The organism is Massilia phyllosphaerae (assembly GCF_034659755.1).
In the GTDB taxonomy this organism is placed as follows: Bacteria; Pseudomonadota; Gammaproteobacteria; order Burkholderiales; family Burkholderiaceae_D; genus Telluria; species Telluria phyllosphaerae.
In genome coordinates, this window is record NZ_JAXSQX010000012.1 from 1 (window position 1) to 56,962 (window position 56,962).

Annotated in this window: 48 protein-coding genes and 2 rRNA genes (1 of these 50 cut by a window edge); 24 read left to right on the top strand and 26 right to left on the bottom strand. The window is 66.6% G+C overall.

The window, feature by feature from the left end; translation table 11 throughout:
• The 6 genes from U1H99_RS28880 to U1H99_RS28905 all read left to right on the top strand — a co-directional run.
• Positions 1-113 (top strand): 23S ribosomal RNA (locus U1H99_RS28880); the annotation flags it as partial.
• Positions 114-239: 126 nt separating this feature from the next.
• Positions 240-352: ribosomal RNA gene (rrf, locus tag U1H99_RS28885) — 5S ribosomal RNA — on the top strand.
• Positions 353-612: 260 nt separating this feature from the next.
• The gene (locus U1H99_RS28890) at positions 613-2,631 is read left to right on the top strand and encodes a GIY-YIG nuclease family protein (RefSeq protein WP_323144942.1); all 2,019 of its coding nucleotides are present in this window, start codon (positions 613-615) and stop codon (positions 2,629-2,631) included.
• A 92-nt stretch (positions 2,632-2,723) separates the two neighbouring features.
• Positions 2,724-4,325: a phytoene desaturase family protein gene (locus U1H99_RS28895; RefSeq protein WP_323144943.1), complete on the top strand. Its 1,602-nt coding sequence runs from the start codon at positions 2,724-2,726 to the stop codon at positions 4,323-4,325.
• 100 nt (positions 4,326-4,425) lie between these two features.
• On the top strand, positions 4,426-5,724 hold the full coding sequence (locus U1H99_RS28900; protein WP_323144944.1) for a glycoside hydrolase family 28 protein: 1,299 nt from the start codon (positions 4,426-4,428) through the stop codon (positions 5,722-5,724).
• 47 nt (positions 5,725-5,771) lie between these two features.
• Positions 5,772-7,139 carry an MBL fold metallo-hydrolase gene (locus tag U1H99_RS28905; protein WP_323144945.1) on the top strand — a complete coding sequence of 456 codons (1,368 nt, stop codon included), beginning with the start codon at positions 5,772-5,774 and terminating at the stop codon, positions 7,137-7,139.
• Here U1H99_RS28905 and U1H99_RS28910 read toward each other — a convergent pair.
• Positions 7,125-7,835, bottom strand: a complete 711-nt coding sequence (locus tag U1H99_RS28910; RefSeq protein ID WP_323144946.1) for a hypothetical protein — start codon at positions 7,833-7,835, stop codon at positions 7,125-7,127. The two genes, U1H99_RS28905 and U1H99_RS28910, sit on opposite strands and share 15 nt — an antisense overlap.
• Positions 7,836-7,938: 103 nt before the next feature.
• Here U1H99_RS28910 and U1H99_RS28915 point away from each other — a divergent pair, with 103 nt between their 5' ends.
• From U1H99_RS28915 to U1H99_RS28925, 3 genes are all read left to right on the top strand, one after another.
• Complete coding sequence (locus U1H99_RS28915) at positions 7,939-8,535, top strand: TetR/AcrR family transcriptional regulator (protein ID WP_323144947.1); 597 nt, start codon at positions 7,939-7,941, stop codon at positions 8,533-8,535.
• Between the two features lie 87 nt (positions 8,536-8,622).
• Positions 8,623-9,336: an SDR family oxidoreductase gene (locus tag U1H99_RS28920; protein ID WP_323144948.1), complete on the top strand. Its 714-nt coding sequence runs from the start codon at positions 8,623-8,625 to the stop codon at positions 9,334-9,336.
• 167 nt (positions 9,337-9,503) lie between these two features.
• On the top strand, positions 9,504-10,091 hold the full coding sequence (locus U1H99_RS28925; RefSeq protein ID WP_323144949.1) for a VPLPA-CTERM sorting domain-containing protein: 588 nt from the start codon (positions 9,504-9,506) through the stop codon (positions 10,089-10,091).
• On the opposite strand, the gene U1H99_RS28930 is transcribed toward U1H99_RS28925, so the two are convergent.
• Entirely contained in the window at positions 10,088-10,798 is a 711-nt protein-coding gene (locus U1H99_RS28930; RefSeq protein ID WP_323144950.1) for a trimeric intracellular cation channel family protein, read from the bottom strand. The two genes, U1H99_RS28925 and U1H99_RS28930, sit on opposite strands and share 4 nt — an antisense overlap.
• A gap of 295 nt (positions 10,799-11,093) precedes the next feature.
• Here U1H99_RS28930 and U1H99_RS28935 point away from each other — a divergent pair, with 295 nt between their 5' ends.
• Both U1H99_RS28935 and U1H99_RS28940 read left to right on the top strand, forming a co-directional pair.
• Complete coding sequence (locus U1H99_RS28935; RefSeq protein WP_323144951.1) at positions 11,094-12,143, top strand: NAD(P)-dependent alcohol dehydrogenase; 1,050 nt, start codon at positions 11,094-11,096, stop codon at positions 12,141-12,143.
• A gap of 63 nt (positions 12,144-12,206) precedes the next feature.
• Positions 12,207-13,409, top strand: coding sequence for an MFS transporter (locus tag U1H99_RS28940; protein ID WP_323144952.1), 1,203 nt, complete (start codon positions 12,207-12,209; stop codon positions 13,407-13,409).
• Positions 13,410-13,427: 18 nt separating this feature from the next.
• Here U1H99_RS28940 and U1H99_RS28945 read toward each other — a convergent pair whose 3' ends face one another.
• The 5 genes from U1H99_RS28945 to U1H99_RS28965 form a co-directional block, all read right to left on the bottom strand.
• A complete protein-coding gene (locus U1H99_RS28945) occupies positions 13,428-14,273 on the bottom strand; it encodes a VOC family protein (protein ID WP_323144953.1) in 846 nt (281 codons plus the stop codon).
• Entirely contained in the window at positions 14,258-14,716 is a 459-nt protein-coding gene (locus tag U1H99_RS28950; RefSeq protein WP_323144954.1) for a cupin domain-containing protein, read from the bottom strand. The genes U1H99_RS28945 and U1H99_RS28950 overlap by 16 nt, the downstream gene beginning before the upstream one ends.
• Positions 14,713-15,177: a DoxX family protein gene (locus U1H99_RS28955; RefSeq protein WP_323144955.1), complete on the bottom strand. Its 465-nt coding sequence runs from the start codon at positions 15,175-15,177 to the stop codon at positions 14,713-14,715. The genes U1H99_RS28950 and U1H99_RS28955 overlap by 4 nt, the downstream gene beginning before the upstream one ends.
• Positions 15,174-16,736 (bottom strand): GMC oxidoreductase, encoded by a 1,563-nt coding sequence (locus tag U1H99_RS28960; RefSeq protein ID WP_323144956.1) that lies wholly within the window; start codon positions 16,734-16,736, stop codon positions 15,174-15,176. The genes U1H99_RS28955 and U1H99_RS28960 overlap by 4 nt, the downstream gene beginning before the upstream one ends.
• A gap of 133 nt (positions 16,737-16,869) precedes the next feature.
• Positions 16,870-18,177 (bottom strand): glycoside hydrolase family 1 protein, encoded by a 1,308-nt coding sequence (locus tag U1H99_RS28965; RefSeq protein ID WP_323144957.1) that lies wholly within the window; start codon positions 18,175-18,177, stop codon positions 16,870-16,872.
• Between the two features lie 575 nt (positions 18,178-18,752).
• Between U1H99_RS28965 and U1H99_RS28970 the strand changes: the two genes are divergently transcribed.
• The 3 genes from U1H99_RS28970 (at position 18,753) to U1H99_RS28980 (ending at position 20,574) form a co-directional block, all read left to right on the top strand.
• On the top strand, positions 18,753-19,178 hold the full coding sequence (locus U1H99_RS28970) for a hypothetical protein (RefSeq protein ID WP_323144958.1): 426 nt from the start codon (positions 18,753-18,755) through the stop codon (positions 19,176-19,178).
• 250 nt (positions 19,179-19,428) lie between these two features.
• Positions 19,429-19,947 carry a hypothetical protein gene (locus U1H99_RS28975; protein ID WP_323144959.1) on the top strand — a complete coding sequence of 173 codons (519 nt, stop codon included), beginning with the start codon at positions 19,429-19,431 and terminating at the stop codon, positions 19,945-19,947.
• A 135-nt stretch (positions 19,948-20,082) separates the two neighbouring features.
• Positions 20,083-20,574, top strand: coding sequence for an RES family NAD+ phosphorylase (locus U1H99_RS28980; protein WP_323144960.1), 492 nt, complete (start codon positions 20,083-20,085; stop codon positions 20,572-20,574).
• 401 nt (positions 20,575-20,975) lie between these two features.
• Here U1H99_RS28980 and U1H99_RS28985 read toward each other — a convergent pair whose 3' ends face one another.
• The 7 genes from U1H99_RS28985 to U1H99_RS29015 form a co-directional block, all read right to left on the bottom strand.
• The gene (locus U1H99_RS28985) at positions 20,976-21,869 is read right to left on the bottom strand and encodes a LysR family transcriptional regulator (protein ID WP_323144961.1); all 894 of its coding nucleotides are present in this window, start codon (positions 21,867-21,869) and stop codon (positions 20,976-20,978) included.
• Between the two features lie 24 nt (positions 21,870-21,893).
• On the bottom strand, positions 21,894-22,820 hold the full coding sequence (locus U1H99_RS28990; protein WP_323144962.1) for an alpha/beta fold hydrolase: 927 nt from the start codon (positions 22,818-22,820) through the stop codon (positions 21,894-21,896).
• Between the two features lie 82 nt (positions 22,821-22,902).
• The gene (locus tag U1H99_RS28995; protein WP_323144963.1) at positions 22,903-23,955 is read right to left on the bottom strand and encodes a bifunctional UDP-4-keto-pentose/UDP-xylose synthase; all 1,053 of its coding nucleotides are present in this window, start codon (positions 23,953-23,955) and stop codon (positions 22,903-22,905) included.
• Positions 23,952-25,691: a glycosyltransferase family 39 protein gene (locus tag U1H99_RS29000; protein ID WP_323144964.1), complete on the bottom strand. Its 1,740-nt coding sequence runs from the start codon at positions 25,689-25,691 to the stop codon at positions 23,952-23,954. Before U1H99_RS29000 ends, U1H99_RS28995 begins: the two co-directional genes overlap by 4 nt.
• A gap of 8 nt (positions 25,692-25,699) precedes the next feature.
• Entirely contained in the window at positions 25,700-27,193 is a 1,494-nt protein-coding gene (locus U1H99_RS29005) for a heavy metal sensor histidine kinase (RefSeq protein WP_323144965.1), read from the bottom strand.
• Positions 27,171-27,869, bottom strand: coding sequence for a heavy metal response regulator transcription factor (locus U1H99_RS29010; protein ID WP_323144966.1), 699 nt, complete (start codon positions 27,867-27,869; stop codon positions 27,171-27,173). Before U1H99_RS29010 ends, U1H99_RS29005 begins: the two co-directional genes overlap by 23 nt.
• Positions 27,870-27,953: 84 nt before the next feature.
• Positions 27,954-32,519 (bottom strand): PDDEXK-like endonuclease domain-containing protein, encoded by a 4,566-nt coding sequence (locus tag U1H99_RS29015; RefSeq protein WP_323144967.1) that lies wholly within the window; start codon positions 32,517-32,519, stop codon positions 27,954-27,956.
• A gap of 278 nt (positions 32,520-32,797) precedes the next feature.
• On the opposite strand from U1H99_RS29015, the gene U1H99_RS29020 reads away from it, so the two are divergent.
• The 3 genes from U1H99_RS29020 (at position 32,798) to htpX (ending at position 35,793) form a co-directional block, all read left to right on the top strand.
• Positions 32,798-33,184 carry a hypothetical protein gene (locus U1H99_RS29020; protein ID WP_323144968.1) on the top strand — a complete coding sequence of 129 codons (387 nt, stop codon included), beginning with the start codon at positions 32,798-32,800 and terminating at the stop codon, positions 33,182-33,184.
• 115 nt (positions 33,185-33,299) lie between these two features.
• Positions 33,300-34,883, top strand: a complete 1,584-nt coding sequence (locus U1H99_RS29025; RefSeq protein ID WP_323144969.1) for a TerC family protein — start codon at positions 33,300-33,302, stop codon at positions 34,881-34,883.
• Between the two features lie 37 nt (positions 34,884-34,920).
• Positions 34,921-35,793, top strand: a complete 873-nt coding sequence (gene htpX, locus U1H99_RS29030; protein ID WP_323144970.1) for a protease HtpX — start codon at positions 34,921-34,923, stop codon at positions 35,791-35,793.
• A 21-nt stretch (positions 35,794-35,814) separates the two neighbouring features.
• Here the strand turns inward: htpX and U1H99_RS29035 are convergent, their stop codons facing one another.
• On the bottom strand, positions 35,815-36,483 hold the full coding sequence (locus tag U1H99_RS29035) for a lipid-binding SYLF domain-containing protein (RefSeq protein WP_323144971.1): 669 nt from the start codon (positions 36,481-36,483) through the stop codon (positions 35,815-35,817).
• 225 nt (positions 36,484-36,708) lie between these two features.
• Between U1H99_RS29035 and aqpZ the strand changes: the two genes are divergently transcribed.
• The gene (gene aqpZ, locus U1H99_RS29040) at positions 36,709-37,452 is read left to right on the top strand and encodes an aquaporin Z (protein WP_323144972.1); all 744 of its coding nucleotides are present in this window, start codon (positions 36,709-36,711) and stop codon (positions 37,450-37,452) included.
• A 12-nt stretch (positions 37,453-37,464) separates the two neighbouring features.
• On the opposite strand, the gene U1H99_RS29045 is transcribed toward aqpZ, so the two are convergent.
• Together U1H99_RS29045 and U1H99_RS29050 are read right to left on the bottom strand one after the other, a co-directional pair.
• Entirely contained in the window at positions 37,465-38,040 is a 576-nt protein-coding gene (locus U1H99_RS29045) for a hypothetical protein (protein ID WP_323144973.1), read from the bottom strand.
• 121 nt (positions 38,041-38,161) lie between these two features.
• Entirely contained in the window at positions 38,162-39,550 is a 1,389-nt protein-coding gene (locus U1H99_RS29050) for a nucleobase:cation symporter-2 family protein (RefSeq protein WP_323144974.1), read from the bottom strand.
• Positions 39,551-39,704: 154 nt separating this feature from the next.
• On the opposite strand from U1H99_RS29050, the gene dxs reads away from it, so the two are divergent.
• From dxs to U1H99_RS29070, 4 genes are read left to right on the top strand one after another with little or no spacing between them, the layout of a single operon-like run.
• Positions 39,705-41,522, top strand: a complete 1,818-nt coding sequence (dxs, locus tag U1H99_RS29055) for a 1-deoxy-D-xylulose-5-phosphate synthase (protein WP_323144975.1) — start codon at positions 39,705-39,707, stop codon at positions 41,520-41,522.
• Positions 41,523-41,546: 24 nt separating this feature from the next.
• Positions 41,547-42,398: a presqualene diphosphate synthase HpnD gene (gene hpnD / locus U1H99_RS29060; RefSeq protein WP_323144976.1), complete on the top strand. Its 852-nt coding sequence runs from the start codon at positions 41,547-41,549 to the stop codon at positions 42,396-42,398.
• A gap of 5 nt (positions 42,399-42,403) precedes the next feature.
• Positions 42,404-44,449, top strand: a complete 2,046-nt coding sequence (gene shc, locus U1H99_RS29065; protein WP_323144977.1) for a squalene--hopene cyclase — start codon at positions 42,404-42,406, stop codon at positions 44,447-44,449.
• 2 nt (positions 44,450-44,451) lie between these two features.
• Positions 44,452-45,267, top strand: coding sequence for a phosphorylase family protein (locus U1H99_RS29070; protein WP_323144978.1), 816 nt, complete (start codon positions 44,452-44,454; stop codon positions 45,265-45,267).
• Between the two features lie 136 nt (positions 45,268-45,403).
• Here U1H99_RS29070 and U1H99_RS29075 read toward each other — a convergent pair whose 3' ends face one another.
• The gene (locus U1H99_RS29075; RefSeq protein ID WP_323144979.1) at positions 45,404-46,147 is read right to left on the bottom strand and encodes an MlaA family lipoprotein; all 744 of its coding nucleotides are present in this window, start codon (positions 46,145-46,147) and stop codon (positions 45,404-45,406) included.
• Between the two features lie 37 nt (positions 46,148-46,184).
• On the bottom strand, positions 46,185-48,776 hold the full coding sequence (gene hpnN / locus U1H99_RS29080) for a hopanoid transporter HpnN (protein ID WP_323144980.1): 2,592 nt from the start codon (positions 48,774-48,776) through the stop codon (positions 46,185-46,187).
• Between the two features lie 68 nt (positions 48,777-48,844).
• Between hpnN and U1H99_RS29085 the strand changes: the two genes are divergently transcribed.
• Entirely contained in the window at positions 48,845-49,450 is a 606-nt protein-coding gene (locus U1H99_RS29085; RefSeq protein WP_323144981.1) for an MlaC/ttg2D family ABC transporter substrate-binding protein, read from the top strand.
• 20 nt (positions 49,451-49,470) lie between these two features.
• Here U1H99_RS29085 and U1H99_RS29090 read toward each other — a convergent pair whose 3' ends face one another.
• Positions 49,471-50,202 carry an SDR family oxidoreductase gene (locus U1H99_RS29090; protein WP_323144982.1) on the bottom strand — a complete coding sequence of 244 codons (732 nt, stop codon included), beginning with the start codon at positions 50,200-50,202 and terminating at the stop codon, positions 49,471-49,473.
• A gap of 70 nt (positions 50,203-50,272) precedes the next feature.
• Here U1H99_RS29090 and U1H99_RS29095 point away from each other — a divergent pair, with 70 nt between their 5' ends.
• A complete protein-coding gene (locus U1H99_RS29095; RefSeq protein WP_323144983.1) occupies positions 50,273-50,926 on the top strand; it encodes a TetR/AcrR family transcriptional regulator in 654 nt (217 codons plus the stop codon).
• On the opposite strand, the gene U1H99_RS29100 is transcribed toward U1H99_RS29095, so the two are convergent.
• The 6 genes in view from U1H99_RS29100 to ispH are tightly spaced (at most 26 nt apart) and all read right to left on the bottom strand, a layout consistent with a single transcriptional unit that may run on beyond the window.
• Complete coding sequence (locus U1H99_RS29100; protein WP_323144984.1) at positions 50,919-51,911, bottom strand: lysylphosphatidylglycerol synthase domain-containing protein; 993 nt, start codon at positions 51,909-51,911, stop codon at positions 50,919-50,921. The genes U1H99_RS29095 and U1H99_RS29100 overlap by 8 nt on opposite strands.
• The gene (hpnK, locus tag U1H99_RS29105; RefSeq protein ID WP_323144985.1) at positions 51,908-52,795 is read right to left on the bottom strand and encodes a hopanoid biosynthesis-associated protein HpnK; all 888 of its coding nucleotides are present in this window, start codon (positions 52,793-52,795) and stop codon (positions 51,908-51,910) included. The genes U1H99_RS29100 and hpnK overlap by 4 nt, the downstream gene beginning before the upstream one ends.
• Before the next feature lie 18 nt (positions 52,796-52,813).
• Positions 52,814-54,247: a hopanoid biosynthesis associated radical SAM protein HpnJ gene (hpnJ, locus tag U1H99_RS29110; RefSeq protein ID WP_323145055.1), complete on the bottom strand. Its 1,434-nt coding sequence runs from the start codon at positions 54,245-54,247 to the stop codon at positions 52,814-52,816.
• Between the two features lie 22 nt (positions 54,248-54,269).
• Entirely contained in the window at positions 54,270-55,418 is a 1,149-nt protein-coding gene (gene hpnI, locus U1H99_RS29115) for a bacteriohopanetetrol glucosamine biosynthesis glycosyltransferase HpnI (RefSeq protein WP_323144986.1), read from the bottom strand.
• A 19-nt stretch (positions 55,419-55,437) separates the two neighbouring features.
• A complete protein-coding gene (hpnH, locus tag U1H99_RS29120; protein ID WP_323144987.1) occupies positions 55,438-56,589 on the bottom strand; it encodes an adenosyl-hopene transferase HpnH in 1,152 nt (383 codons plus the stop codon).
• A 26-nt stretch (positions 56,590-56,615) separates the two neighbouring features.
• On the bottom strand, positions 56,616-56,962 hold the final stretch of the coding sequence (gene ispH / locus U1H99_RS29125) for a 4-hydroxy-3-methylbut-2-enyl diphosphate reductase (RefSeq protein ID WP_323144988.1). Its footprint extends 586 nt past the window's final position; the window shows 347 of its 933 coding nt (coding positions 587-933); its start codon lies beyond the right edge, outside the window; it ends in the stop codon at positions 56,616-56,618.

Genomic DNA, 56,962 nt, shown 5'->3' on the forward strand with positions numbered 1-56,962 from the left:
GAGCCTTGAGCTCCTTGAAGGGTCGTTCGAGACCAGGACGTTGATAGGCTGGGTGTGGAAGTGCAGTAATGCATTAAGCTAACCAGTACTAATTGCCCGTACGGCTTGTCCCTATAACCTTGGCAGTAACAAGGTTGAGATGACAGCTGTTTGTTGATACCCAGATTCAAAAAACTAAATACTTCTTCCGGATTCAGAGTGGCGCCCAGCACAAGCGAAGCGCACTCGTACAAGTTATGCCTGATGACCATAGCAAGTCGGTACCACCCCTTCCCATCCCGAACAGGACCGTGAAACGACTTTGCGCCGATGATAGTGCTGCAACCAGTGTGAAAGTAGGTTATCGTCAGGCTAATTAATATGCTGTGAAAGCAGCAGCAAGTAAAGCAGTAATGCAAAACCCCACCCGGCAAGCCGAGTGGGGTTTTTTGCGTTGAGCCTTCCATTCGCACCTGCTCTCCTGCCGAAAATCGCTCAACTATAGAAACTAGTTGCAACCTCAGCAGTGTCTATCTTTTGCCAAACGAAACGGCATATACTTCAACATAGATCGTGCATATGCAGCGGTTGAATATGGCTGTTCAAAACCGGGAATCAAGCAGAGGGGACGAGATGAGAGACGAACAAGTAAAAGCGAGTGGGACCGGCCCCGAAGGGCAACGGAGCAACCCACCATCCGTCTGCGGGCATTTTCTCGTCCCGTATATCGGCGAACTTCCTGCATTTCTTTATCCTGATGTTATCAAATCATCGTTGTTGGCGATTGACGATACGGTGGAAGAGTACGTATATGTCCTGAGGCGTCCGGATCGTGTTCTGGACGGTGAGCCAGAGCCTTTTTACGTCGGAAAAGGAGTCAAGAGGCGCTTCGCGTTTCACTACTACCAAGCAGCAGCGAAAGTCGATTATGCCACCAGCAGTAACAAACACAAGATCCACGTCATACGTAAAGTTGACAGGAATAAAGTCCTTATACAGATCGTTCCCTGTCACTCGGAAAATTATGCAAAAGAACTGGAAATCCAGCTAATCAAAGCGTGGGGACGCAAGAATAACAACACAGGTATTCTGACGAACATGACCGACGGGGGAGAGGGTGTCAGCGGTCTTGAAATGCCTGAACACGTATTGAAGATACTGAGCGAAAACGCCAAACAACCGGTCAGATTTGCCGACAAGGATTACGCAGGTATCAAGGACGCCTTCACGGCGCATAGCGCAGAGCAAATCGCGGTTGCGTTCGATGTCAGTGTCGATTCAGGTTACTGTACGGACTATGGAACATTCAAGGCCTGGTACAGCTATTGGGCGAAAAAGGGTTACTTCCCTGAAGGTTTCAATTATATCGAGGAGGGCCGTCCGATTTACCTGGAGATCAGTCGTAATGAGATCGAAGAGCAGATAAAAGCTAACAGGGAAGCAGGCTATGAGAGGGCCTGGACTACAAAATATTCCTATCCGCGCTACGTGGTCAACGGAAATCGATACTATACTCTGTCACAAGCCGCGCAGCAGGAAGATGTCGGTACGCCATCGAATCTTGCGGCCCGCTTTCGACGAATGACATCGTTAAACCATTTTTCCACCGGTTTCAACATTTTGAATGAGGAAGGTAATCCATTATTCGAAGAGCGCAGCGATTCGATATCGCAACGCGCACGCAAGCAAGCAGGCGAGTTCTTAACCTCGTTCGTAGCCGAACCTGTTATGGTGGACGGCGTTCTATACGACACGAGCATGGACGCCTATGCCATGTACCGTCACGCCGATGTCATCGATTATGGCAGCTTCCGGGCTCAGATCAAGCGATACAAAGAAGCTGGAGTTTTTCCAGCTGGACTCAATATCCCTGATGAGGTAGGAAATCCACGTTATCCTGAAATCGACCCATTCCTCATCAGTTCCGGACAGCTTGATTCTTATGTGAAGGTCGCGGGAAAATTATTTCCCAGCATGCAGATGGCCTCACTTTATTATGGCTTGAGTCACGGCGCCGTACACACATACTTTAAAAAATGGAAACAACAAGCCGACGATCCGACGCATCCTACGCCATTTCCCAAAGGGTTCAACGTCTACGATTCCAGAACTCAACAACCCAGCTATGAAGAGATGCAGCGGGTCGATCCTCGCGTTCCCCATTCGGGTTTCCTTTACAATGGAAAATTTTTTAAGACATTGATTGAGATCGATGCTTATCGAGAAAGCGCAAAGAATTCGGCCTCGGCTTTGTACAGCAAACGACGCAAGGCGTTTTTTGAAAAAGGAAAGTGTTTCGATCCATTCTTGAATGTAATCGGATGGGACGAGATGCCCTTGTACCCTGTGACACTGGACGCCAAAATGTCCACTGTAATTGCTCGAGCAAATGGTGTTGGACACCGGCTGCATAACGCGGCGCTAGCGATCTCGGTCTTCGATGGCATCACGTGGGTACATTTCGATTCGATCGCTGCTGCCTGGCGAGCACTACCTATTTTGCAGCAGAAGTATGCAAGTGCCGATAGTTTTACCAGCTCGATTGCCTGGTTCAGAAAAGCCGGGCGGCTTCCAGACTGGCTGAAATTGACAGACATGCAGGAATCGACAGCGCATTCGGAGGGCGCCGAGTCGGTCAATAAGCTTGACTGATACATCACACCTGACATTTGGACCCGCTATTTAAGTGAGGACCATCTCTTTGATGTCGATGCAGAATGCTGACGTATTCCGGGATAAATCAGATGTTCGACGCACTCATCATCGGCGGCGGCCACAACGGCCTGGTCTGCGCCTGGTACCTGGCCCGCGCCGGCCTGAAGGTGACGGTCCTGGAAAAGCGCGCCGTCGTCGGCGGCGCAGCCGTCACCGAGGAATTCCATCCCGGCTTTCGCAACTCGGTTGCTGCCTACACGGTCTCGCTGCTCAACCCGAAGATCATCCGCGACATGGACCTCGCCGCGCACGGCCTGCGTATCCTCGAGCGGCCGCTGTCCAACTTCTTGCCGCTCGAGGATGGACGCTACCTGAAGATCGGCGCCGGCAGGACCGCCGGCGAGGTGGCAAAGTTTTCCGAACGCGATGCCGGCCGCCTCGACGCCTATGCCGCGCAGCTGGAGTGCGCCGCCGATGTGCTGCGCGAACTGGTGCTGCAGACGCCGCCGAACCTGGTGGAAGGCGGCTGGCTGGCCGCGCTGCCCGAATGGATCAAGGCCGGCAAGCTCGGCAACCGCATGCGCAAGCTGCCGCTGGCGGCGCAGCGCGGCCTGCTCGACCTGTTCACCAAGTCCGCCGGCGATTACCTGGACGGCTGGTTCGACAGCGCGCCGATCAAGGCGGCCTACGGCTTCGACAGCGTGGTCGGCAATTACGCCAGTCCGTATTCGCCCGGTTCGGCCTACGTGCTGCTGCATCACGTGTTCGGCGAAGTGAACGGCAAGAAGGGCGCATGGGGCCACGCGGTCGGCGGCATGGGCGCGATCACGCAGGCGATGGCGGCGGCGGCGCAAAAGCGGGCCGTGGATATCCGCACCGGTTGCGCGGTCGACCAGGTCTTGCTCGATGGAGGCCGGGCCACCGGCGTCGTCACCGCCAAGGGCGAGCGGCTCGACGCGCGCGTGGTGGTCTCGAACCTGAACCCGCGTCTGCTGTATACCCGCCTGGTCGACCCAAGTGCGATTCCGCCGGAGTTCCTGCGGCGCATGCAGGCCTGGCGCTGCGGGTCCGGCACCTTCCGCATGAACGTGGCGCTGTCCGAGCTGCCGGACTTCAGCTGCCTGCCGGGGCGGCAAGCGGCCGAGCACCACGGCAGCGGCATCATCATCGCCCCCAGCCTGCAGTACATGGAGCGTGCCTACCACGATGCGCGCGCCTTCGGCTGGGCGCGCGCGCCGATCGTCGAACTCCTGATTCCGTCCACGCTGGATGCGACCCTGGCGCCGCCCGGCCAGCACGTGGCCAGCCTGTTCTGCCAGCACGTGGCGCCGGAACTGCCCGACGGTGCCAGCTGGGACCTGCACCGCGAACGGGTGGCCGACCTGATGATCGACACCGTGGACCGCCATGCGCCGAACTTCAAGCGCGCGGTGCTGGGCCGCCAGATCATGAGTCCACTCGACCTGGAGCGCACCTTCGGACTGGTCGGCGGCGACATCTTCCACGGCGCGCTCGGGCTCGACCAGCTGTTCTCGGCGCGCCCGATGCTGGGCCATGCCGACTACCGCGGACCGCTCGCCGGCCTGTACACCTGCGGTTCGGGCACCCATCCCGGTGGCGGCGTGACCGGCGCGCCCGGCCACAACGCCGCCCGCGAAATCCTGCGCGGCCTGGGCCGTCGCCCACGCTGACGCGGCAGTGGCATGCCAATTCACGCAGCAAGTTGATCGCAACACCCGTCCCGACGCCGGGTATGATGGCCGCAAACAGAACCGCCTACCGGAGACCCGTTTGGACCCGACACGCCGCCGCCTCGCCCTGACCCTGCTCGCTTCGCCACTCTGGTCCACGGCGCTCCACGCGGCCACGCCGGCGCCGCGGCAACGCTCGATCACCGAGTTCGGCGCCATCGACGACGACGCCACGAACGACGCCACGGTCAACACCCGCGCGATCCAGGCCGCGATCGACCATGTGGCCAGCCAGGGCGGCGGTACGGTGGTGGTGCCGCGCGGGGTCTTCGTCAGCGGCGCGCTGTTCCTGAAGCCGCGGGTGCACCTGCACCTCGACCAGGGGGCGGTGCTGAAGTGTTCGACCGACATGAAGCATTTTCCGGTGCGGCGCACGCGCATCGAAGGCCACTTCGAAGATCATTTCAATCCGGCCTTGATCAACGCCAGCGGCTGCGACGGCTTGAAGATCAGCGGCGAGGGCACGCTGGACGGCGCCGGGCGTCCGGTCTGGGACCTGTTCTGGAAGCTGCGCAACGCCGCGCCGGACAAGCGCAACTTCCCCAACCTTGGTGTGCCGCGCGCTCGCCTGGGCCTGATCGAGCGCTCGCGCGGCGTCACCATCGAGGGCATCACCTTCAAGGACTCGCAATTCTGGAACCTGCACCTGTACGACTGCCGCGACGTGACGGTGCGCAACGCGCGCTTCCAGGTGCCGGACGACTACAAGCAGGCGCCCAGCACCGACGGCATCGACCTCGACAGCTGCCGCGACGTGACCATCGAGGGCTGTCATTTCTCGGTGACAGACGACTGCATCGCCGCCAAGGGCTCGAAGGGCCCGCACGCGCTGGAAGACCGGGACAGCCCGCCGGTCGAACATATCCGCGTGCGCAACTGCGTGTTCCGGCGCGGCCATTCGGTCATGACGCTGGGGAGCGAGGCCACCTTGGTGCGCGACGTCGTGGTCGAGGACTGCACGGCGACCGGCGTAGGCAACATCGCCGTGCTCAAGCTGCGTCCGGACACGCCGCAGCAATACGAAGACATCCACCTGCGCAACCTGACCCTGGATTCAGCCGGCGGCGCGGTGATCAGTATGCAGCCCTGGACCCAGTATGTCGACCTGAAAGGGGCCGCACCGCCGCGCTCGACCGTGCGCAACATCAGTCTGGAAAACATCAAGGGCCGCTTCGGCACGCTGGGCACGATCAAGCCGAACCCGGGCCAGACCGAGATCGGCGACATCCTGCTGAAGGACATCGACGTACAACTGGCCAGCGAGGGATTCGAGGTCAGCGGCGCCGGCAAGTTGCGCCTGGAGAACGTGGTCGTGAACGGCAAGCCGTTCTCGGTCTGATGGCGCCGCCAAGGTTGTAAAATGCCGCCTCCAGCAGCGAGGCGACCATGACCCAGGCAGCACCCGGCATTACTATCTCCAGAATCCTCCACGCGGGCTACGTGATGGCCTGCGAAGGCACGCGCATCGCCTTCGACACCATCTTCGAGAATCCGTTCAGCCGCAACTGCCACGCCTTTCCGGACCTGCGTTTCGACCAGGACGCGATCCGCCGGCAGCGCTTCGACGCCGTGTTCATCTCGCACTTCCACGACGACCACTGCTCGCTCGAGAGCCTCGACCTGCTGGACCGCGCGACGCCGATCCATATCTACTGCATATTCGACGAACTGTTCGACATGGTGCGTCGGCTGGGTTTCACGCAGGTGCACCCGCTGCGCCTGAACGTGCCGGTGACGGTCGGCCCGTTCCAGGTGATCCCGCGCGAAGCGATGGATGCCGACGTCGATTCGATGTTCCAGGTGAAGGCGGCCGGGCTGAACGTGTTGAACGTGGTCGATTCCTGGATCGACGACGGCACCCTGGCCCAGCTGGTGCGGGAAGGGCCGTGGGACATGGTGTTGTGGCCGTTCCAGACCATGCGCGAAATCGAGGTGCTGGCGCCCTCGCGCTCGACGCCCGCGCCGCCGACCTTGCCGGAGGAATGGATCCCGCAGCTGCAGGCGCTGGCGCCGCGCTACGTGGTGCCGAGTTCCTGCCAGTTCCTGCAGGAGCCGTGGTCCTGGTACAACCGCGCCTTCTTCCCGATCACCTATGCGCAGTTCGCGCGCGAGGTCGGCGCGGCGCTGCCGGCGGCGCAGGTGGTGCGGCTCGATCCGTCGGTATCGGTGCAGCTGGACGCCGCCTCGCTGCGGCCGGCGCCGCCGCTGGACTGGGTGATCCCGGTCGGCCCGCAGGACGTCGATTACGTGTATGAAGGCAACGCCGCGCCGCCGCCCACCGCGGCCATCGCGCGCCACTTCGCGCCGCTGTCGCCCGACCAGTTTGCGCGCGTGCTGGATTACTGCCGCACCACGCTGCCGGCAAAATACGGCGAAATCGACGCCGCCTCGGACTACTTCGACCAGCCGCGCATCTGGCGCCTGTCGCTGCTCGACCATGCGGGGCAGGCGACGCATTTCCGCTACCGCCTCGAACCCGGCGGCCCGGCGCGGCTCGACGACAGCGATGCGCCGCTCGGCTGGGCCACCGAGATCCCGGCCACCAAGCTGTACGGCGCGCTGGAGGAGGGCGAGTCGCTGACCACGATGTACCTGCGCATCAACGACACGGTGTTCGACGCCGCCACCGAGCGCGACCTCGAAGACGCCGACGTGGTCGACGACCCGCTGATCCGCAGCCTGTTCAGCGACACCTTCGGCGCCTACCAGGCGGCCCAGCTGCGGCGCCTGCTGGCGCGTTCATTTCCCGAGTAAAGCCAGCGACTGCTCCCAATCGCCTTCCCACGCCTGCAGGAAGCCGTGCGTCTTGAACGCGCGTTTCAGGGCGCCTAAAGGGGCACGGTAGACGTCGTGCAGTCCCAGCGCCAGCGTGACCGGGTTCCAGACCGCGTTGCGCTTCGACTTGCGCGCACTCGCCTTTACCCGCGCGCCGTCGTCGCCGAAGATGCCAATGGCTTCGTCCAGCGCCTTGTCCAGGTCCATGCGCACGATGCGGCCGAATGCTTCCAGCACCTCGGCCTTGCCGATACCGAACTGCGATTCGGCCGCCGGGGGCGGCGTCTTCTGCACCGCCACGGCCTCGTGCTTCAGCTTGCCCGCCAGCTTTTCCAGGTCCTTCTTCTGGAAGCGCAGCGCCTCGATCGGATAGCGCAGGCCCGGTGGCGGCAGGTGCACCGCAATCCTGTACGCGTCCTTGGTCATCGTGATCAGCACGTCGTCGCTGCCGGCCAGAAGGCGGGCGACGTCGCCTTCGAAGAACACGGGCGCTGCATAGCCGCCGTTGGCATCGCCGAACAGCTCGGGCATGGCGGCGTCATAGTCCAGCCAGACATAGGGCGTCAGGCCGTGCCCGAGCAGATGCGCCAGGGTCCAGGGCGTGCCGGTCTGCAGTGTCAGCCAGGCGCATGCTTCGCCGGTGGCGGCGCGGAAAGGAAGGTCGGTGGTGCTCATGTCTTCTCTTATACGGTAACGGACGGCCATTGTAGTGCAAACGCTTGACAGTAAAATATGATGACAATAATATGAAGGTCATCATATTTTGAATGCCGTCGCCATGTCCACGGACCTCAAGCAGACCCGCCGCGAACAATCGCACGAACGCATCCTCGACGCCGCCGCCCGCGCCATCTGCCGCGACGGCTATGCCGGCCTCGGCGTCGCCAACGTGATGAAGGAAGCGGGGCTGACCCACGGCGGCTTCTATGCCCACTTCGGATCGCGCGACGCCTTGCTGGCTGCTGCCGTCGAGCACGCCGGCGAACAGAGTGCGGCGCGCATGCGCGAACGTCTCCAGGCCCGTATCGCCGAGGGGGCCAGTGCGCTACGCGCGCTAATAGAAGAGTACCTGTCGGCGCGGCATGTCGAGTCGCTCGAGCAGGGGTGCCCGGTGGCCGCGCTCGGCGCCGACCTGGCGCGCGGCGAGCCGGCCCTGCGCCAGGTGGCCGAGCGGCGCGTGCTGCATCTAGCCGGCGCGGTGGAGCGGGCGCTGCCCGCGGGCAGTGCCGCCGGCACCGGCATGGTGATCGCCAGCACGCTGGTCGGCGCCGTCCAGATCGCCCGGGTGCTGCAAGCCGAACCACGCAACGCCGTGCTGCGCAGTTGCAGGGATGCGCTGGTGAACCAATACGACCATCCCGCCGTGGCGGGCTGATTTCACGGGTGCCGCCGGCGCAGGCCGCGGCATTTTTTTACCATCGAATATGACGAGCATCATATTTCGACCATCAGGAGAGCCAGCATGAAACTCGACAATGCAATCGTCCTCGTCACCGGCGCCAACCGCGGCCTGGGCCTGGAATTCGCCCGCCAGGCACTCGCCGCCGGCGCCAGCAAGGTCTACGCCGGTGCCCGCGACCCGGCCAGCGTCACGCTGCCGGGCGTGGTGCCGGTACGGCTGGACGTCAACGACCCGGCCCAGGTGGATGCCGCCGCTGCCGCCTGCCGCGACGCTACCCTGGTCGTCAACAATGCCGGCATCGCCACCATGGGCGGCCTGCTGGACCCGGCCAGCATCGACGCCCTGCGTGCCATGTTCGACACCAATGTGTCCGGCCTGCTGCGCGTCAGCCAGGCCTTTGCCCCGGTCCTGGCGCGCAACGGCGGCGGCGCCTTCCTCAACGTGCTGTCGGTGGCCAGCTGGATCAGTACGCCGGGCCTGGGTGCCTATGCGGCCACCAAGTCGGCCGCGTGGAGCGTGACCAACGGCCTGCGCATCGCGCTGCAGGGGCAGGGTACCCAGGTGCTGGGACTGCATGTCGGCTTCATCGATACCGATCTGACGCGCGGCATCGACCTGCCCAAGCTGGCGCCGGCGGATGTCGTCGCCAAGGCGTATGCGGCGCTGGAAGACGGCGCGAAGGAGGTGCTGATCGACGAGCTGTCGCAGCGGGTGCGGCAGGGACTGGCAGCCGACCCGGGGATTTATCTCGACAGTGTGGCGCGCGAAAGCTGATGCAGCTTGTCTCGGATCCGGTAGCTCTGCTGTCGCCGGATTTTACATAGTTCCTTAAGGGAAAATAATTCCTAAAAATATTCCGATTAGAATCAAGGGCATACGGAAATAAAAATGTTAGGCACGACTGTTGCTTGCCTTGTAAGCTCTTATGCAAGGAGGTTGCCATGTTGTTGAGGTCTGTCAGTAAATTGCTGGTCAGCCTGTCGGTCTTCGCTAGTTCATCCTTGTTCGCTGCGCCGCTGGTGGTCAACCTTGCCAACGTCCAGAGCAATGCATTGTTTACCGATCCTGCGAATACGGTGCTGACCTTCGACGTCGGCGCGAACTCGGCCATCACCGGTTTTTCGTTCGCGGTCAACCTGAGTGCCTACGCACCGAGCTGGTTGTCGGAACTCGGACTGGCGGTGTCCGACTCGAGCCTGGGTACCGGCTTCACCGTCTCGCCGGCCTCCGGCAACGACTTGTCGGGGACCGCCAGCTATGCCGCTTCCTACGATCTGGTCGCCCTCGGCGTCGACTTCAATGTCGGCGCCGACGGTATCCTGCGCCTGGAGTTCTACGAGGATGTGGACGACCTGACGGGGCCGGATGGCCAGTGGAACTTTGGCACCCTGACCTTCAACGTCGAAGCGGCAGGCGGGCCGGACCAGCCGGGCGAGGTACCGGAGCCGGCCTCGCTGCTGCTGCTCGGCGCCGGCCTCGGCGCGCTGGCTTGCGCCGGCCGCCGCCGCGCCGTGCGCAAGCCTTCCTAACGCCCGTCGCGTCCGCGATCGGCTTCTGCCGCAGCGGCGTCGGCCTCGCCGCTGCGCGCCACCGGCAGATGCCAGTCGTAGCGAATCGCGGCCAGGCGCAGCACGAAGCACAGCGCCGCACCGGCACAGGCCATCGTGGCGCTGTGCCAGCCCAGGGCATCGCCCGCGACCACCACCGTGGCGCCGGCCAGCGCCGCCACCGCATATACCTCTGCGCGCATCACGGCCGGGATCTCGGACAGCAGCACGTCGCGCGCGATGCCGCCGCCGATCCCGGTCAGCATGCCGAGCAGCGCCGCCATGTACGGCTGCACGCCGAACACCAGCGCCTTTTGGGCGCCGGCCACGCAGAACAAGCCCAGCCCGGCCGCATCCAGCACCAGCACGGTGTTGCGGAGGTGGCGCAGGCCCGGATGCCAGAAGAAGATCAGTACGCCGGCCATGATCGACGCCGCCAGGTAGCGCCAGTCGCCGATCGCGGCCGGCGGCGTGGCGCCGATCAGCAAGTCGCGCACGATGCCGCCCGAGTTGGCGGCAACAAACGAGAGCACCAGCACGCCGAACAGGTCGAGACGGCGGCGCACGCCCGCCACCGCGCCGCTGAGCGCGAACACGAAGGTGCCGAGCAGGTCGAGCGTCAGGACCAGGGTCCGCAGCGCGGTGCCTACATCAAGTGCAACAGCATTAAATGAAACAGCGGGAAACATCTCGTCAAGCCTGGATTCGGTAATCGGTACGTCCGGCGCGGGCGCGCCGCGGACAACGGGACATTATGAGGCTTGCGCGCCTGCCGCGGAAGAGCTGTGCCCGGCCAAAGCGGCATGAATCAGTAGCGGCATTGTCGGGTTATCGTAATTACGTTCATCAATCGCAAGCTCGATTCATGACTGCCAATCATAAGGTCATGCAGTATTCATGCGCCCGCTTGTGACGATTTGCCATTATCATGCGCGCTGGGTCGGGGATGGACCGCCGACCACCATGACATCTTCAAAGGACAACATGACTGTGAAAGCCTATGGCGCGCTGGCCGCCGACAAGCCGCTCGAATCCCTCGACATCGTTCGCCGCGTACCGGGTGCGCACGACGTCCAGATCGACGTCGCCTTCTGTGGCGTATGCCACTCCGACCTGCATACCGTGCGCGCCGAATGGGCCGGCACGCTGTTCCCGTGCGTGCCGGGCCACGAGATCGTCGGCCGCGTGTCCGCGGTCGGCGGCCACGTGCACGGCGTCAAGGTCGGCGACCTGGTCGGCGTCGGCTGTATGGTCGACAGCTGCCAGCACTGCGGCGATTGCGAGGACGGCCTGGAAAACTACTGCGACGGCATGGTCGGCACCTACAACGGCCCGACCCAGGATGCCCCCGGCCACACGCTGGGCGGCTACTCGGAACAGATCGTGGTGCACGAGCGCTTCGTGCTGCGCGTGCGCCATCCGGAAGAGCAGCTGGCCGCCGTGGCGCCGCTGCTGTGCGCCGGCATCACCACCTACTCGCCGCTGCGCCACTGGGGCGCGGGTCCGGGCAAGACCGTCGGCGTGGTCGGCATCGGCGGCCTGGGCCACATGGGCATCAAGCTGGCGCGCGCGATGGGCGCCCACGTGGTCGCCTTCACCACCTCGGAATCGAAGATCAAGGATGCGGAAGCGCTGGGCGCCCACGAAGTGGTCGTGTCGCGCGATCCGGCAGCGATGGCGGCGCGTGCCAAGACGCTCGACCTGATCGTCAACACGGTGGCCGCACCGCACGACCTGGACGCCTTCCTGAACCTGCTCAAGCGCGACGGCACCATGGTGCTGGTCGGCGCCCCGGCCACGCCGCACCCGTCGCCGCAGGTGTTCAACCTGATCACCAAGCGCCGCGCGATCGCCGGCTCGATGATCGGCGGGATCCCGGAAACCCAGGAGATGCTGGACTTCTGCGCCGAGCACAATATCGTCGCCGACATCGAAATGATCCGCGCCGACGAAATCAACGAGGCCTACGAGCGCATGCTCAAGGGCGACGTCAAGTACCGCTTCGTGATCGATAACGCGACCCTCGCAGCGTAACGCCCTCAGTTTTCAAGCCGCCGCCCGTGCGCTGCGCGGGGGCGGCTTTTTCTTTTCCTGTCGATGAATCCAAATATTTCCATCGCTCCCGGCGCACGCCTGGAGCAGCCCGCGGCATGGGGCGCCGTGTGCGCCCTGTCGCTGGCCGCATTCGCGCTGGTCGCGTCCGAATTCATGCCGGTCAGCCTGCTGACGCCGGTGGCCGCCGAGCTGCACATCAGCGAAGGCCAGGCCGGCCAGGCGATCGCCATTTCCGGCGCCTTTGCCCTGGCAACCAGTTTGCTGATCCCGGTGCTGGCCGGACGGCTCGACCGCAAGGTGCTGCTGCTGGCGCTGACCGGCCTGATGATCAGCTCCGGCACGGTGGCGGCCTACGCCCCCGACTACACGATGTTCATGGTCGGGCGGGCGCTGATCGGCATCGCGATCGGCGGCTTCTGGTCATTGTCGGCGGCCACCGCGATGCGCCTGGTACCGCCGGCGCAGGTACCGCGCGCGCTGGCGATCCTGAACGGCGGCAACGCCCTGGCGACGGTAGTCGCGGCGCCGCTGGGCAGCTACCTGGGCGGCGTGATCGGCTGGCGTGGCGCCTTCTTCTGCGTGGTGCCGGTGGCGGCACTGGCCTTTGCCTGGAAGGTTGTGAGCCTGCCGCCGATGCGGCGCGAACGGTCATCCGGCTCGGCCAATGTGCTGAAGCTGCTCAAGCGGCCGGCCGTGGCGCTCGGCATGGCCGCGAGCGGCCTGTTCTTCATGGGGCAGTTCACGCTGTTTACTTACCTGCGCCCATTCCTGGAATCGGTGACGCATGCCGGCGTGCAGACGCTGTCGCTGCTCCTGCTGCTGGTCGGCGTGGCGGGCGTGATCGGCACCACCTTCATCGGCCGCTTCCTGGAAAACGGCATGTACCGCACGCTGGTCGTGATTCCGGTGCTGATGGCGGCGATCGGCGTGCTGCTGGCCGCATTCGGCGGCTCGGTGCCTGTCGCGGCGGTGCTGCTGGCATGCTGGGGCCTGGTCGCCACGGCAGCCCCGGTGGGCTGGTGGACCTGGCTTGCCCGGACCCTGCCGCACGACGCCGAAGCCGGCGGCGGCCTGATCGTGGCTACGGTGCAGTTGTCGATCATGCTCGGCGCCAGCGTCGGCGGGCTCCTGTTCGACGCCGTCGGCTATGGCGCGACCTTCGGCACCAGCGCCCTGATGCTGCTGGCGGGCGCCGCGATGGCGGTGCTGGCTGCACGGGCGGCGCGGCGCGAAGCAGCAGCCTGAACGCGGACGCACCCTGCATCACCGCGAAGGACTTCCTCCTTGCTGTCGACCTGCTCGGCTGAGCTGGTGATAGTGGCCATCCGGGTCGCGCACCAGCGCATCGCGTTCCGCATGCCAGACGATGCGGGTAGCGGCGATGTCGTTGACCGCCAGGTCAAGGCTGCCGCTGGCGCGGTCGCGGTAGCCCAGCAGTTCGATGTGCGGCGGCGCTTTCGCCGGCCATACCGGCACGATGTCGACCACGACATCGTCGATACCGTCGAGCGCGACCTGGGTCGGCCCGTGGTTGAGCATCGGTTGGCCTTCGGCCAGTCCATGCTGCGCGTAGAAGCGACGGCTGGCTGAAAGATCGGCCACCACGATGGCACTGTGATCGATTCCCAGCATGCCGCTGCCTTGCCAGCCCACATTGGCGCCCTTCGGAAATTGCGTGAACTCCAGTGGATGACCGTCGGGGTCGCATAGCTTGACCGCCGTGACGCCGCCGGAGGAGCGCGGAAGCGCGACCGGCTGCTGCCGGCTGATCGGCGTGGCGCCGGCGCCGCGGGCGCGCTCCCACGCCGTTCGCGCGTCGTCGGTGACGAGCGCCAGGTGCTGGAAGATGCGGTCGGACGCGCTTCTCGCGGTCGGGTAAGAACGCCCCGCCAGGGCATAGCAATCCAGGTCGAGGCGGCTGGGACCGAGCGCCATGGCGATCCGCATGCCGCTACCGCCGATGCCCAGCAGCGCCATTTCGGCTGCCGGGATCGGTGCCGGTTCGCCCGCGTCGAACCCGATCGACCGGTAAAACGCGGCGAGGCGCGGCAAGTCCGTGGTGACGAGCCGGAAACCGGCAATGGTGCCGAAGGTCAGGTGAGGTGGCATGGCACGCGCTCGGGAGGGACATGGCACTGGACCGTCATCAGGCAGCACGGCTGGTCGCCGATGGTGCCGGAGCGGTGGCCTTTTTTTCCACCGGTCTCGACACAACCCTGGTCTTCGCCGAACGAGAATTCGCCGGGGCCCTGTTCGACGCGCGTGCCATCCATGCTCTCGACCCACCAGCGGCCCGACAGCACGACGATCCATTGCGGGGCCGGATTCTCGTGCCACTCGCCGACCCAGCCGGCCGGTTGCACGGTAAACACCACGGTGGCCTCGCCGCGCGCCAATGCGTTGATCCATTGCGGCGCGGATGCGCCGATGCCTTTCAGTTCGTACTGGGTCAGCGCGCAGTCCGTTTGATGGCTCACGCCCTGTGCATCGACATACAGGTGCGAGTAGGGCACGGAAGGCTTGGCACCGGGATGGGAAGTCGTACCGCTCATGGATGTGAAAGGTAAGGTTGGCTGGAAGCCAGCGGTGAATGGAGAAACGGCACCAGTCCGGCACCATCGGTGCCGACCACGATCAGCAGAAAAGCGCCCGCAAGGGACAGGTTTTTCATGAAATCCCAAAACAAGGACCGTCCGCGCCCATCGGGATCGGCCCAGAAATCGCCCTGCGCCCAAAAGCGTTTGAAAAGAATTGCCGTCGCCATGCAAAAACAGGCAATGACGAAGGCGCAGGCGCGATCGGCCACACCCGTCACGACGCCCAGCGAGCACACCAGCTCGACCACGAGTCCGATCACGATGGCGCCGACAGCCAGGACACGCGGCTTGAAGACTTCCTGCGCCTGCCGCAGCGCATGGCGAAAACCGAAGGTCTTGTCGATGACGCTGCTCGGCATGAAGAGTGCCACCAGCATCAGGCGCGCGACCAGGGCCACCCCGGCGGCGGCGCTCACAAGCGTTCCCGGATGATGTCGGCGACGCGCAGCGCATTGGCGATGATCGTCAAGGTCGGATTCACTGCGCCGATCGAAGGGAAAAAGCTGGCGTCGGTCACATACAGGTTGTCGACTTCGTGGGCGCGGCAATCGAGGTTCAAGACCGACGTGGTGGGGTCGGTGCCGAAGCGGCAGGTGCCGGCTTGGTGGGCGGTGCCGGAGAGCGGGATGTCCTTGCTCAGATACAGCGATCGCTCGAGCAATACGGCCGGCTGGCCAATCGCCGTCAAAATGTCTTCGAGCTTGCGCTTGAGGCGCTTGAGCGCTTCGGGATTGGTTTCCACAAAGTCGAGATGGACGTTACCGTCCTTGTAGTAGATGCGGTTGTCGGGACGCGGCAGATCTTCGGCCTGCAGCCAGAAATTCATCGAACGGCGTGCAATCTCATCAAACGGCAGGTCGGGCAGCCACTCCATCCACTGCGGTAAAGCCTCGGCCTTGACCTGTTCGGCGTCGATACTGGCGTTCATCTGGATCAGGCCGAGCGGGTAGTCCCAGTCGTCGCTGCCGAAATAAAAATCGCTCAGCGCCATGGTCTTCTGGAACACCGAGTCGTCGGCGTCGCGTGTGACGGCCATGACGACGCTCATTTCATGGCGCAGGTAATTGCGCCCGACCTGGTCGGACCCATTGGCCAGGCCGTACGGGTGCTGCGGATTGGCCGAACGCAGCAGCAGCAGCGCGGACGACAGCGCGCCGCATGCGACAACGACCACGTCGGCGGAATAGATTTCCTCTTGTCCGGCGCGCTCGACATGGACAGCGTCGACACGGCGGCCACTCGGATCGGTACCCAGCTTGCTCACATAGGCATTCGTCAGCAGCGTGACGTTGCCGTGATGCGCCAGCATGGGATCGATGCACATGACTTGGGCATCAGCCTTTCCATTCAATAGGCAGGGGAACCCGTCGAACTTGGAACACCGGATGCAGGCACTGGTGGGGGTGGCGAAGCCATCTTCTTTCTGATCGAGCAGAATCCCGAGCGGCAGGTGAAAGGGCGCCAGCCCGATGCCGGTCAGCTTGTCGCAAAACGCGGCCACGCGCGGTTCGTGCTTGACCGCTGGATAGGGATAGGGGATGGTGCTCGGTGGCTCGAGCGGATCCTCACCGCGCTGACCGTGGACATGAAACAAGGCCTCCGCGGCGTCGTAGTACGGCGCGAAATCGGCGTAGCGAAGCGGCCATGCCGGCGATACGCCGCCCGCGTGGATGACTTCCTCGAAATCACGTTCGCGCAGGCGCAATAGTGCTGCGCCATACACTTTCGAATTACCGCCCACGCAGTAATGCAATTGCGGGCTGAACGGCTTGCCATCGATATTGGTCCAGGTCTCGTTCGCTTGGTAATGGCGTTTGACGAAGACGACTTCAGAGCTCCAGTTCGCCTCTTCGCGCGGCAGGTAATCGCCCCGTTCGATGACCAGGATGCGTTTGCCGGTCGGCGCCAGCGAATGCGCCAGGGATGCGCCGCCAGGGCCACTGCCGATCACGATCACGTCATAATGCTCAGCCAATTTTACTCCTCCGCAATATGCGATCGAGGATTGAATGCGATCGCAATCTCAAGTTTTCGAAACGTTACCGCCTTGCTGGAATTTGCTGTGCACGAATCATGCGCTCCTGGGCACAGGGAGGCCACGACATCGCTCACTCCGTATTTTTAGGCGCTGCGGTGGCGGCGGTTCCGCTGCGGCCATCGGTGGCGGTCCACCCGCTCATCGGTGCCACAGCCGGGTAATCGGAAGGCAGCGCGACCGGCACCTGCAGGCACGCGCTTTGCGTGGGTAGCACCGCGCCCCAAGCCCGGATCAGGTCGCGGTAGGCAACGCCGACCGGACGGATATTGCGGTCCAGGTCGAACAGACCGAGGGCATTGACATTGCCATTGTTTTCACGCAGGGCGGAATCCCAGTCGACCTGATCCGTCAGCGAATACCAGGTGAAGCCCACCACCGGCACGCCGCTGTTACGAATGCTGAGCACGTTCGCCCACTCCTTGCGCAGCCAGCGCACGGCCTCGTCGCCGACAGGGCCTTGCGACAGATTGGTTTCCGTATGCATCACAGGCAAGTGGTAGCGGTCGAAGTACTGCCGCGTGATCGTCGCATAGCCGAATATCTCACCGGAGGCCGATGTGCTGCCGTCGGCGCTGACATGGTGTTCATTAGTCTGGTAATAGTCGTTGCCCATCAGGCAGTGGTGCTTGAGATTGTTGTCGAGGAAAAAATGGTATTCCTCGCGCGTCATCCCGTTATCAATCAAATATTCATACATCTGCGAATCGACCCTGCGCCCATAGTTCAGGTCGAGGGAAAGAAAGCGCAGCGCATTTTTGACTTCGGCCACGCCGATCGCGTCCGGACTTTCGGCATGAAAGTACTCGCTTGACTCGCTCTGCACGAACAAGGCGTCGGGACGGACTTGCAGGATTTCGCGCATTGCCAGGATGTTGGCCTTGACGATGTACTTGAGCGCGTTCACAAAGGTACGATCGCTGCGCATTTGTTCGTTCCACCAGCCATAAAGCGCGGAAAAGATGGCGCAGATGGACATCTCGTTGACCGGCGTGTAAAGCTGAATCCAGGGATAGCGCTCGGCGAAGGCGCGTGCATAGCCGGCGAACAATCGCGGAAAATCCGGGTTTTGGAAATTACCGATCCAGTCCGGTACGCCGAAATGGCATAAATCGACGATGACGACCATGTCACGCCTGCGCAGCTCGCCCAGGGTCTCGTCGGCGAATGCCCAGTCATAGCGCTTTGGGCCGCGCCAAGTCAGGTGCAGTGGGGGACCATAGCGGAGGACACGGATGCCGAGCTCCTGCACCAGATCGAAATCCTTGCGCCAATGGGTGTAGTGACCGCATTTATCCATTTCGTCGACACGGATCTTGCCGTTGCCGATCGTCGGGATGCTGTTTTCGATTCCGGTCGCAAACATGAATCCGGTGAACAAACCAGTCTCCTCAGGCTGACAATGAGTTCAGCATACTTGAGCACGGTTCGTTTCAACATTGCAAATTGTCCATCTTGGCGCAGCTGAGATTGCGGCGTGGTTCCGGACTGTTATGATTCTCCGAATGGCTATCTTCTTGGCAACGAGTTATGCTGGCTCACGTGTCTGCAATAGGCCAGAAACGGTCATTGGATCTTTACATTTCAAGGAGTGCCCACGATCCGCGATCCAGTTGGATTTGACGGGTGCTCGAACTGCTGCGAGGAACAGGGACCTTGACCTCGTTCTGCGGCTGTGGCAACTCATCTACGCCGCTGCACGGATTAGCGAATTCGGTTTAACGGATGTGTTTCCAGTCGAGGGCCCCAGTCTCCGCACGGATTTGGTTCGTTATCTTGAGCAGATTAAAGTCGATCAGTCTTCAAAGTCGACCAATGAATGACTGCTTGGATTGGTTCAGGCCTGTCGTGACACTTTACGAGTTTTTCGCCTCCGCACTCTGATATGCTGGCTTGACAAGCTCGCGTGGCTCTATTTTGTGCAAAACATCAAATATCCATCCTCAGGAGCGCCTGATGCAAAACGCTTTTATAAAAAATATTTCAGTAATTGCAGTTTCTTTACTGATTACACCGTTTGCGAGTGCAAGGCCAACTGTAGGAGGCGTGTACCCGCTTGCACAAGGGTTTTACGTGGCCAACGGTGGCGACTGCGCATCTCCAGCCAATGCCTGGTTGCGTGAATATAATGGGAAAGGCATCAGCGGAGCAGCAACCCATGACTGTGTTGCTGAAATCGTTGACAAACATGGCAATACCTATACGGTCGATCAAATTTGCACCGATGCGGGTACGGGGGTGGCACCTAAATCAAGTGAAAGGCAAAACATTATTGTTCAAAATGCGAACCACTTTACGCAAATTGCTGGCGGGAAGCTTTTCAGCTATCACTACTGCACTTTCAACCAGCTACCGTCGGATCTAAGAAAAAATTATCGATAGAGCCGCCATCTCCTAGCAGGCTACTCGTATTGTCTACTTTTTGTGCGCTGTTATTCTGGAAAAGTGTTTGGTAACGTTAGGCAGGCCTCATTTGATAAGGAGGCTTTGGATTGATGCACTGGGTATTGACCGTTGTCCGTAATTCGCCAAACGCGGACCATGAACTTCAATCCAGTTGATCGCGAGCGACAGGGTCTTTCAGAGGTCGTTCGCGTCAGGAGACTACATGGTCTTATTAGAAAGAACTTGCATGGCAAACCATACTATGGTCACCTTGTTGCTGGGCATCGGGGTGAGCCTGAATAGCCAGGCATGTCACAGGCCTCCTGCTGAGCAGATAGTCACGCCGGAACAGCAGATTGCGCTCGCTACGGATGTGTCTGTTGCCCGGTTAATTCGTGCGACCCCGACTGCACTTCTAACACTTGGTGGACGTGCACCAGTCGATTACGAATTCGAAGTCCAGCAACGTCTCTTGGGTTTTCCTCAATCGCGCTTTATTCTCGCTGGTGCACAAGGCGAAACACGGCCAAAACCTTTATCAAAAGATCATAGTGATGCGGAATTCTGGGAGCGCGGTGGCGGGCGCCTCTACAACGATCCCGATTGTGTCTTGCGACCCGACTTTATCGTCGGCGAATATTACCTTATTTTCCGAGGAAAACTTGCAACTTGGCGCAGCTTCGAACATATCGAGACCGCTAACGGAAGCCCTAATCCAAATGATCGATGGCTGTCCTTCGTAAAGGAAAAGCTTCGAGACCGGTAGTTTTCCATCACTATTTTTACGCATGTTAATTCCTGAGCGTTCCGGATCGTTAAAAAGTTAAATCGCTGGCTGCGGACTGGATCATAGTGTGCTCTGTAATCAGGCCACTTAAGCCACTTTGTCAAATTGTTGAGCATGAATACTTCCGAGATAATTTTTACCGAGATTGAAGGGATTTTTTTTCGCGCAATCAACCCTGTATTCCGTCAGTATGCGTTGTCTGGTTCCCAAGCCGCGGGGCGCTACTCTAGCAGTGCTCAACCTACGCTCTATCTGAGCTCGTCGCGTGAAGGAGTAGACGCTGCAATGCAATCTCATAAGACGAATCGTAGTAGTACGTTAGACGTGCTCAGGGTCCACGTCGTGGCAAACAAGATTATCGATCTTCGCAATTCGTTCGCGTTGGCCGAAATCGGGGTCAGCATAGAAGATGCCCTCGCTCCATGGCAAGAAATTGTGGCGCGAGGTGCCACGCCACGTTCGTGGGCAGTTCGTGATCGTCTCGTAGCTTGCGGAGCAAATGGGCTAATCGATCCATCAAGAAAAGCACCCGGTTTGTGGCATCTGGTTTTGTTTTCTTGGAACAAGAATGATGCGCCGCAAGTCCACGTCGTTGATGAGACCTGAACGAAGGCGCCAACTTCCGCTCGGGGTCGGTTGCAGACGCCTGTGGCCATTTGCGAGAGTTTTTTACTTCGGTAGCATGTTATGCTGGCTCGACTTTCTGCAATCGGCCAAGAGCGGACTGCCCAGGTATCGATGACCGCGTGGCGTTAATCGGAGTCCTGTTGGTATCCAAGATTGGCATAGCTTGGGCGTACCTGCCGCGCCAACTCGGCTGCGATAGCAGAATGATTCGCAGCCTGCGCATACGGCATGAGCGGTGGGCAAACATCCATCGTTGGTTCTTTTCACTCGCTCCCTCATCTGTTGGCGGTATGTCGAGCGGCTTTGTCGGACGCGCTAAAGCATTGGACCACGTCAGCCCTTAGCCGAAGGCCGACTCGTCACATGATTCAGTATGGATATCAACCCTTGTGCCGAATCGTATCGATCACCAGCGCTAGCGCGCGCGAGGCCTGGCGCCGGCTTGGGTAATAAGCGTGCAGGCCGGGGAACACCGCGCACCAGTCGGGCATCACGCTCACCAGCCGTCCCGACTGCAGGTAGGGCCCGACCAGGCTTTCCGGCAGGTAGGTCACGCCGACGCCGCTCAGCGCCGCGCTCAGCATGTGGTAGACATTGGTGAACACGGTCTGCCCGCGCACCTGTACTTCGAGGTCGCGTCCCGCGTGGCGCAGTTCCCACGCGTACAGGCCGCCGCTGCTGGCCAGGCGCAGGTTGATGCAGTTGTGCTTCATGAGTTCCTGGGCCGTCGTGGGCACCGCATGCCATTCGAAGTAGGCCGGGGCGGCGACGATCATCATCTGCACGTCGGGCGTCAGGCGCACCGCGATCATGTCCTTGTCGACCTGGTCGCCATGGCGCACGCCGATGTCGTAGCGCTCGGCCGCGATGTCGACGATGCGGTAGTCGGAACTCATCTCGACGTGCAGGTCGGGATACTGCGGCAGGATGGGCGCAAGGCGCGGCCACAGCACGCTGTCGATCACGTGGTCGATGGCGGTGATGCGGATGGTGCCGGCCGGTCTGTCGCCGAGGTCGCTGACGGCGGCGATCTCGGCTTCGATCTCTTCGAGCCGCGGCGCCACGTTCTGCATCAGGCGCTCACCGGCTTCGGTGGGCGAAACGCTGCGTGTGGTGCGCGTGAGCAGGCGTACGCCGAGGCGTTCTTCGAGCGCGCGCACGGTGTGGCTCAGCGCCGATTGGGTCATGCCGAGCTTGGCGGCAGCGCGGGTGAAGCTGCGTTCGCGGGCGACGGCGAGGAAGACGAGGATGTCGTTGATGTTGTCACGGGCCATCCAGGTATTTTACACGCGACAACACTAAGGCCCCGCCAGGAAGTCCTCGACCAGCTTGACGGTCGCTTCCGGATTCTCTTCCATCAGCCAGTGCCCGGCCCCCGGCACCACGGCTTCCCGGACGTCCGTCGCCGCATTGCGCATGACCTCCGCTACCTTCGGTCCAAAGGATTTCTCGCCGCCGATCGCCAGTACCGGCATCGCCAGCTTCACCTGCGCGCCGGCGCGGTTGTCGGCCACGTCGCGGGTGGCAATCGTGTTGAATTGTGCGAATGCAGCCTTCATCGCACCGGGCTGGGCATACAGCCGCGCGTAGTGGGCGCGCGTGGCCTCGTCGACCCTGGCCGGATTGGCGGCGAAATCGTTCCAGAAGCGGTCGAGGTAGAGGCGCTCGCGGCCTGCAACCAGGCGCTCGGCCATCTCGCCGCCGAAGTTGAAGTGCCAGAGGGCGGGACTGAGGATGATCTGGTCCCAGGGCGGGACACCGGGGACGGGCGCATCCATCACCACCAGCCGCGTCACCTTGTCCGGGTAGCGCGCGGCGTAGGCGTAGGCGACCATGGTGCCGATGTCGTGGCCGACCACGGCGGTGCGGTCCTGGCCGAGTTTTTCGACCACGGCGCGGATGTCGGCCGCCTGCGATTTTTTATCGTAGCCGCCGGCCGCTTTCGACGAGCGGCCCATGCCGCGCAGGTCGGGAACGATGACGGTATGGGTGCGCGCCAGCCGCGTTGCCAGCGGACCCCACATGTCGCCGGTGTCGCCGAAGCCGTGGATCAGCACGACCGCCGGCCCGGCCCCGCCGCTGCGCACCCAGATGGTGGCGCCGTCCGCAAGCTGGACGGTGCTGGTCTTGAAGCCTGGCGGCAGCGAGGGTTCCCTGGCGCGCGCCGGCAGGACCAGGCCAAGCGCGAGGACGGTGAACAGCAGCAGGCGCAGCGGTATCGTCATGATCGTGATTCCGTGGGAGGATCACGATTGGACACGGCACCTCAGCGCAGGTTGCCCCGCCGGCGCCGCACCCTGAACTGGATCAAATGCCGTCGACGAGCGAGCGTGCCTGTACCACCTGGCCGCGGTAGGCGTCGAAGATGTGGCGCAGCGCATCGGCCATCGTCACCTTCGGCGACCAGCCCAGCTCGGCGCAGGTGTTCTCGATCTTCGGCACGCGGTTCTGTACGTCCTGGTAGCCGTTGCCGTAGTAGGCGCCCGAGGTGGTCTCGACCAGCGCCACGCGGCGTGCGCCTTCGGCGTATTCCGGATAGTCGGCGGCCAGGTCGAGCATCATGCCGGCCAGTTCGCGGATCGAGTAATTGTTGACCGGGTTGCCGATGTTGTAGATCTTGCCGGTGGCGGCGCCGTCCTTGTTCTCGATGATGCGCATCAGGGCGTCGACGCCGTCGTCGATGTAGGTGAAGGCGCGTTTCTGCTGGCCGCCGTCGACCAGCTGGATATTCTCGCCGCGCACGATATGGCCGAAGAACTGGGTCAGCACGCGCGAGGAGCCTTCCTTCGGCGTGTGGATCGAGTCGAGGCCGGCGCCGATCCAGTTGAATGGACGGAACAGCGTGAAGTTCAGGCCTTCCATGCCGTAGCCCCAGATCACGCGGTCCATCAATTGCTTGGCGCAGGCGTAGATCCAGCGCGGCTTGTTGATCGGGCCGTAGACCAGGCTCGAGTTTTCCGGATCGAATTCGGCGTCCTGGCTCATGCCGTACACTTCCGAGGTCGACGGGAAAATCAAGTGTTTTTTGTATTTGGCGGCCGAGCGCACGATCGGCAGGTTGGCCTCGAAATCGAGCTCGAACACGCGCAGCGGTTCTTTCACATAAGTCGAGGGCGTGGCGATTGCCACCAGCGGCAGGATCACGTCGCACTTCTTGACGTGGTACTCGACCCACTCGGTATTGATCGTGATGTCGCCTTCAAAGAAGTGCATGCGCGGGTGGTCGAGCAGGTCGCTGACGCGCTCGGACTGCATGTCCATGCCGTAGACTTCCCAGTCGGTAGTCTCGAGGATGCGCTTGGACAGGTGGTGGCCGATGAAGCCGTTGACGCCGAGGATGAGGACTTTTTTCGTGTTCATGGATGATGACTTTCGTGAAGCGGTGTGACTGAAATCGGAGTGACAGGGTTGGCGATGACGACGCGGCGCGCGTCCGATGCGAGTACGCGCAGCGGTACGTGCCGGTGCTGCAGTTCGAACACCAGGTCGGCGCGCGCGATCGCCATGCAGGGAATACCGCGCGCGGTGTTGTCCTGCCAGGTGCGGATGAAGGTATCGAGGTCGGGGATGCCGAGTTCAGGCTGCTGCTGCAGGCCGAACGCGAATTCGTCGGTGTAGTCGACCAGCGTGACCGTACGGCCCAGGTAGAAGGTCAGCGACTGTTCGTACAGCCCGACCGAGTACACGCGCGTGGCCGGCGTCAGGACACTGCGCATGGCCGGCAGCAGCGCGCTGCCGGCGCGGGCCTGGCCCAGCGGCTCGAAGCCGGCCAGCAGCACCTGGCTGGCCAGGAAGCCGCCGACGGCCAGCACCAGCACGTGGCCGTCGCGGCGGTCCTGGCCCGCCATCCACAGGGCCAGGATGCCGCCGCACAGCGCCAGCATGCCGGAGGCGTTGATCCAGACCGCGAAGTCGGCATACAGCCGGCTTTCGCCATCGTGGCGCGCAAAACCCGGCGCGAAGGGTGCGGCCAGCAGCAGGGCCAGGCCGATGAGGATCAGGGTAGAGGCATTGATCATCTGCTGGCGGCGCGACGCCCCCTCGAGATACTCGCCCATCAGCAGCGCCAGCGCCGGGAACACCGGCAGGATGTAGCCGGGCAGCTTCGAGCTCGACGCGCTGAAGAAGGCGACGATGAACACCAGCCACACCAGTGCCAGCAAGCGCGGGCGGAAGGCCGGCACCGGATTGCCCGCACCGGCGCCAGCACCGGCGGCGGTGGCGCCGCGGCGTGCGCCGGCGACCAGGCTCGGCACCAGCATGCTGATCCACGGCATGCTGCCGACGGCCAGCAGCGCCAGGAAGCTCCAGGCCGGCGCTTCGCGGTGATGCTCTTTCAGCAGGAAGCGCTCGAAGTGCTCGTGCACGAAGAAGAAATGCGGCTGCTCGGGATTGCGCAGGCCGACCAGGATGAACCAGGGCGCCGCGATCGCCAGGAACAGCGCCAGGCCCTTGGCCATGTGCAGGCGCGTCCACAGGCGCCAGTCGCGTGCCGCCAGCGTATAGCAGACCAGCACGCCGCCCGGCAGCACGATGCCGATCAGGCCTTTCGCCAGCGTCGCCAGCGCCATCCCGGCCCAGCAGGCCAGCATCCAGTTGCGCCGCTCGGCCGGACCGGCGTCGGCGCGCTGGGCCAGCAGCAGCGCACACAGGCACAGCGTCATCATGCCGGACACGCTCATGTCGACCGAGTCGACCTGGCTGCCCAGCACCCAATAGAAAGAAGAACCCAGCACCAGCGCCGCAGACAGCCCGGCGCGGGCGCCGAACAGGCGGGTGCCGGTGAAGCCGGTCAGCAGCACGCCGAAGACGCCGCACAGGCCGGTCCACAGGCGCGCCTGCCACTGGCCGACGCCGAACAGCGTGAAGGTGAGGGCGTTCATCCAGGCCTGCAGCGGCGGCTTTTCGAAGTACTTGATGCCGTTCAGGCGCGTCGTGACCCAGTCGCCGCTGGCGAACATTTCGCGCGCGATCTCGGCATAGCGGCCCTCGTCGGGCGGCACCAGGGTGCGGATCGCCAGCACGGCCAGCGAGGCCAGCACGAAGGCGGCCGCGAGCCCGCCCATGGCCGCCCGGTTGCGGTGTAATTCTTTCATGCTTCAGGTCAATGCGATGTCGTGGATGTCGGCCGCGGTCGCGGGGTATGCGGAAAACGCAGGGTAAACGTGCTGCCCTGTCCCGGACTGCTGGTGACGCCGGCGGTGCCGCCGTGCAGTTCGGCGATCGAGCGCACCACGGCGAGGCCCAGGCCGGTACTGTCGGTCGAGCTGCGGGCGGCGTCGGCGCGGTAGAAGCGGTCGAACAGGTGCGGCAGGTGGCGCGCGTCGATGCCGGCGCCGGTGTCGCTGACCGCGATGATGACGGCGTCCGCCGTCGCCGTTCCCAGCAGGCGGATGGTGCCGCCGCGCGGCGTGTAGCGCAGCGCATTGGTCAGCAGGTTGGACAGGGCGCGCCGCAGCAGCAGCGGATCGGCGCTCAAGCGGCCCTCGGCGCGCGCTTCCAGCGTCACGCCCTGTTCGTCGGCGGCGATCTCGTAGAACTCGATCAGCTTCTGGAACTCGCCGGCCAGCGCCACCTCTTCCAGGTGCACGTGCTGCTCGGCGTTGTCGGCGCGCGCCAGGAACAGCATGCTGGCCACCATGCGCGACAGCCGGCTGCCTTCCTCGACCACCACTTCCAGCGTCTGCTGGTACTCGAGCGGGGTGCGTGCACGCGCCAGGGTCACGCTGGCGGCGGCCACCAGGTTGTTCACCGGCGAGCGGAACTCGTGCGCAATGTCCGACGAAAAGCGGGTCAGCTGCTCGAACGACTGTTCCAGGCGGGCCAGCATGGTGTCGAAGTTCTCGGCCAACGCGCGCAGCTCGGCCGGCCAGGCGTCGTCGGCGATCCGCTGGTGCAGCTTTTCGGCGTTGATGCGGCCGATCTCGGCGGCGATCGCGCGCACCGGCGCCAGGCCGCGCCGCGTCAGCATGAAGCCGATGGCGGCCGACAGCAGGATCGCCAGGCCGATCACGCCGGCCAGCTTGGTGCGGTAGGCTTCCAGCAGGCGGCGGCTGTCGCTGACGTCCAGCACCCCGCGCAGGACGGTGCCCTTGGGACCGAGGGCCGGCCCGTGCACTTCGATGGCTTCGGCGCCCGGCGTATCGACCGCCAGGTCGTACACCAGCAGCGCGCGCGCATGGCCGCCCTGGTTGTCGTCGATGTGCCGGAAAGTGGGGTTGCCGGTCTCGGTGCGCAGCGACGCTAGCGCACTCGAGAAAATGGCGGCGTTCGCGGAGGCGTCGCGCACCGAGCGGTCGGGCGCCAGCAGCTGCCAGCCGAAGCGGCGGTAGGCTTCCTGGTATTCGCGCCACTCGACCTGCCACTGGTTGAGCGGATGGCTGCGCACCGCCAGGATTTCCAGCACGTCGCGCTGGATCTGCAAATCGTTCTTGAGCGCCGCCTCGTCCTTTTCGCGCAGCTGGTCCACCAGTTCGGTGTACATCATCGCCGATACCCCGAGCACGATCGCGGTGATCGCCACGCTGACGAACACGCTCATGCGCAGCGTCAGCGACCAGCTGCCTCCGCTCTTTTTAGGCGCGGATTTCGAGCACATAGCCGACTCCACGCACGGTGTGCAACAGTTTGACCGGGTAGGGGTCGTCGAGCTTGGTGCGCAGGCGCCGCACCGCCACCTCGACGACGTTCGTCTCCGAGTCGAAATTCATTTCCCATACCTGGTCGGCGATCACGGTACGCGACTGCACCTCGCCGGCGCGCCGGATCAGCAGCGACACCAGGGCGAATTCCTTGGGCGTCAGGTCGAGCCGCTCGCCGGCGCGGGTGGCGCGGTGCTTGAGCAGGTCGAGGCGCAGGTCGGCCAGCTCGTAGATAGTCGGTTCGGCCTGTCCCTGGCCCTGGGCGGCGCTGGCGTTGCGGCGCAGGATCACGCGCACGCGCGCCAGCAGCTCGGCGAACGCGAAGGGCTTGACCAGGTAATCCTCGGCGCCCAGCTCGAGCCCGCGCACGCGGTCGTCGACGGCGTCGCGCGCGGTCAGGAACAGCACCGGCGTGCGGCGCTGGGCACGGCGCGCGGTCTCCAGGATCGCCCAGCCGTCCAGGCCGGGCAGCATCACATCGAGGATCGCGAGGTCGTACTCGGCCGTGAGCAGCAGGTGCAGCCCGTCCGGACCGGTATGGGCGACGTCGACCACCATGCCTTCTTCCTTGAGGCCCTGGGACAGGTAGGCGGCCGCGGTGGCCTGGTCTTCGACGAGCAGTAACTTGGTCATGGGCGCATTGTGCCCGAAATCGCCTGACGAAAGCCCGGCGGGAAGATTACATTTCCGTAAGCTGCTCGGCAGGGAAAAACGGTTTCAGGCCGTCTTGCCCTCTGCCGACGCGGCGTCGATTGCCTCTTCCACCATCTTCCCCGCCGCGTCGCCGGCGGCCGGTGCCTGCTCGCGCCCCCATTCCCGGTACTCGACCAGCGACGGAATCCGCGCCAGCGCCCCCAGCGGCTCGATCCCCATGCCGTCCAGCTGGGCCAGCAGCTCGGCCAGTACCGTCTCGCGCTGCAGGGACCAGGTGGAGGCGAAACAGCGCCAGAAAGTCCAGCCGGCGCGCTCCAGCACGCGCTGGCGTCCCATGTCGGCGGCCCACTTGTCGGGGCCGTGGAATTCGTCGCCATCGAGCTCGATCGCCAGGCGGCGGTCGTCGGCGCCTTCGACCACCATGTCGATGCGGTAGCCGGCCGCCGGCACCTGCGGGATGACGCGGTAGCCGCGCTCGAACAGTTCGATGTAGACGTCGCGTTCGAACCCGGATTCGCACAGCTCGATCAGCGAACTCGCCTCGTCGCCGGCCGCCAGCGGCTTGGCGAAGTGCTCGACCAGCGTGCGCCGCAGGTCCAGCGTCGACAGCTCTTCCAGCCGCACCGAGCGCACCAGCACCATGCGGTCGCGCGCGCGCGAGGCGGCGACGTTGAAGCGCTGGTCGTACATCGTGCCCGACAGCGCGTGGTGGTTCTTGCTGTCGGCGACCATGCTCAGGAAGATGATGTCGCGTTCGCTGCCCTGGAAGATGCGGGCGTCGCCGCAGGAGAACTGGCGCCGCGCCAGCTCGGCGGCGTCGCAGCGGGCGCGCACCAGCTTGTCGATCAGCAGCGCCTGCTCGGGGCCGAGCAGCGAGACCACGCCGATGGTGCGCCCCGCCATCTTCGGATCGCGCAGGATGGAGTCGATCTCGGACGCGATGCACTCGGCCTCGGGCGCGTTCTGGCCCTTGGCGCCGCGGTAGCCGTTGGCCACGAAGATGTCGACCAGCGGCGGATCGAGCCGCTCGGACGCGGTCGGGATGCGCAGCGGCTGGATGAAGCCCTTGTAGAACACGCGATTGCTGTAGGCGATGATCGGCGGCACGCAGCGGAAGTGCTCGCGCAGCATCACCTTGGAGGCGGCGAACACGGTCGAGGCGATGTCGTACAGCGACATGTCGGCGCTCAGCACTGGCTCGAACGGCTGGCCGGCCAGGAAGCGGCGGCGCAGGTCGGCGATCTTGGCGGCGGCGACGAAGCCGGCTTCCGGCGACACCTGCTTGTCGTCGCCGACCACCAGGATCTGCTTGCCGCGCAAGACTGCCGGCAGCGCCCACAGGTCCGACTGGCTGGCCTCGTCGACGATGACCAGGTCGAAGGCGCCCAGCTGGGCCGGCAACGATTCCGACACGCGCGCGTGGCTCATGATCCAGCACGGCACCGCGGCCTGGGCGTCGACCATCGCCTTCTGGGCGTCGCGGCGGTAGCGGCCGGCATTGACGCCGGTGCCCTTGCCGAACTTGCGCATCGCGGTGCGGTAGGTTTCCAGCGCGCTGAGGACGTTCTGGCCGGCGAGGCGGCGCGTGGCCAGCCAGCTCGAGGTCGACACCAGGTCTTCGTACAGGCGCGCCAGGCCGGCTTCGAGCTCGCGCCGGCGCGCCGCCAGCGTGCGCATCTCGTCCCTGGCGTCGATGTCTTCCAGATGGGTCTTCAGGCGCGCCCAGTTCCAGGCGTCGCGCCAGCGCACCGGGAACACGTCATCGTCGCCGCTGGCGTCGGTCGGCAGCGACAGCACGCGCGCCGCCAGCCAGGCCGCGCCATGCGCTTCGATCAGGCCGGCCAGCTCGCGCAGCGCGGCAAACGCCGGGGCCAGGGCCTCGATGCGCCGCAGTTCCGCGACCTCGGCGACGTAATCGTGCATCAGCTCGCCCGCATCCAGCTCAGGTGCGCCCAGCGCGTCGTCGACCAGTGCGCGCAGGCGCTGAGAAACCGGTCCGCCGCAGCCGGCCAGCGCCGAATGCAGCGCGGCCAGGCGGGCGTTGGCCTCGGCCAGGCCGCTCCTCAGCAGGTGGCGGCGCAGCTGGTCGCGCACGCCTTCCAGTGCCGGCCGGCGGCCCAGCAGGTCCTGCGCCGGCACTTGCTCGAACACCTGTTCCGCCAGAGGCGGCAGGCCGGCATCGTGGCGCATCGCCAGTGTATGCGCGTCGCGCGCGGCCACCGTGATCAGCTCGATCGTGCGCAGCTGGCCGACGTCGGGATGCAGCACGGGCAGGGCCAGCAGTTCGGCGAAGGCATTCCAGCGCACCACGAAGGAGAGCACGCGCGCATGCAGCCCGGCGAAGCGCTGCACGTGCGCCCAATCCTCGCGCGAGGCAGGGGGAAGCCCGGCCACGCGGATAGCGTTGACATGCGGCTTGACGTCGCCGGCGCCGAAGCTGAACAGGCCGAAGGGCTTGCCGCCGTCGGCGCCGCGCGCGATCGCTTCCAGCGCCTTCGGCAGTTCCAGTGCTTCGCGCGGCGCGGTCACCGGCTTTTGCATGAATTCGGCGCGCGCCTGCAGCAGCGCGTCCATTTCGGTGAACAGCGCTTCCAGCGAGCCGCGTTCGGTGGCGAACTGCGGCCGGCGCAGCCGGTCGCGCAATGCAAACACCCAGTCGTGGCCCGATTCTTCCAGCGCGGCATGCTGGGCGATCGCCGCCTCCAGCGCCGCCAGCAGTGCGCGCGCCGCCCCCAGCACTTCCGGCGTGGCGGCGCGCAGCGGCAGCAGGGCGCCGCTGGCCTCGTCCCGTTCGAGTTCGCGCATCGCCTGCAGGGTGCCGTGCAGCTGCCTGACGTCGGCGGCGGACGGCAGCGCGTTCGATGCGGGAATCCGCGCCTGGCAGTAGACCAGGCCGGCGCCGAGCCGGCGCCGGATCTCGCGCAGGCGCATGCCCTGTTCGTCCGGGAAGGGCGGCGCGTGTTCCGGCGCCAGCGACAGTTCGTCGTCGAACCAGCCGAACTGCGCGCGTCCGTGCACCACCAGCTCGGCCATCTTCTGCGCGCGCATGGCGACGCCGTCGACTTCGATGTCGTCCAATTGCGCATGCGCGATCTCGTCGATACGGGTGTCGATGCGCGCCATCTCCTCATGGGCGCGGTCGAGCGCGCTGCGGCAGGTCGCGATGCGCTCCTGTTCCACCGCCGGGTTCAGGTGGGTGAGGGTGTGGATGATGGCCTCGATCGCCGCCTGGAACTGGCGCATGCCTTCCTTGTCGCCCGAGAGCAGGGCGACGGTCAGCGGCCGGATCGCCTCCGGGATTTTTTGCTGCAGCACCTTCAGCGCCGGCTCGCCCTTGGATGTCACCAGGATGCGCTTGCCCGAGGCCAGGTAGTGGCTGATGATGTTGGCGATGGTGTGGGTCTTGCCGGTGCCCGGCGGACCCTGCACGGCCACGCCGGGCGAGCGTTCCAGTTGCTGGATGATGGTTTCCTGCTCGCGGTTGTAGGGCAGCGGGAAATACAGTTCGCGCGGCTCGCCACGGCTCGATGCGCGGCCCGACAGCCCGCGGAAGGCGATCGGCGCATGCTCGATCACGTCCTTGCCTGGCGCACTGACGATGCTGAGCGGGCCCTCCGGCAGGGCGTCGACGTCGCCGACGCGCTGCTTGAGGCGGGCGATATCCTCGACCAGGAAGTGGCTGGCGCGCGGGCGCGCGAAGATCACCCATTCGTCGGTTACCACCAGCTCCGGACCGGGCGCCGGCGCGGCGTCCAGCTGGGCGTCGTAGCGCGCGTTGGCGGCGATGTTGCCCGCCACCAGCTTGAGGATCGGTTCGACGCCCGCCGGGTCGAACGGCGATATGACGCCGTCTTCACGATCGCGCAGCAGGCCGCGCGCAGCGCGCTCGACGTCGCCGGTGCCGGGCACGTCGCAGGCCGCGAAGGCATCCAGTTCCAGGCGCGGCTCGAGCTGGCGCGGGCGCAGCCCGATCGCATGCGTCGCACCGTCGATGTCGATTTCCATCGCCTGCGTGATCAGGGGATAGTGGTAATCGACCTTGCCGATGCGCCAGGACGACACGCCGATGCCCCATACCAGTTCCAGCGGCCGCACGGCTTCCTCGGATTCCAGGCGGGTCTTCAGCGCGAACAGGTCGGCATACAGGGCGATCACCTGGCGCCGCGGCTTTTCGCGTGCGGCCCACTCGGTCCAGCGCGGCAGGTAGATTTCCAGCAGCCGCCCGAGGCGGGCGCGGCGCTGCTCGTCGCGGCGGGCGGCGCGTTCCTCGCCGTCGATGCCGCCGGCCTCATGGTTGCGGATGCTGGCCAGCGCCGCTTCCTTGATCGCCGGCGGTGCGCCCGCCGGATCGTCGCCGACCACCAGGAAGGGTGCGAACTCGGGCTCGGGCAGCTGCGGCGCGCGCGTCGCTTCCAGGCGCTGCACGCGCAACCACCAGCCGTCTTCGTCCGCGTCGTCGTCGTCGTCGCCGCGCACATTGAAGTCGACCCAGGGCAGGGTGCCCAGGTCGGCGAAGGTTTTGCGGAAGTCGGCCAGCTTCGATAGGTTGAAAGCGGCGGGGTCGATGTCTCGGGCCTGTTCGACGAGGTAGTCGAGCAGGCCGCTCATGAGCTGGGCTGGGGTTTGCATGTGCTTGCCGGTGGGCGATTCAATCGCGTGATACTGGGTAGTACTGTATTTCCGCACAGTATAACCAGTTTGCGGCTTTCCCTAGGGGCGCAAGCGTGCTCATCACCTATTTATTGCTCTATTTCAAGATCAAACATGCATTTCCTGTCGCAGGCCGGCCAAAATCGGCAGCCTGACAGGCCCAGCGAATCCGGATACCGATTGGTCGATGCCGAATCCGGCGCGCGTGACCGAAGCTGACCGGCGTAGTGCTGCGGAGGTGATATACTGAGGCCGTCATGTCTTCCACCCCCTGCATGCGACGCGTTCTCGTCATCTTCCTGGTCCTGTTGTTCCCGCTGAACGTGTTGGCGCTGTCCCTGTCCGTCGCCACCATGCACGTCGCCACTATGCCGGCCGCCGTCCTGGCACAGGCCGCCGATGCGAACGACCGCGTGCACGTGCCGGCAGCGCTGGCCGGCGACGTGGCCGATGACGATGACGATGCCGGCCCCGGCGACATCGATCCCGACGAGCCGCCCGCCGGTGCCGACATCCACTACATCGTCGGCCATGCCGGCTGCCTGCACATCGCCGGCTTGTCCAGCGCGTCGCCCGCGCTGCACGACGCCGCGCCCCGCTGCCATTCCGTTCCGCCTCCCGTGAAGCCGCCGCGCGCGGCCTGAGCCTCCCTCAGTCCGACCGGGGCGTTGCCCCGCGTTCGATCCGGTTTTTCCCGGACCTGCCGCCGGCACGCATGCCGCCTGCGCACGTCCACTCACCGACAAGGTATACACATATATGGAATGGCTCTTCGACCCGACCATCTGGGCCGGTTTGCTCACGCTCGTCGTCCTGGAAATCGTCCTGGGCATCGACAACCTGATTTTCATCGCCATCCTGGCCGACAAGCTGCCGCCGCAGCAGCGCGACAAGGCACGCCTGATCGGCCTGTCGCTGGCGATGCTGATGCGTCTCGGCCTGCTGACCATCGTCTCCTGGCTGGTCACGCTGACAACGCCGCTGTTTTCGCTCGGCTCCTTTGCTTTTTCCGGGCGCGACCTGATCTTGCTGGCCGGCGGCTTGTTCCTGCTGTTCAAGGCCACCGTCGAACTGCATGAACGCCTCGAAGGCGTGGCGCATGCCCAGTCCGAATCGAAGGCCTATGCCGGCTTTGCCGCCGTGGTCGCCCAGATCGTGGTGCTGGATGCCGTGTTCTCGCTGGACGCGGTGATCACCGCCGTCGGCATGGTCGACGAACTGGGCGTCATGATGGCCGCGGTCGTGATCTCGATCGGCATCATGATCCTGGCCTCGAAGCCGCTGACACGCTTCGTCAACGCGCATCCGACCGTGGTCGTGCTGTGCCTGAGCTTCCTGCTGATGATCGGCCTGAGCCTGGTGGCCGAAGGCCTGGGCTTCCACATCCCCAAGGGTTACCTGTATGCGGCGATCGGTTTCTCGATCGTGATCGAGACCTTGAACCAGTTCGCGCGCCGTAATTTCCTGCGCAACGAGGCGCGCGTGCCCTTGCGCGAGCGTACCGCCGAATCGGTGCTGCGCCTGCTCGGCAAGCGCCGCCGCGCCGAAGCCGAGGCCGACGCCGCGGCACAGGAAGAGGGCGCCCAGCCGGCCGTCGAAGACGTGTTCGCCACCGAGGAGCGCAACATGGTCAGCGGCGTGCTGGCGCTGGCCGACCGGTCGATCCGCTCGATCATGACGCCGCGCTCGGAGATGTCGTGGATCGACCTCGGCCAGGATGCGCCGACCCTGCTGCGCCAGTTGCAGGCGACGCCGCACAGCCAGTTGCCGGTGTGCCGCGGCGAAGTCGACCAGCTGGTCGGCGTGGCGCGCACCAAAGACCTGGTGGCCGGCCTGCTGCAGCACGGCTGCATCGACCTGTCGAGCGCCGGTCCGCTGCGCGCGCCGATCGTGCTGCCGGAAACGGCCGGCGTGCTGCGCGCCATGGAAACCCTGAAGCGCGCCCACGGCCAACTGGTTCTTGTGGCCGACGAGTACGGGGTGGTGCAGGGCCTGCTGACGCCGATCGACATCCTGGAAGCGATCGCCGGCGAATTCCCGGACGAGGACGAGCAGCCGGCGATCCGCCAGCAGGCGCCCGGCGTGTGGGAAGCGGACGGCACGGCCGACCTGCACCTGCTCGAGCAGATGCTGGAAACCGACGCCCTGGTCAGCGAGGAAGCCGACTACAGCTCGCTGGCCGGCTTCCTGCTGGCGCGCTTCGAGACCCTGCCCGAGGCCGGCCAAAGCGTCGAGGTCGACGGCTTGCGCTACCAAATCCTGGAAGTCGCCAACCGGCGCATCGCCCGGGTGGCGATCGAGCGGCTGGCGACCCAGCCGCAGCCGCAGCCGCAGCCCGAATGAGCCGGTTCGCCATTCAACCTATTTTAGAGAGCACATCATGAAACGCGTATTCCTGTTCATCGTCACCAACCTGGCCGTGATGCTGGTGCTGAGTCTCAGCGCCAGCCTGCTCGGCGTCAACCGCTTCCTCACCGCGAACGGCCTGAACCTGGGCATGCTGCTCGCCTTTGCCGCCCTGATGGGCTTCGGCGGCGCCTTTATCTCGCTGTGGATGTCGAAGCCGATCGCCAAATGGTCGACCGGCGCCCGCGTTATCGAGCAACCGGGCAACGCCACCGAAGCGTGGCTGATGAATACCGTCGCGCGCCAGGCGCAGGCGGCCGGCATCGGGATGCCGGAAGTGGCCGTGTACCCGGGCGCGCCCAACGCGTTCGCGACCGGCGCCACCAAGAACAGTTCGCTGGTGGCGGTGTCAACCGGCCTGCTCGAATCGATGACCCAGGAAGAGGTCGAAGCGGTGCTGGCGCACGAAGTGGCGCACATCGCCAACGGCGACATGGTCACGTTGACCCTGGTGCAGGGCGTGGTCAACACCTTCGTGATCTTCCTGGCACGCGTGGTCGGCTACTTTGTGGACAGCATGCTGCGCAAGAACGACGACGAGCACGCCGGCCCCGGCATCGGCTACATGGTGACCGTGGTGGTGTGCGAGATCGTGTTCGGCATCCTGGCCAGCATCATCGTGGCCTGGTTCTCGCGCCGGCGCGAATTCCGCGCCGACAGCGGCGCCGCGCGCATCATGGGCCGTCCGCAGCCGATGGTTGCGGCGCTGCGCCGCCTGGGCGGGCTGGCCGAGGGCGAGCTGCCGAAGAACATGTCGGCCTTCGGCATCTCGGGCGGCGGCGCGATGGCATTGTTCTCGAGCCACCCGCCGATCGAAGAGCGCATCGCCGCGCTGCAGGGACGCTGAGCCGCCCGGCCGGCGCTACGATCAGCGCCTGCTGGCCACCGCGCCGCTGGCCGCCTGCGCCAGCCGCGCGCCGCCGGGATTGCTCACGCTGCGCGTGACCAGGATGTCGACCGGCGTCGCCGGCTGGCCATAGTAGGCGCGGTTGCGGCCCTCGTCCACGTCGATCACGGTGCCATCCACATTGACGCCGCCGTACAGTCCCTTCGAGCGCGTGTAGACGATCATGTCGGCCGTGACCGGGGCGCCGGTGCCGGCACCGATCGGGCCGGCCGCCACGCTGACGTCGCCGCCCAGCTTGAAGGTGGTCGCGAGCAGCGAGTTGAGCGCCTTGTCGGTCATCACCAGCGCCACCATTTCCGAGGCCTGGGCGCCGGTCTGCAGCCCGATGCTGCCGGATGCCAGGCGGTAGAAGGCCGGACCGTTCCAGCCGGTGCCGCTGCGGCTGCGCGCGATCACCACTGCCGAACCGCCGGAACCCCCGACGATGAAGCCGGCCTGCACGATCTGCGGGCTGATCAGCAGCGCCTTGGCATTGCCGACGTGGTCGCGGAACCAGGTCATGTCGGGGTCGCGCCTGAAATTCGCCAGGATGGCCTGGGCCGCGTCGACGCGGGCCTGGGTGTCGTCCTTCGTCGGCGGCGTGGAGGCGCAGGCCGCCAGGCCGAGTACCGTGCATGCCAGGACGGGCATGAGTGCCGTCCCTGCCGTGTTGCTTGCAATCCGCTGGAACATAATGACCTCGCAGGAAGCTAGTCGCGCGGGCGCGCTATGAAAGACCTCGTGGGGAACGGATGGTTGCGCAGGAGCCTGGCTTGACGATGCGGTTGTTTGTGATTCGTCAAAGTCTGTCCGGGTGAGCTGGTAGGTTTGCTTACCCCTTCCTACAATCGTCCTACTGCGCTATCGGAGGACATCATGTTCAACAAGCTTCTGGCCGAATGCCTCGGCACCTTCTGGCTGGTGCTGGGCGGCTGCGGCAGCGCCGTCCTGGCCGCCAGGTTCCCCGAGGTCGGGATCGGCCTCACCGGGGTTTCCCTGGCCTTCGGCCTGACCGTGCTGACGGGCGCCTACGCGCTCGGCCCGATTTCGGGCGGCCATTTCAATCCGGCCGTGTCGGTCGGCCTGTGGGCCGGCGGCCGCTTCCCGGGGCGCTACCTGGCCCCCTACATCGTCAGCCAGGTAATCGGTGCCATCGTGGGCGCCGGCGTGATCTGGCTGATCGCCAGCGGCAAGGCCGGCTTCGACGTGCAGGCCGGGTTTGCGGCCAACGGCTATGGCGCGCATTCGCCGGGTGGCTACACGATGGAAGCGGCGCTGGTGTGCGAACTGGTGATGAGCTTCATGTTCGTGCTGGTGGTGCTGGGCGCCACCCATGCGCGGGCGCCGGTCGGCTTCGCCGGCATCGCGATCGGGCTGGCGCTGGCGCTGGTGCACCTGATCAGCATCCCGGTGACGAACACCTCGGTCAATCCGGCGCGCAGCACCGGGCCGGCCCTGTTCGTCGGCGGCTGGGCGGTGCTGCAGTTGTGGATGTTCTGGCTCGCGCCGCTGCTCGGCGGTGCGCTGGCCGGGGTGTTGTACCGCACGGTGCTGCAGCGCGACCTGAGCGAACCGGTGGTCAGCGGCCAGCCGGGTCCGGACGTCGGGGTGCATGCGTGACGGATGCCGCGCTCAGCGTCCGGGCAGGATCAGGTTCAGCTGGAAGCGCAGGAACCAGGTGGCGGCGCGCTCCGGGCGCACCAGGTTGTAGCCGGCGCCGACCATCGCGTTGAGCGGCATGCTGTCGTGCGGCCGGCTCAGCGTCGACCACGCCAGCCCGAGCGGCACGGTCCAGCGGCGGCCGCCGTGGCGGTCCCAGTCCGCCGAGATGGTGCCGCCGTAGCCGATCGTGTGGCGCGGCGACAGGCGGTAGCTGGCGATCGGCTGCAAGTGGAGGCCGCGCATGCTCGGACGGTCGTCGGCACCGCCGAACGACCACGATGCCGTCACTTGCGCACCGTAGGTCCAGTCGCCGGGCTGGCGCACCACCAGCGCCACCGGGTCCAGGCCGGCGGCATGGCGCTCGTGGCGGCCGGGACCCCAGGTCCAGTCCGGACGCGACGGTTCCGTCAGGGTGAGCAGGGCATAGCGGGTAAGGTGCCCGGTGATGGTGAACCGGGCGGGCGGGTTGATGTTCTGGGCCAGCGCCGCTGCCGGCAGCGGCAGCAGCAGGCTCGCCAGGATGCGTGGCAGGCGTGGTGCGGGCACGGCGGTCTCCTTCGGAACGCGAGGCAGCCGGACGTGCACGGCATGCCTGACGCTGAGTTGGACCGCCGCCCGCCGGCGCGGTTCCTGCCGCGCTGCCGATCCTGTACTGCCGACGCTGCGCTTACGCTTGCGCGTCGTCCTCCGTGGCCGCCGGCAGGAACCAGTTCAGCAGCACCGCGCAGATGCCGCCGGTCGCCACCCCCGACTCGAGCACGTGGCGCAGCGCTTGCGGCAGGTGCGCCAGGAATTCCGGCACCTGCGAAATTCCCAACCCCAGCGCCAGCGACACTGCTATGATCAGGAGCGCGCGGCGGTCCAGCGTCACGCTCGCCAGGATGTTGATGCCGGCCGCGGCCACCGCGCCGAACATCACCATCGCGGCGCCGCCCAGCACCGGTTCCGGCACCGCCTGGATCGCGCCGGCCACGCTCGGGAACAGGCCGAGCAGCACCAGGAACAGCGCGATCCACATGCCGACGTGGCGGCTGGCGATGCCGGTCAGCTGGATCACGCCGTTGTTCTGGGCGAAGATCGAGCTGGGAAAGGTGTTGAACAGGCCGGCCAGCAGCGAGTTGGCGCCGTTCACCAGCACGCCGCCCTTGATGCGGCGCATCCACACGGGACCCTCGACCGGCTCACGCGAGACCTTGCTGGTGGCGGTCACGTCGCCGATCGCTTCCAGCGAGGTCACCAGGTAGATCACGATCATCGGGATGAACAGCGACCACGAGAAGCCGAGGCCGAAGTGCAGCGGCACCGGCACCTGGAACCACGCGGCCCCGTGCATCCCGGTGAAGTCCAGGCGCCCCATCGACCCGGCCAGCGCGTAGCCGACCGCCAGTGCGATGACGATGGCGGCGCTGCGCAGCCACACCACCCGCACGCGATTCAGCGCCACGATGATCGCCAGCACCACGCCGGACAACACCAGGTTCTGGCCGTTGGCGAAGCTGCCGTTCGCCATCGCCGCGTAGCCGCCGCCCATGCTGATCAGGCCGACCTTGATCAGGGTGAGGCCGATCATCAGCACCACGATGCCGGTGACCAGCGGCGTGATCATGCGCTTGACGAAAGGCAGGACGCGCGACACGCCCATCTCGATGAAGGAACCTGCGACGACCACGCCGAAGATCGCGGCCATCACGCCCGTGACCGGCGTGCCTTCCTTGATCATCAGGGTGCCGCCGGCAATCAGCGGGCCGACGAAGTTGAAGCTGGTGCCCTGCACGATCAGCAGGCCGGCGCCGAAGGGGCCGAAGCGGCGGCACTGGACGAAGGTGGCGATCCCCGAGATCACCAGCGACATCGAGACCACCAGGTTGGTGTCGCGCGCCGGCACGCCGAGCGCCTGGCAAATCAGCAGGCCGGGCGTGACGATGGGGACGATGATCGCCAGCAGGTGCTGCAGGGCGGCGAGCATGGCGACCAGCGCGCGCGGGCGGTCTTCGAGGCCGAGGACGAGTTCCGGGACCGGGCTGGCGGTGGCGGGCGGCGGGACGAGTGTGGTCATGGCGGGCAGGGGCAAAGCGCGGATTTTACATGTGCTATTTAGCTTGTGCCATTGCCCATGATGGTGTGGCGCACGGTTGCGCCGCGAATCTGCCCGGATGATCTGGATGTTCTAGAATGATTCGCAGCCAGTGCCATCGTCATGGAGACGGCGCATGAACCTGCTCGAGACACGCGATTCACCGGCCGACCTGCGGCGCCTGCCGCGCGCACGACTGGCGCCGCTGGCGCGCGAATTGCGCGGCTTCCTGCTCGATAGCGTGGCGCGGTCCGGCGACCACCTGTCGTCCAACCTGGGCAGCGTGGAACTCACGATCGCGCTGCATTATGTGTTCGATACGCCACGCGACCGTATCGTGTGGGATGTGGACCATCAATGTTACGCCCACAAGGTACTGACAGGAAGGCGCGACCGCATGCACACGCTGCGCCAGCTGGGCGGCCTGTCCGGTTTTCCGCGCCGCGACGAGAGCGCCTACGACAGTTTCGGCACGGCGCATTCGTCGACGTCGATTTCGGCGGCACTCGGCATGGCCGAAGCGGCCTGCCTGCGCTGCGCAGACCGCCATGCGGTGGCGGTCTGCGGCGACGGCGCGATGAGCGCCGGCCTCGCCTTCGAAGCCTTGAACAATGCCGGCCACCGCCACGACCTGCGCCTGCTGGTGGTCCTGAACGACAACGGCATGTCGATCTCGCCGTCGGTGGGCGGCCTCGATCGCTGGTGCGCGCGACGACGCGGCCCGGCGCCGTCGGCGGCGGCGTCCGCGTCCGTGTTCGAACAGCTCGGCCTGCGCTACAGCGGGCCGATCGACGGCCACGACCTCGACGCGCTGGCGGCGGCGCTCCAGGACCTGCGCGGCCGGCGCGGGCCGCAGCTGCTGCATGTGCTTACCCGCAAGGGCCGCGGCTATGCGCCGGCCGAGGCCGCGCCGACGCTGTACCACGGCGTCGGCCGCTTCGACCCGGCCCGCGGCCTGCCCGCGCCGGCGGCATCGGCCTCGCTCCCGGCCTCGATGCTGGCGCGCAGCCGGCCCACCTACACCGAGGTGTTCGGCGACTGGCTGTGCGACATGGGCGCCTGCGATGCGCGCCTGGTCGGCATCACGTCGGCGATGTGCGAAGGATCCGGCATGGTCCGCTTCCAGCAGATGTTCCCGGCGCGGTATGTCGACGCCGGCATCGCCGAACAGCACGCGGTGACCTTTGCCGCCGGCCTGGCCGCCGAAGGCCTGAAGCCGGTGGTGGCGATCTATTCCACGTTCCTGCAGCGCGCCTACGACCAGCTGATCCACGACGTGGCGCTGCAAAACCTGGACGTCACCTTCGCCATCGACCGCGCCGGGTTGGTGGGACCGGACGGCGCCACCCACGCCGGCAGCTTCGACATCGCTTTCCTGCGCTGTGTCCCGAACATGGTGCTGATGGCGGCCTCGAACGAAGCCGAATGCCGGCGCATGCTGAGCACCGCCTACCGCCACCGCGGACCGGCCGCGGTGCGCTATCCACGCGGCAGCGGGCCCGGCGTGGCCGTCTCCCCGGACCTGGATACCATCCCGATCGGCCGCGGCGAGCTGCAGCTGTCCGGGGCGGACACCGCGATCCTGGCCTTCGGCACGCCGCTCGCGGCCAGCCTCGAAGCCGGCGCCGAACTCGGCGCCACGGTGGCCAACATGCGCTTCATCAAACCGCTCGACGTCGACCTGGTCGTGCGCCTGGCGTGCACCCACGCGCGGCTGGTGACGGTGGAAGAGGGCGCCGTGATGGGCGGCGCCAGCGCCGCCGTGGCCGAGGCGCTGGCCGCCGCCGGCATCGCGCGGCCGCTCTTGACGCTCGGCCTGCCCGACCGCTTCATCGAGCACGGCGACACGGCGGCACTGCTGGCCGCGGCCGGTCTCGACGCAGCGGGCATCGCCGCTGCGATCCGGCGCCGCTTCGCACTCGACACGCCGCTGCTGGCGGCAGGCGGTGCCTGACACCCTATAGCACGAGGTGCAGCGATGTTTTCCTCATTCCAGTCTGCCCAGGCGGCGCTGCCGTTGCCGGCGCAGCGCAGCGGCAGTTCCTTCCGCATGGCGCTGCGCCTGCTGCCGGCAAGCCAGCGCGCCGCCATGTTCGACATCTACGCCTTCTGCCGCGCGGTGGACGATATCGCCGACGGTGACGCGCCGCCCCCCGCCAAGCGCGCCGCCCTGGCGCGCTGGCGCGACGGCGTCGACGCCTGCTACGCCGGGATGCCGCCGCCGGCAATGCAAGACATGGCGCACCACATCGCCGCCTTCGGCCTGGCGCGCGCCGACTTCCATGCGCTGATCGACGGCATGCTGATGGATGCCCAGGACAGCCCGCTGTGCGCGCCGGCAGCAAGCACGCTCGACCTGTATTGCGAACGCGTCGCCAGCGCGGTCGGACGCCTGTCGGCACGGGTGTTCGGCCTGCCCGACCCGGACGGCGAACGGCTGGCGCACCACCTCGGGCGCGCGCTGCAGCTCACCAACATCCTGCGCGACATCGACGAGGATGCCGCCATCGGCCGCGGCTACCTGCCGCGCGAGCTGCTGCTGCAGGCCGGGTTCGATGCAGACGCTGGCGCCGCTGCGATCGCGGCCCATCCGGCGCTGCCGGCGGTTTGCGACGGAGTCACCGCGCAGGCGCTCGACCACTACGATGCCGCGCAAACGGTCCTGGGCCGCAACCGCGGCGGCGCCTCCCGCGCCCCGCGTTTGATGGGCGCGACCTACCGCAGCCTGCTGGCGCGGCTCGAGCGGCGCGGCTGGCACAGTCCACGCGCGGCGGTGCGGCTCGGGACGCTGGAACGCATCGGCATCCTGCTGCGCCACGGGATCGGGTAGCGGCCATGCGCGATAGCCTCCACGCCGCCAGACGGACCAGCGGGCTTGCCCATGCGCTGGCGCGCGCCCACGGCGGCGCGCTCGACGCCGCACTCGACGCCGCACTCGACGCCGCACTTGCCCACGCGCTGGACGCGGTGCTGTCCGAGCAGCGTCCGGACGGCCACTGGGTGTATGAACTCGAAGCCGACGCCACCATCCCGGCCGAGTACGTGCTGCTGGTGCACTACCTCGGCGAGACCGCCGATGCCGGTCTCGAAGCCAAGATCGGGCGCTACCTGCGCCGCCTGCAGGGCAGCCACGGCGGCTGGCCGCTGTTCCATGGCGGCGGCTACGACCCCAGCGCCAGCGTCAAGGCCTATTTTGCGCTGAAGATGATCGGCGACGCGCCCGACGCGCCGCACATGGCGCGGGCGCGCGCGGCGATCCTGGCCCACGGCGGCGCCGAACGCAGCAACGTCTTTACGCGCCTGCTGCTGGCGCTGTACGGCGAGATCGGCTGGGACGCGGTGCCGGCAATGCCGGTCGAGATCGCGCTGCTGCCGGGCTGGTTCCCGTTTCACCTGTCGAAGGTGTCGTACTGGAGCCGCACCGTGGTGGCGCCGCTGCTGGTGTTGGGCGCGCTCAGGCCGCAGGCGCGCAACCCCCGCACGGTGCGCATCGCCGAGCTGTTCGCCGCGGATCCGGCCGCGCTTGGCCAGGCGCCGCGCGCGCCGCACCAGTCGCGCCTGTGGTTCGCCTTTTTCCGTGCGGTCGAGGCCCAGGTGCGCACGCTCGAAACACGCGTACCGGCGCGCCTGCGGCGGCACGCGATCGAACAGGCCGCCGCCTTCGTGCGCGCGCGCCTGAACGGCGAACATGGCCTCGGTGCGATCTTCCCGGCGATGGTCAACGCGGTGCAGATGCTGGACGCCCTCGGCGTGGCGCCCGACCAGCCGGAAAGTGCCGCTGCCCGCCGCGCCATCGACCGGCTGCTGGTCGACCGCGGCGACGAAGCCTATTGCCAGCCCTGCCTGTCGCCGGTCTGGGACACCGCGCTGATGAGCCACGCGCTGCTGGAAGCCGGCACCCCGACCGCCATCGACGCCGCCGGCCGCGCGCTCGACTGGCTGCGCCCGCTGCAGATCCTCGACACGCGCGGCGACTGGGGCCTGCGCCGGCCCGGCCTGCGCCCCGGCGGCTGGGCCTTCCAGTACGAGAACGCGCATTACCCCGACGTCGACGACACCGCCGTGGTGGCGATGGCGATGCACCGCGCCGACCGCCTGCGCGGCGAGCAGCGCTACCGGCCGCTGGTCGAGCGTGCCGGCGAATGGGTGCTCGGGATGCAGTGCCGGGGCGGCGGCTGGGGCGCCTTCGAGGCCGACAACACCCAGCGCTACCTGAACAACATCCCGTTCGCCGACCACGGCGCGCTGCTCGACCCGCCGACGGCCGACGTGTCGGCGCGCTGCCTGTCGATGCTGGTCCAGCTGCAGCCCGGCGCCTGCGCCCGGCCGCGCACGCCGGCGGCGCGTGCACTGGCCTGGCTGCTGCGCCAGCAGGAACAGGACGGCAGCTGGTACGGCCGCTGGGGCGTCAACTATATATACGGCACCTGGAGCGCCCTGTGCGCACTCGGGGCTGCCGGGCTGGGCACCGATGCCGCCCCAGTGGTGCGCGCCGCCGGCTGGCTCGGCGCGATCCAGAACGCGGACGGCGGCTGGGGCGAGGACGGCAGCAGCTACAAGCTCGATTACCGCGGCTACGAACCGGCGCCGTCGACGCCGTCGCAGACCGCCTGGGCGCTGCTCGGCCTGATGGCGGCCGGCGCCACCGACACGCCGGCAGTCCGGCGCGGCATCGGATGGCTGCTGGCGCAGCAGGGGCGCGACGGGCTGTGGCGCGAACAGCACCATACGGCGACCGGCTTCGAGCGCGTGTTCTACCTGCGCTACCACGGCTACGCGCGCTATTTTCCGCTGTGGGCGCTGGCGCGCTACCGCACGCTGCGCGGCCGCGGCCGCGGCGGCGCTGCCCGGCCGGGCGCCGGCGCCGGCGTCGGGATGTGACGATGACCGCGCGCGAACCCTTGCCGGTGCTGGCGGCCTGTGGACTGGCCTTCGAGGCGGCGCTGGCCGCCGGTCCCGGCGTGGTGGCCGTGTGCGGGCCTGGGCCGTGGCGGCTGGCGGAACGGCTCGATGCGCTGCTCGACGGGCGGCGCGATACGCGGTCCGCACTACGGCATGCCGAGCGGCTGAACGAAAGCTTGCTCGCACGCGCGGCTGTTCAGACGGCCGCCCAGCTTGCCGCGCACGCAGCTGGCGAGACCGAAGATCGGCCGGCGTGCGACGGACCCGCCTGGGCCGGCATCCTCAGCTTCGGCTGCGCCGGTGCCCTCGATCCCGGGCTGGCACCCGGTACCTGCATACTCGCCACCGGTGTACAGACGGCAGACGGTTTCCTGTGCGCCGACGCCGCCTGGCTGCGCGGCCTGGCACGGCGCCTGCCGCAAGCCGTGCACGGCGAACTGGCCGGGATCGACGCGCCTTTGACGAGCGCGCGCGACAAGGCCGGCCTGTGGCGCGCCAGCGGCGCCTGCGCCGTCGACATGGAATCGCACGCCGCTGCTCGCATCGCCCGGCGCCACGGCTTGCCGTTTGCCGCCTGCAGGGTGGTGCTCGATCCGGCCTGGCGCAGCGTGCCGCCGTGCGCGCTGGCGGGCATGCGGCCGGACGGCGGCAGCGCACCGTGGCTGCTGTTGCGCGCCCTGGCCGCGGCGCCGGCTGAATTGGGCCCGCTGTGCGTGCTGGCCTGCGACGCCTGGCGTGCACGGCGTGCGCTCGCGCGGGTGCGCGCGCGGTTCGGCAAGCGGCTTGCGGCGCCCTGAGTACGCCGTGCATTGCTGGATGCCTGCTGCCTTCGCACGTCGCCCCTGCGCAGGCAGGGGCCCAAGTTCGAGGCGCCGCCTGTGTGCATGCAACTTGGACCCCTGCCTGCGCAGGGGCGACGGTCTTCGAGCAAACTTATTTGTTCGGCACCGGAGTCGGCGGCGCTTGCGTTCCCCCTTTGCTCTCGCCCTCGTAATCCGGCAGGGCCTGCTCCTTGCCTTCGTCGATCTGCGACTGGCGCCGCCCCAGATAGCCATCGCGCACGAACAGGTAGCGGTCCAGCGCCGCCTGCTCCAGCAGGTTGGTCGTATTCAGGTAGCGCGCCCGGGTGCTCACGAAGTCCGCGCCCCACATCGCATTGCGCCAGGCCGGGTCCATGTAGGTGACCGGGGCGGCGTACTGGTCGACGCCGAAGCCGACGCCGTCGCGGAAGCTGCTCGGTCCGAACAGCGGCAGCACCAGATAGGGGCCGCTGGGCACGCCGTAGTGGCCGAGCGTCAGCCCGAAGTCCTGGTCGCGCTTGACCAGGCCGGCCGGGGTGGCGACGTCCAGCACGCCGAGCAGGCCGAAGCTGGTGTTGACGGCGATGCGCATCATGTCGTTCATGCCGTCGCGCAAGCGCAGCTGCAGGAAGTCGTTGGCCATCACGACCACGTCGCCCAGGTTCGAAAAGACGTTCTCGACGCCGATGCGCAGCGGCCGCGGCACCACGCGGATATAGCCGCGCGCGACCGGCTGCGCGATGTTGCGGTCGAGGACGTCGTTGAAGCGGAAGGTGGCGCGGTTGAGCGGCTCGAGCGGATCGGCCGGATTGCGCTGCGGTCCGCTGGCGCAGCCGCACAGTTGCGCCAGCAGGATGGCGGCCGCGGTGGTTCGCACGGTGCTTCTTGGTAGCATTCGCATGGCGGTTCCCGATTCAGGAGGAGGAAGGGGGCGGGCGCGGCCTGCCCAGCAGGACCGGCTGGAAGAACACGGCGCCGATCAGCGTGCAGACCAGCGACAGCACCAGCAGCTTGCCCATGCTGGCGGTGCCCGGGTGGTTGGACAGCCATAGGCTGCCGAAGGCGGTGCCGGTGGTGGCCGCGCTGAGGACGGTCGCCTGGGTCAGCGGATGCGCCAGCTGCGCCTGGCGGCCGCTGCGCCAGGCCATGATGTAATAGATCTTGAAGGCGACGCCGACCCCGAGCAGCAACGGCAGCGCGATGATGTTGGCGAAGTTGAGCCGGATGCCAAGCAGCACGCAGGCTTCCAGCGTGGCCAGGCTGGACACCAGCAGCGGCACCATCGTCAGCAGCACGTCGCCGACGCGGCGGAAGGCGACCCACAGCAGCAGCGCGATCGTCGCCACCGCCAGCAGCGCCGCCTCCACGAAGGCATCGATCACCAGGTCGGCGGCATGGCGCACCGAGATCGGGCCGCCGCTGGCGTCCGGCGCGACCGCCTGCACCGCGGCCACGAAGGCGCCCAGTGGCGTCTCGCGGCCGGGGACGCGTTTCGGGCTGATGTCGACCAGGACGCGGCCGTCCGGCGCGATCCAGTTGCGGCGCAGGTCCGCGGGCAGGCTGTCGACCGTCACCGGCTGCGCCTGCAGCGCCAGCGCCAGCGTGGCCAGCGCCAGCCGCAGTGGCGCCGCCAGCGCGTGTTCGGCACGCGTACGGGTGGCGGCATCCGCACGTGCCAGCGCGGCCAGGTCCTGGGCCAGGCGCCGGGCCGAGGCAGCCCCGGCGCCGGGATGATCGAGCGCGGCATTGCGCAGCGCCTGCGCCGCCGCCCGCAGCGCCGCCACGCGCTGCAGGTCGGTCGCCGGCGCCAGCGGCGACTGCGCCAGCACCGGCAGCAGGCTGCGCGCCGCCGCGCCGATCGCCGCCAGCTTGGCCGGTTGGTCGTCGGGCACCAGGCTGGCGGCGGTGAGCGCGTGCGCCACCTCGGGCAGGCGCTCCAGGCGCGCCGCCACCGCCTGCGCTTGCGCCAGCGACGGCCTCAGCACCTGCACGTTGTCCAGGCCGATGTCCATGCTGCGCGACAGCTTGGCCAGCGTCACCATCGATTCGCTGTGCGGGTTCTTCAGGTGCAGCGGATCGAAGTCGAACTCGAGGCGCCACAGCAGCGGCAGGCCGGCCGCCACGATGCCCAGCGTCGCCACCAGCACCGGTGTGCGGTGCGCCTGCAGTGCGCGGTCGAGCGGGGCCAGGCGCGGATAGCCGGGCGCGCCGCGGCTGCGCGCCGGGTCCAGCACGCGGATGAGTGCCGGCAGCACGGTCAGGCAGGCCGGCAGCGCCACGAACAGGATGCCGACGCCGGCAATCTGCCCCAGTTCGGCCACGCCGCGGTAGGCGGTCGGCAGAAAGGCGAGGAAGCCGAAGGCGGTGGCGGTGGCCGCCAGGCTCAAGGGCAGCGCGATCGAGCGGCCGGCCGCCAGCAGCGCCTGGCGCGCGCTGGCGCGGTGACGCCGGTATTCGCGGAAGCGCATGCCGAACTGGATGCCGAAGTCGACGCCGAGGCCGACGAACAGGATCGCGAAGGCCACCGAAATCAGGTTCAGCGCACCCACCATCATCAGCCCGAGCGCTGCCGTCAGCGCCAGCCCGCCGAGCATGGTGATGCACACCGCCAGCACCAGCGCGCCCGAGCGCAGCGCGCGCCACAGCAGCACCAGCACCACGACCACCGGAATCGCGCCGGTCAGCGGCGAACCTTCCTGCAGCGAGGCGAATTCGTCGTCCGACAGCGGAATCGGGCCGGTCAGCGCGACGGTCGCGCCATATTGCTCGCGTAGCCGCAGGTCGGCGGCGGCGGTGCGGATCGCGTCGCTCGACGGCGCGCCCGGCAGCAATTCGCTGAAGTCGAGCACCGGCCGCACGTCGACCAGGGCCGGCTCCGCCGGCAAGTCCGGATCGGCCACCGCCTGCCACGAAAGCGCGGCCGGGCGCCCGGCCAGCACGGCCTCGACGGTGCCGGCGCTTTTATCGAGCAGCGGCGCCATGCCGGCCAGCGTGATCCGGCCGGTCTGGAGCGGCGTCAAGAGAGTCACCGACAGCAGGTTGGCCAGGCCGCGCAGCGAGGGATCGCGCGCCAGCGCATTCAGCAGGGCGCGCGCATCCTGCAGGCGGCCGGTCAGATCGCGCACTTCCCCCGTGGACAGGTAGAGCAAGCCATGGCGGCGGAAGAAATCGTCGCCGCTGCCGAGGCTGACCGCGCGGAATAGGCGTGGCTGCTGCCGCAGCCTTGCCGCCAGCAAGCGGGCCGCCTCGGCGGCCAGTTCCGGCGCCGGCGCGCTTATCACCGCCAGCGTGGTGTCGCTGCGGTTCGGGAAGGCGGCGGTGACGGCGGCATCGCGCCGCGCCCAGGCGGCGTTCGCATCCATCAACTGCGTGACGTCGGTAGTGATGGCGAAATCGCGCACCACATAATAAACAGACAGCACGACCAGCAGCGCGAATACGCCGAGCACCGCCCAGGCGTGGCGGGAGGAGGCATGGATGATCCTGGCGATCAGGGCAGTCAGCATGCGATGTTAGACAGGTGCGGAACGCCTGCGACTGCACGCGGTCTCATGATGCATATCGGAGAACTTGCATGAAGTCGACGATCCTCCTGACCCTGGCGCTGCTCGCCGTGCCCGGTATTCACGCCGAGCAGGCGGCCGCGCCTGCCCAAGTGGTGAAGACGATCATCGACGGGGTAATGGATGCCGTCCATGCCGAGCCAGCCGCCGCTGCCGGCGATCCCGACCGCACCTACGAGATCGTCCGCCAGCGTTTCCTGCCGGCGACCGACTTCATGCTGACCACGCAGTACGCGGTCGGCCCGGCCTGGAACCAGGCCACGCCGGCCCAGCGCGATGCCCTGTTCAAGGAATTCCAGACCCTGCTGGCACGCACCTATGCGCTGCAGCTGACCCAGCTCCAGGGCCAGGACACGCACTTTGCCTACGGCCCGCCGCCGCGCCTGGCCGCCGGGGCGAGCGACGCCGTGGTCAAGACCACGGTGCGCACCGGCGGGGACACGATGGCGATCGACTACCGCCTGCGCCGTAGCGGCGCCAGCTGGAAGATCTACGATATCAACATGATGGGGGCCTGGATGATCCAGGTGTACCGCCAGCAGTTTGCGGCGCAGCTGGCCAAGGGTGGGGTAGATGGCCTGGTCAAGTACCTGGCGGCGCATAATGCGCAGCCGTGACCCGGCCGCGGTCCTCGGCCCTACCAGGGCGAATTGCCGCCCGGTTCGACGAAGGAGCCGGACACGGCATCCGTACCCAGCAGCGCATAGGCGACCGGCAGCGCCGCGCCTTCCGCTGGGGTCATGAATCCCATGTGGCCGGTCAGGTCGGTCCGTACGTAGCCGGGACTCACCGAATTGACCACGATTGCCGTCCCGCGCAATTCTTCGGCAAGTTGTACGGTCAGCATGTTCAGTGCCGCCTTGGAGGCGTTGTAGCCGATCAGGCGTGCCGAATAGTACGGCGAAGCCGGATCGCCGTTCACGGCCAGCGAACCTAGCGCGCTGGACAGGTTGACGATGCGTGCGGCCGGCGCCAGACGCAGCAACGGCAGCATCGCCTGCGTCACAGCCAGGGTGCCAATGAAGTTCGTGTCCATGATCCGCCGTGCCGCTTCGACGGACCCGGTGCTCGGCGGTCCGTCACCTCCATCGACGATGCCGGCATTGTTGACCAGGATATCAAGTTGCCCATGCTGCGTCCGGATCGCCTCGGCGGCCGTGGCGATGCTGGCGTGGTCGGTGAGGTCGATCCGGACCGCGTGGGCGACCAGTCCGTCAGCAGCGAGCATGTCGACCGCGGCGCGGGTGCGGCCCGGATCACGGGCGCCGATGATGACGATGATGCCGGCCTGCGCGAGCTGGCGCGCGATTTCCAGGCCGATGCCCTTGTTCGCGCCGGTGACGAGTGCAATGCGTGTGCTGTGCGCCATGAACGAATCCTTTCATTGTTGGGTTGGTGGATTTAGTATATGAAGGATCCTTCAGTTTGAACATTCGCATATGACCATCCAGCCTCCTGCCCACCTCAACGCCCGTAAACGCCCGCGCCAGAGCCGTTCGATGGCCACACTGGACGCTATTTTCGAGGCGACCATTCAGGTTTTGCTGAGCGAAGGACCGCAGCGGCTGACCACGACCCGGGTGGCGGAGCGGGGCGGCGTCTCGGTCGGCACGATGTACCAGTATTTTCCGCACAAGCAAGCGCTGATCTACGCCCTCAACGAGCGCTACCTGCAGATCTTGGCCGAACGGGTGGAAGCGGCGTGCCGGGCCGAACATGACGCCCCGATCGGGCGCATGGTCGAGGCGCTGGTCACGACCTACTGGACCGCCAAGACCGAACGCCCCGAGGTCACGCGCGTGCTCTACCAGACCGTCGTCGAGATGGATAACCGGGCGTTGATCGAAGCCTTCGGCGCCCGGGCCGACGCCGCGGCCGCAGCAATGTTGGCCAGCGCCTCCGATGCGGCGTTCGTCGACCTGCGCATCGTCACGCTTACGCTGCTGACGTCGGTATTCGGTACGGTGCGCAATGCATTCGAACGCGATCTACCTGCGGTGGATGCCGAGGCTGTGCTGGAGCAACTCAAGCTGATGTGCCGCGCCTACCTGGAAAGCGCCGGAACGGCGGCCCGAGACCGGGCCGTCAACTGACAGGGCCGTCGGCCCGCAGCCGGCGCGCCTCGACCCACTGCCACGACAGCAGCGCCGGCACGCCCAGCGCCAGTTCGCGCATGCGCTTGACCAGCGCCAGCGACAGCGCGACCTCACCGCCGACCCCGGCCAGGCGGCTGAACAGCAGCACCGCGGCTTCCTGCACGCCAAGGCCGGCCGGCACTAAAAAGCTGGCGTGGCGCGTGGCCTGGGTCAGCGCTTCGATCGCCAGCGCCGCCGGCACGCTGACCGGATGGCCGAGCAGGGCCAGCGCGTACCAGGTCTCGAAGATGCCGAGCAGGTAGGACAGCAGCATCAGCCCGCCCGCGCGCGCCAGCCGGCCGTGTTCCCCGAACAGCCGCTTGATACAAGCGTCGAGGCGGATGCCGTCCAGATGAAGGACCAGCCGGTTCTGAGGTCCGAGCAGGCGCAGCGCCCAGCGCTCCAGCCACGCGAACGGAGCGCCGTAGCGCACCAGCCACCAGGCCAGCAGCGGTAGTGGCAGTGACAGCAGCAGGGCGGCGCCGACGATCCAGACCTGGCCCAGGCCAGCGGCCAGGTGCGCCATCAGCACCACGCCCAGGCCGCAGAACAGGTAGATCACGATGATCGTCAGCAGCACTTCGACGATGACGCTGGCCGCAAGCGCGGTCGTGTCCGGGATGCGCAGGCGCGCCAGGCGAACCCCCACCACTTCGCCGCCGACCCCGGCCACCGGCAGCAGGCGGTTAACCGCTTCGCGCACAGTGCCGACCCACAGTAGGAACAGGGGACCGGCAGCGCGCCGCGGATCGAAGGGATGGAGCAGCAGGCGCCAGGCACGGGTGTCCAGCATCAGCGTCAGCAGGCGCGCCGGCAGCACCAGCAGCAGCGGCCAGCCGGCGTGAAAGAAGGCGGCCAGGATCGCTGGCCAACCCTGGGCCACGATCAGCGCGGTCAGCAGCGCCAGCCCGCCGATCGTGCCCAGCCAGGCCAGGCGCTTCATTGGCTGCGTGGTGTGCGTGACGCGAGCGGCGCAGCCGGTAACGCACGCGCCGCCAAATCGCAGAAGCCGCCGAAGCGGAAGCCCTGCACGCGCAGGCAGTCGCAGGCCCATGCCACCCGTGGCGACACCAGCGCCGCGAATTCGTCAGCGTGGCGGTAGCCGCGCATCGTCGGCGAGATCACCGCGCCGGATTCCAGCGCCGGGTGGACGTACAGCTCGCCGATGCCGCTGCGCGGCAATCCGTGCAGCGCCCGCAGCAGAGCGGCGCTGTCGAAGCGGCCCGACCGTCGCATGCCGACCAGGTAGTCGTTGTGGGCGATGCCGGCGGCTGCCAGCCGGGCGCGCTGCAGCGCCAGCCATGGGCGCAGCCACAGCGGCAAGCCGGCCTCGCGCGGCAGGCGTACCGCGCGCAGGCCGAAGCCGCGCCCGATGTCGACGATCATCCCCAGCACGGTCGGGTGCAGGTGAAAGTGCTTGTGGGCGTTGACGTGGTCGAGCGCGAGGCGGGTGGCGGCGAAGGCGGCGAACTGGGCGCGGATCTCGTCGGCCAGCTGGCGCCGCACGCGCGGCAGGCAGAAGAAGCGCATGCCCTCGCGCGCCATGGCCGACCCGGTCTGGGCGCCGAAGCGTCCGTTGTCATCGACCAGGTCCGGGATCGCAGCGGGCGGCAGCAGCGGCCGCCCGTCGGCCAGCACCAGGTGCAGGCCTACGCGCAGGCGCGGGCAGGCGCGCGCCCGCGCCACCGCGTCGGCTGCGGCGGGGGCGCCGACCATCAGGCTGGCAGCCGCCAGTACGCCGTCGCGGTGCGCCAGTTCGACCGCGCGGTTGACGCTCGGGTGCAGGCCGAAATCGTCGGCGGTGATGATCAGGCCCGGTCCGCGCATCGAGACGGCTCCGCCACGTCAGGAGTGCGAGGCGCCGTGGGCACGCAGGAAGCGGAAGAACTCGACGCCTTCGCGCAGGCGCCGCTGCGTCATGTCCCAGCTATGCAGCATCTCGCTGACGATTTCCCAGATTTTACTGGGGCGGAAGTAGAAGCTGCGGTAGAAGGTTTCCACGCCATGGTAGATTTCCTCGCGCGACAGGTGCGGGTAGCTGAGCGCCGCCAGCTGCACGCCGCTGTCGTTGACCAGGTGGATGGTCTTGCCGTCCGCGATCCAGCCGTTTTCCACGGCCTGCGCATGCAGGCGGGTGCCGGGGTAGGGGGCGGCCAGCGATACCTGGATCGTGTGCGGATTGATTTCCTTGGCGAATTCGATCGATTTGGCGATGGTCTCATGGGTTTCGCCCGGCAGGCCGAGGATGAAGGTGCCGTGCACCGTGATGCCGAGCGCATGGCAATCGTCGGCGAAGCGGCGCGCGATGTCGGTGCGCAAGCCCTTCTTGATGTTCACCAGGATCTGGTTGTCGCCGGACTCGTAGCCGACCAGCAGCAGGCGCAGGCCGTTTTCCTTCATGATCTTCAGTGTCGAGTAGGGCACGTTGGCCTTGGCGTTGCACGACCAGGTGACGCCGAGTGCGCCGAGGCCGCGCGCGATTTCTTCGGCGCGGGGGCGCAGGTCGGTGAAGGTGTCGTCGTCGAACATGATTTCCTTCACTTCCGGCATGTTTTCCTTGATCCAGCGTACTTCTGCCAGGACGTTGGCGGCCGAGCGCGTGCGGTAGCGGTGCCCGCCTACGGTCTGCGGCCACAGGCAGAAGGTGCAGCGCGAGCGGCAGCCGCGGCCGGTGTACAGCGAGACATACGGATAATTCAGGTAACCGATGAAGTAATTGCGGATGTCCAGGTCGCGCTTGTAGACCGGCGCGACGAAGGGCAGCGCGTCCATGTCCTCGATGATAGTGCGCGGCGGGTTGTGACGGATACAGCCGCCGCGGTCGCGGAAGCTGATGCCGGCGATGTCCGCCAGCGCCAGGCCCCGGGCGACGTCGAGGCAGGTGTAATCGAATTCCTCGCGCGCGACGAAATCGATGGCGCGGCTGGCCTGCAGCGCACTGTCGGGATCCACCGCGACGCGGGCGCCGACCATGCCGGCAAGTAGCGCCGGATCGCGCTGCTTGAGCAGTTCCACGAAGCGCACGTCGCCGGGAAAGGAAGGCGTGCTGGTGTGGATGATGACCAGGTCGTAACAGGCGGCGATGTCGAGCGCCTGTTCGATCGTCATCCCCTCGGCCGGGGCGTCGAGCAGGCGGCTGCCGGGTACCAGGGCGGCGGGCTGGGCCAGCCAGGTCGGGTACCAGAACGAGCGGATCTCGCGCTTGGCCTGGTAGCGCGAGCCGGCGCCGCCGTCGAAGCCGTCGAAGGAGGGCGCTTGCAGGAACAGGGTCTTCAGCATCTTGCTTGTCATGGTGTGGGCCTCATGATGGCTTGCCCGGCGCGTGCAGCGGCAGCACGTGGCGGCGCCAGCGGGTGGTACGGCCGGCAAAGGCGCTCAGCCACTCCAGCAGGAGCAGGCAGTCGCGCAGCGGTGCATAGACGGCATGTCCGGGCGCCGGGATGCCGGGCGCCGGCCGCCGCCAGTACAGCGCCAGGCGCGCAGCGCTGCCGGCCAGCGCCAGCGCCCCGTTCCAGGCGTTCGGCGCCAGCCACAGGCCGAGCGCGAGCACGGGCAAGGTAAAGGTGATGAAGGAAAAGGTGTAGCCGACCGGATGCAACGAACGGATGGTCTGCATCCAGCGCCGCTCGCGCGCCCACAGGGCCGGCAGCGTGTCTTCGGTCACGTCGGTGCAGACCCAGACCTCGGACAGCACCGTGCGCAGGCCCAGGCGCCGGCTCAGGGCGCCCAGCCAGTAGTCGTCGGCCAGGCGGTCCTGCAGCGCCGCGAAGCCGCCGATTGCCTGCAGCGTGTCGGCGCGCAGCGCGATGGTGGCTCCGAAGCCGAACGCGGTCCCGCCGCCACTGCTGGCAACCCGCACCGAGGGCGCGAACCAGGCGTCGATGAAGAGGGCGCCGATGCGGGTCCAGAAACCGCCCTGCGCGCGTCCGTGGTACAGGCAGGTGACGATGCCGACGCCGGGGTCGTGCAGCGGCGCCGTCACGCGCTCCAGGTAATCGGGGCCGACTGCGATGTCGCTGTCGGCCAGCACCAGCCACGGGTGCCGCGCCACGCCCATCATGTTGGCCAGGTTGCCGACCTTGCGGTTGCAGCCGCGCGGGCGCGTTGCGTCGCCGGGGCCGATCATTAGCTGCATGTCGATCCACGGAAAGCGCCGCATCAGGCGGTGGACGGTGGCGACGGCCGGATCGCCGGGGTCGTGCACGCCGAACACCAGCTGGTACTGCGGGTGGGTCTGGAAACACAGCGTGGCGAGATTGTGTTCGAGGCGCGGCTCCGGGCCGCACAGCGGCTTGAGCACGGTCACCGCGACCGGCGCCAGCTGCCGGCCGTGGAGCGGCGGCGTGAATGAGCGTCCGCGGCACAGCAGGGCGGCCAGCGCGTACAGCGTGGCCAGCAGCGTCAACAGCGTGCCGGCGGCGGCGAGCGGGTCGATGGGTATGGCGGGCATCGGTGCACTCCACTGAGGCTCAGCGGCCCGGCTCCCCGGCCGGCCCGGCGGCTGCCTTGCGCCCGCGGATCTCGTCCAGCTTGATCGCGACATGGCGCGCATGCACGTACTCGGCGGGGCGCTGGCCGGCCAGCGGGATGTCCGGCGCCATCGGCCCCCGCGTGCGTACCCCTTGCAGGGCGACCCGCGCAGCCGCCAAGGGCCGCGCCATGGTGTCGAGCACGGCGCTGGCTTCGTAGCCGCTGTGGACCATGCAATTGGCGCATTTTTCGTAGCGCCCGGTGCCGTAGGCATCCCAGTCGGTGTCCTCCATCAGTTCGCGGAAGGTGGCGGCATAGCCTTCGCCGAGCAGGTAGCAGGGGCGCTGCCAGCCGAACACCGTGCGCGCCGGGTTGCCCCAGGGCGTGCAGCGGTAGGTCTGGTTGCCGGCCAAGAAGTCGAGGAACAGGCTGGACTGGCTGAAGGCCCAGCGTCGGCCGCCCTCGCCGCGCGCGAAGATGTCGCGGAACAGCTTGCGGGTGGCTTCGCGCGCCAGGAAATGCTGCTGCTCGGGTGCGCGCTCGTAGGCGTAGCCGGGCGACACCGTGATGCCGTCGACGCCCATGCCGCGCAGCGTGTCGAAGAAGGCGGCGACCCGCTCCGGCACCGCATCGTTGAACAGCGTGCAATTGATATTGACCCTGAACCCGGCCTCCTTGGCGCGGCGGATCGCCGCCGCCGCACGCCGGTACACGCCCGGCTGGCATACCGAGCGGTCGTGCATGGTTTCGTCGCCGTCCAGGTGCACCGACCACACGAAGAAGCGGCTGGGGCGGTACTGGTCGAGCTTCTTCTCCATCAGCAGCGCGTTGGTGCACAGGTAGACGAATTTGCGGCGCGCGACGATGCCCGCGACGATGGCCGGCATGTCCCGGTGCAGCAGCGGCTCGCCGCCGGCGATCGACACCACCGGCGCGCCGCACTCGTCGACCGCGCCCAGGCAAGCGTCGAGCGACAGGCGCTGGTCGAGGATCTCGTCCGGATAATCGATCTTGCCGCAGCCGGCGCAGGCCAGGTTGCAGCGGAACAGCGGCTCCAGCATCAGTGCCAGCGGGTAGCGTTTTTCGCCGGCCAGGTGCTTGCGCAGCACGTAGGCGCCGACCATCGCTTTCTGCAGGAAAGGGATCGCCATGGCAGTTCTCCCGTAAGTGTCCACCCTCAGGCGGCGCGTCCGGCCAGTTCGGGCGGCAACTTGAATTCGACGTGTTCCTCGAGTCCGTCCATGGCCGACACCTCGACCGGCCCCAGCGCACGCAGCGCAGCGATCACGTGCTCGACCATGGCTTCGGGCGCCGACGCGCCGGCCGTGATCCCGACCGTGGCTGCGCCGGCGACCCAGGCCGGATCGAGTTCGCTGCCGTCGGCCAGCAGGTGACTCCGAATGCCGCTCTCGCTGCCAATCTCGCGCAACCGGTTCGAGTTCGAGCTGTTGGCGGCGCCGACGACCAGCAGCACGTCGACCTGGCGGCACAGCTCGCGCACCGCGCGCTGGCGGTTCTGGGTGG

Excerpts from the sequence above, each read along its gene's own strand:
- U1H99_RS28980 (WP_323144960.1), top strand. The coding sequence starts at position 20,083 with ATGAATACTTCCGAGATAATTTTTACCGAGATTGAAGGGATTTTTTTT.
- U1H99_RS28915 (WP_323144947.1), top strand. The coding sequence starts at position 7,939 with ATGTCCACGGACCTCAAGCAGACCCGCCGCGAACAATCGCACGAACGC.
- hpnD (WP_323144976.1), top strand. The coding sequence starts at position 41,547 with ATGTTTTCCTCATTCCAGTCTGCCCAGGCGGCGCTGCCGTTGCCGGCG.
- hpnH (WP_323144987.1), bottom strand. The coding sequence starts at position 56,589 with ATGGCGATCCCTTTCCTGCAGAAAGCGATGGTCGGCGCCTACGTGCTG.
- U1H99_RS29010 (WP_323144966.1), bottom strand. The coding sequence starts at position 27,869 with ATGACCAAGTTACTGCTCGTCGAAGACCAGGCCACCGCGGCCGCCTAC.
- U1H99_RS28925 (WP_323144949.1), top strand. The coding sequence starts at position 9,504 with ATGTTGTTGAGGTCTGTCAGTAAATTGCTGGTCAGCCTGTCGGTCTTC.
- hpnN (WP_323144980.1), bottom strand. The coding sequence starts at position 48,776 with ATGCTGACTGCCCTGATCGCCAGGATCATCCATGCCTCCTCCCGCCAC.
- hpnK (WP_323144985.1), bottom strand. The coding sequence starts at position 52,795 with ATGCGCGGACCGGGCCTGATCATCACCGCCGACGATTTCGGCCTGCAC.
- U1H99_RS28950 (WP_323144954.1), bottom strand. The coding sequence starts at position 14,716 with ATGAGCGGTACGACTTCCCATCCCGGTGCCAAGCCTTCCGTGCCCTAC.
- U1H99_RS28905 (WP_323144945.1), top strand. The coding sequence starts at position 5,772 with ATGACCCAGGCAGCACCCGGCATTACTATCTCCAGAATCCTCCACGCG.
- shc (WP_323144977.1), top strand. The coding sequence starts at position 42,404 with ATGCGCGATAGCCTCCACGCCGCCAGACGGACCAGCGGGCTTGCCCAT.
- U1H99_RS28995 (WP_323144963.1), bottom strand. The coding sequence starts at position 23,955 with ATGAACACGAAAAAAGTCCTCATCCTCGGCGTCAACGGCTTCATCGGC.
- U1H99_RS28890 (WP_323144942.1), top strand. The coding sequence starts at position 613 with ATGAGAGACGAACAAGTAAAAGCGAGTGGGACCGGCCCCGAAGGGCAA.
- hpnJ (WP_323145055.1), bottom strand. The coding sequence starts at position 54,247 with ATGCTGAAGACCCTGTTCCTGCAAGCGCCCTCCTTCGACGGCTTCGAC.
- U1H99_RS28920 (WP_323144948.1), top strand. The coding sequence starts at position 8,623 with ATGAAACTCGACAATGCAATCGTCCTCGTCACCGGCGCCAACCGCGGC.
- U1H99_RS29015 (WP_323144967.1), bottom strand. The coding sequence starts at position 32,519 with ATGCAAACCCCAGCCCAGCTCATGAGCGGCCTGCTCGACTACCTCGTC.
- U1H99_RS28970 (WP_323144958.1), top strand. The coding sequence starts at position 18,753 with ATGCAAAACGCTTTTATAAAAAATATTTCAGTAATTGCAGTTTCTTTA.
- U1H99_RS29025 (WP_323144969.1), top strand. The coding sequence starts at position 33,300 with ATGGAATGGCTCTTCGACCCGACCATCTGGGCCGGTTTGCTCACGCTC.
- U1H99_RS29035 (WP_323144971.1), bottom strand. The coding sequence starts at position 36,483 with ATGCCCGTCCTGGCATGCACGGTACTCGGCCTGGCGGCCTGCGCCTCC.
- U1H99_RS29090 (WP_323144982.1), bottom strand. The coding sequence starts at position 50,202 with ATGGCGCACAGCACACGCATTGCACTCGTCACCGGCGCGAACAAGGGC.
- U1H99_RS29005 (WP_323144965.1), bottom strand. The coding sequence starts at position 27,193 with ATGTGCTCGAAATCCGCGCCTAAAAAGAGCGGAGGCAGCTGGTCGCTG.
- U1H99_RS29070 (WP_323144978.1), top strand. The coding sequence starts at position 44,452 with ATGACCGCGCGCGAACCCTTGCCGGTGCTGGCGGCCTGTGGACTGGCC.
- U1H99_RS29100 (WP_323144984.1), bottom strand. The coding sequence starts at position 51,911 with ATGAAGCGCCTGGCCTGGCTGGGCACGATCGGCGGGCTGGCGCTGCTG.
- U1H99_RS28895 (WP_323144943.1), top strand. The coding sequence starts at position 2,724 with ATGTTCGACGCACTCATCATCGGCGGCGGCCACAACGGCCTGGTCTGC.
- dxs (WP_323144975.1), top strand. The coding sequence starts at position 39,705 with ATGAACCTGCTCGAGACACGCGATTCACCGGCCGACCTGCGGCGCCTG.
- htpX (WP_323144970.1), top strand. The coding sequence starts at position 34,921 with ATGAAACGCGTATTCCTGTTCATCGTCACCAACCTGGCCGTGATGCTG.
- U1H99_RS28975 (WP_323144959.1), top strand. The coding sequence starts at position 19,429 with ATGGCAAACCATACTATGGTCACCTTGTTGCTGGGCATCGGGGTGAGC.
- U1H99_RS28945 (WP_323144953.1), bottom strand. The coding sequence starts at position 14,273 with ATGCCACCTCACCTGACCTTCGGCACCATTGCCGGTTTCCGGCTCGTC.
- U1H99_RS29085 (WP_323144981.1), top strand. The coding sequence starts at position 48,845 with ATGAAGTCGACGATCCTCCTGACCCTGGCGCTGCTCGCCGTGCCCGGT.
- hpnI (WP_323144986.1), bottom strand. The coding sequence starts at position 55,418 with ATGCCCGCCATACCCATCGACCCGCTCGCCGCCGCCGGCACGCTGTTG.
- U1H99_RS29000 (WP_323144964.1), bottom strand. The coding sequence starts at position 25,691 with ATGAAAGAATTACACCGCAACCGGGCGGCCATGGGCGGGCTCGCGGCC.
- aqpZ (WP_323144972.1), top strand. The coding sequence starts at position 36,709 with ATGTTCAACAAGCTTCTGGCCGAATGCCTCGGCACCTTCTGGCTGGTG.
- U1H99_RS28930 (WP_323144950.1), bottom strand. The coding sequence starts at position 10,798 with ATGTTTCCCGCTGTTTCATTTAATGCTGTTGCACTTGATGTAGGCACC.
- U1H99_RS28990 (WP_323144962.1), bottom strand. The coding sequence starts at position 22,820 with ATGACGATACCGCTGCGCCTGCTGCTGTTCACCGTCCTCGCGCTTGGC.
- U1H99_RS28935 (WP_323144951.1), top strand. The coding sequence starts at position 11,094 with ATGACTGTGAAAGCCTATGGCGCGCTGGCCGCCGACAAGCCGCTCGAA.
- U1H99_RS29050 (WP_323144974.1), bottom strand. The coding sequence starts at position 39,550 with ATGACCACACTCGTCCCGCCGCCCGCCACCGCCAGCCCGGTCCCGGAA.
- U1H99_RS29020 (WP_323144968.1), top strand. The coding sequence starts at position 32,798 with ATGTCTTCCACCCCCTGCATGCGACGCGTTCTCGTCATCTTCCTGGTC.
- U1H99_RS29095 (WP_323144983.1), top strand. The coding sequence starts at position 50,273 with ATGACCATCCAGCCTCCTGCCCACCTCAACGCCCGTAAACGCCCGCGC.
- U1H99_RS28940 (WP_323144952.1), top strand. The coding sequence starts at position 12,207 with ATGAATCCAAATATTTCCATCGCTCCCGGCGCACGCCTGGAGCAGCCC.
- U1H99_RS28985 (WP_323144961.1), bottom strand. The coding sequence starts at position 21,869 with ATGGCCCGTGACAACATCAACGACATCCTCGTCTTCCTCGCCGTCGCC.
- U1H99_RS28910 (WP_323144946.1), bottom strand. The coding sequence starts at position 7,835 with ATGAGCACCACCGACCTTCCTTTCCGCGCCGCCACCGGCGAAGCATGC.